Below are 57671 nucleotides of genomic sequence, written 5' to 3' on the forward strand. Positions count from 1 at the left end.
GAATTGATGGCATACTTTGGCTGAAGTTGCGTGCGCAAAAATCCGCTAGGGAAACCCGCGGTGGTACAGTGAGAGACATTGTATCGGTTAGCAATATCTAATTTTGCGGGCTCAGCATCATCACAAACTTCATTTTTTAAACGGTAATCTACGCCAATATCCATAAAGAAATTGCCATTGTCGTAACGAGTTTGGGCTTCAATACCTGCGGTTTTATGTTCTTTTACTTGAATGAAATTGAGTCTTCCATCACGGTCAAAAGCATTTTCAATTACCGTATGGTAGTAGCCAATTTTGATATCAGCAAAGCGTTCAGCACCAAGTAAATCTTGTAGATTACGGGAATAACCAAATTCTATGGTTTTACCGCGTTCTGGCTTAAAGGTCATTTTCTCTTTGCGCGCTTCGCTCTGGCCAGCAAAACCAATGCTATTTTCGAAGATGCTGGGTAAACGAATGGTTTCGATATAGCGAGCATAAATGCGGTCATTGTCGGTTAGATAAATATTGGCACCAAAAGCAGGTGCCCAACCATGGCTTTTTTGTTTTCCGGGAAATTTCCACTTTTCTTCTTCTGTCAGTTCTCGTTTTATTTCATCAGCAGGGTGCTCATAGGCGTTATTATAGACATACACCTCTTTGCCTGTTGCTGGGTCAATTGCCCTCGCTTGTGAGTCAAGTGTACCATTGTGGAATGGATTGGTTTTGGTGGTATAGCGGCCATCTTTATCTGATTTCCATTTTGTTTGGAAGCTAACATCTAAAACACCATTTTCATCAGGCGAGGAACCACTTTTTCTCGGTGCAATGAACACGTTATAGTCAGCGTCTTCGAGTCCAAGCACAGACTTTAAAATATTGTCATTACGATAGCCGCCTGCAAAGGGTTTGTAACCATTAGCGATCGCTTGGTCATACTCGCTCTGGGTTAATATCCGACTATAGTTTATATTTCTGGCTAGACGTTGATCGGGGTTTTGGAAGCCGTTAACACGCTTTCGCATTTGTTCTTTTAAGTAATCATCTTCTGTCCAGCCATCAATGTATTTTGCACCTGCATCGAGTTCTAACCACGTTGTCGGGCGATAGTTAAAGTTAAAAGCGAAGCTGGTTTCTTGGCGATGCCCTTTGCGAGGAAGGGCAATAAACGGGCTGGCGGTTTGTGATGGAACCACATCATTGGAGTCTAATTTTTCTTTTAGCATTGAACCATGCAGGGTTAAATCGAGGTTCGATGTTAATGACATAGTATTGCGTAAGTTAAAGCCAATGCGGTCATTTTCCGAGTTGGTTGCCGCGGTATTGATCAATGAGCCATCAATGTTAGGGTCTCTACCTGGTCCATAGCCATTTTCAAAACCCCAATCCCGTTCTTTCGGCTCTCTAGGGTAGCCACCAGATGTATTGGTGTCGCCAACAGATTGAGTCATCCAGAGGTTGGCATTGAGGTCAATCCAAGGGTTGTTATCAGGCTGCCATGCATATTCTGCATTATAGGCATTCACCGTAAAATGAGCTAAAGGCCACTGAGGAACAACCGATTTACCCTCGAGCTCTTGGAAATTAATACGTGACGGCATAATTTCACCGTAAGTGCTCTCACTACGTCGAAAACCAAGGTGCAATGTTTGGTTCTCTGTGAGGTATAAATTGGTTTTAATTAAGTATGATTCTAACTCGTTTGATGTATTGGTAACCTCTTTACCTGGTCGATAGATATTTGCGGCAAATGGCAGGTAAGGGTCTGGTCCCAGTTGTTGCTGCAAGGTTTGTTGCTCATTTAACTGAACGGGTTCTTTGTAGCGGTGCGCGCCATTTTTACCTGCAAAATAGTTACCTTGGCGTCGGTATGCATAAGCGGCGATAACATCAAATTTTTCTTGTCTTGTACCGACGGTTATCCGCCCACTATTATCTTTGAAATTAAAAAACTGTGCATTACCACGCGACTTTGGGATGATATTGACGGCAGGGTCGGAGTAAACAAAATTCTTATTTTTATACAATTCAGGATGATCGCGGTAGTCGTCTCCATAAGCAAAGTTCGGGATACGCTCCCTTGTTGAGTTGCTACTGGTTTCTAATTTTAAGTTAAAACCAAATTTCTCATCGGGTGCGACCACATCATCGATACCAATCGTGCGGATTGCGATACCGCCACCGATAGAGGTTTTTATATCGCCAGTTAAAGAACCGCTTTTTTCAATTTCAATACTACTGATCAAATTGGGATCAATATAATTACGGTTATTCGCACCGCTATAACCGCGCCAGACAGTTAAAGATTGCTCAGTACCATCGACAGTGACGGGGACGCGCTCCTGCCCTTGAATACCGCGAACATTGGGGTCTAATGCACCGCTATTACGAGCATCTCCGCTGTATACACCTATGGCGCTGTTTAAGACATCAGCCGTACTGGTGCCTTTATAACGCTCAACGAGATCCTTACCTAAATAGACTTTAGCGCCTTTGGCATCATATTGATCATCGTAACCTTGTCTATCTCGTTCTTTGATCGTTTTTGCTGCATCTTCAACAGTGATCGTACCGAGATGTTCTTGTTGTTCTGCAAAGGTGGTTGCTGGAAAGACGAGTGTGGCTATGATTGCTGTTGCCACTGGATTTAATTTGAATTTATACATTTTAGTTTCTCTATGCCATAACACTTAAAATCGGGTTTCAACCCCGATAGAAATTTCGTGCTGATGATAGGAGTAGAGCACATCAGCCGAGCTGCGGTTATCGCGAAAGCGGTAACTGGTATAAGGGGTAAACGTAAAGAATGAATAGTTAGGAAAGTTGAGCCGTGCAAAATACATAGTTTCACGGTCGTGACGTTTCACATTTAACATGGCGTTAAAATCTTGAAACTGGCTTTCCCGATAGGTGGCTAAAGCTAATAAATGGATATCAGGAGTTAACATGCTAAAAAAACCTGTGCGAACACCTAATTGTTCGTAATCATCGCTGCGAACTTCTGTTTTGACGCGAGTCGTATCAGCCCCTAAAAACAGTGAAGTTTCCGTTGTTAGGCCATAAATCCCTGTGAGATGTAAACTGGAACGGCTACCATCTGCGCTGTTATAGGGTTTTTGGTAGTGAAGTTGTTGGTGATCAGCAGATGCGGTCAGAATGAAACGGGAAGTAAATTGGTAGTCACCATCGATTCGCCCTCCTATGCCATGGTATCGACCTTTTCCGTCCACTGTTTTGAATTCAAGTTGTGGACCGACAGAAAAAGTACTATTGGCATTATTAAATCGATATAAGGTGGCTAATGAGGTGGTATTCTCACTGAATTCCCCTTCATGAGGATAACGATCTCCATAGGTTGTTCCTTTGACTTGTAGGGAATGATGCCCTGAAATAGGTACAATTTTACTTAAGCTGGCATCAAAGGATAAGCCGGAAGCAGAAATCGGGTCGGCCATTTTCCATGTGCCGCTTGGAGTTTCCCACAGTGTATTTTTATCTGGTACTTGGTTGATATTACTATTGTATTTATAACCAAGTGATAAACTTCCCGTCCATGATATTCGGTTTTCAATCGCGTCAATAAACTGTTGGATGGTTTGCTGGACACTTGCAGGTAATGCTAAATTTTTATCATCAATCAGGTTATTAAATAGAGCCAATGATTCACTGTTTTGGTTATCTTCATAATAGGTGCGAGCCAGTTCTAATTTAATACGTAAAAATTTAGGGGAACGTTCTAGGATTTTCTGGTAATAATCAATCGCTTGCGAATATTTTTTTTGTGATTTTGCCACTTCAGCTTTAGCAAACAACACTAATAAAGGATCCGCATCAGGTAAGGCTTGATAACGCACTAATAAACGCTGTACGTCCTGAAATTGACGGTGGTTTATGGCCAGATAAATGGCTTGCCCAAGATCTTGAACATTATTTTCAAGGGAGTAAATTTGCCCATTAAAGTTGATGGACAAGCTATCAGAGAGTAGGGGCTGGCTGTCATCGGGTAACTGAGCGCTTTTATCGCGGTAACTCTGCCTATCTTTTTGCCATAACAATTGTTCGCGGTCGATATCGATATTGGCTGAGAATACAGATAAAGAGCTCGTTATAAGGACGAATGGTAATAAAAAAGAATATCGCATAGGTCAGTTTCGATGTTGAAAGTTTGTCATCAACAGCAAAATCCATTTTCACCGTTGATGATAAAGGCGAAATTATGGATTATTGCGCGATATTCCCACGGCTTCCGCCAAACGCCATGTCTTTACTGTGGTCACTAAACTCAGTCACTCCCGCAATATGTTTGGCTTGGTCGCCAAAGAAATGACCGCGAGTTTTACCTACAGCTTCATTTAGTGTTGCATCTCCTACGAAGGTGGCATTATTTTTAATGGTGGCATCAATATTGGTTGCACCAATGTTCCCCGCTAATGATTTGGTGCCAAAGTTTGCGGTTAGGGTGCCTGTCGCCATAGCGCCACCGCTGTATTGGTTGATACCTTTAACGGAATATTCCGCAGTGCCTGCCGTTGGCATATTTGTCGTGATATCTTTTCCTGAATAATACGCGGTATGTGTTGTATCAGTTGCTGCACCTGTTGATGACCACTCCCCAAAATAAACTTCTGCATCAGCTACTTGGGCAAAGTTAAACACCCCCATCTTATTATGTGCTCCGCCACTGTTAGGCATCGCAATCACATGTGCCTCGTTTCCAGATTGTTTTGGTGCCATTTTGGTTAAGCCTGAGAAGGAGATAATTTTTCCATTGTGTACTGATTGGACACCAATCCCTGGGTCACCTATTGCGCCACCATGACCACCCGCGCTGCCTTCAGTTGGTCCAACTTTAATAGAGGGGGCATTGGTATTGAAATCTTGGCTTTGACCTGAGCCCACCGCAGCAAACGTACCAAAAGACATTCCGCAAGTAACGAAAGCTAGAGCGATAATATTTAACTTTTTCATCGAAATACTCCATTTTTATTAAAGGAAATAAAGATGTTACGGCTAATTTAAATCATCATGATGGCTATATAGTTTATCGCACATTAAAACAAATAATAATGTAAAAGCAAATAATAATTATTCGCATTAACATTAAAATATTTAGGGGTATCAATGTAATAGAGTTTTTTTGCTAACTGTTACTTGTTGATGTTACGCTGTTTTTTATTGGGTTTAGTTATCTTTTATCGTTAGTTGCCAATTATTTTTTTAATAGAAATGTTAAATAAATCACATTTTAATGATTTGAATATGAATCATTTTTGCAGCTTAATCATTAGAATTACTGATGGTTATTTGTTTTGATACTGGGTATGGTGATGAGGGATTACACGAACTAATAGAGAGAAAAATAAGGCGAGTTTAAATTTAGCGGATGGTATTAGCCAAATGAAAGGTATTTATATTTAAAATAATTTGCTAGCGTAGAGTTTAATGATTAGTGAATAACGAGGTTAATTTATGGCGCAGTGGCTACTTTTTGGTGCCGGAGGGAAAGGCGTAGGGAGTATGATTGCTCAACTTGCAATTGCAAATAAGCAGCAAACTGTGGCGGTGGTGCGCAACAGGGAAACGGCTGAAAAGTTGTCATTACAAGGTGTTCACGTTGTTGTAGGGGATGCGTGTGATAGCCAAGTGGTAACCGCTGCTTGTCAAGCAGCGGGCACGAGTGCCACGGTGATTTCGACCATGGGAGGTTCGCAAGATTATTTAGCGCATCGTACGGTAATTGATTGTGCAGAACAGGCGGGGATCTCCCGTATGGTATTGGTGACATCATTAGGTTGTGGGGATTCATGGCCTTACCTCTCTTTGCGTGCAAGGGCTGCTTTCGGGCAAGCGGTAAGGGAAAAATCCTTGGCTGAATCTTGGTTGCAAACCAGTTCCCTTGATTTCGCAATTGTCCGACCGGGCGGGTTATTGCATGGTGAAGCTACAGGGAAGGCAATTTTACAGCAACACGTTGAAGCCCATGGATTAGTGATGCGGGCCGATGTCGCCGAACAGGTTTATCAACTGGCGACGCAAACAATATTGAAAAAACAAATTTATAGCCTTATTCAGCCAGATCTTACCGTCAGTCAATAAGGCGAAATTATGGTTATCGACCTGAGATTAAAGCTATTACCACTGATCACCACCGCGAAAGTCGCAATACAAGGCGTCAGTAAACGCTATGGAAGGATCTTTTGACCATCCCATCACTCCACCTTCTTCGTCTTCAGAGCGAACATAGGCACCTTGGCGTAACTCAAATAATCTGCCTTTCCACACTTTCCAACCAAGGGATTGATACAGATTAAATCCTTCGTCAGAGGCTGATAGCAAGCCAAGTTGGTAGCAATTGGCGATGATTGTATTTGTCTTAGACATCAATTCACGTCCAATACCTTGACGGCGGTAATTTTCCAATACCGCCATCGCTTCTACATAACCTACAGAAATCGGCTTATCGTTGATAGCCATATGGCGCTGAATAACCGCGACGTGTCCGACGATACGATGTTGATCATAGGCAAAAACGTGCATGCCCCCCAATGAGTGTTCAAAGTCATCTCGCGTGAAGTCACCGTCGAAGGCAACAAATAACATATCGAACAAGGTTTCTTTTTCATTATCAGCAAGCTGTGATGTGTGACACTGCCTATATTGAATTGTCATAAAAGTATCTAAATGTGTTTTTTAAGTCCCTTGATTGTAAGAAATTTATCGGCAATAAGTGGTGTTTTGCGTGCTAGATGTGCATCATCAAACATAAAAAACATTTATTAAGCGAAGTGCATCAAGAATAAATGGGTTAAACTCTTGGTTGTTATGCCTTTCGCTTTTTTATCGCAGATTGAGGATTTACCGCGCGACTCTTAGCCCACCTTCGACACCTTGTGGACTCCATAATATTTGCCATAGCTGAATATCACGAGCACGAAAAGCGCCAGCACAGGCATTCAAGTAATAAGAAAACATTCGTTTAAAGCGTGGGGTATAATCCTTTTCCAGTTCAGGCCATGCTTCTAGGAAACGTGAATACCAAGCCATAATTGTTTTATCGTAATCGGCACCGAAATTATGCCAGTCTTCCATCACTAATTTATTTTCACTACTATCACCAATATTTTGCAATGACGGTAAGCAGCCGTTTGGGAAGATATATTTGTCGATCCATGCATCGACATTCACTTTATTTTGGTTGGAGCCAATGGTATGTAACAAAAATAAGCCATTTGGTTTTAAATTTCGTTTTATGACATCAAAATAAGTGGCATAGTTTTTCGGACCAACATGTTCAAACATACCAACGGAAACAATACGATCGAATTGATCATATAAATTACGGTAATCTTCGAGAAGAATTTGCACATCAAGTCCTGAGCAGCGTGTTTGTGCATATTTTTGCTGTTCAGCGGAAATCGTTATACCAGTCACTGACACAGAAAAATGTTTTGCAGCAAAAGCCGCCAGTCCACCCCAACCACAGCCAATATCAAGCAAACGCATTCCCGGTTTTAATTGCAGCTTTTCGCAAATCAGCTTTAATTTTTGCTCTTGCGCCAATGATAAATTTTCGGGGCGATTCTCTAAATCTTTCCAATAACCACAAGAATACTGCATATAAGGGTCAAGCATGCGTGAAAATAAATCATTGCCTAGGTCATAATGCTCTTCACCAACAATACGTGCACGTTTTGGTGTCTGTAAGTTACGGATGCGAGCCATAGCAATTTTCAGTGTATCCCTGAAATTATGTGGCAGTTTTTTATCGAGCCCATGGCGTAATACATAATGGAAAAAAATATCTAAGCGCTCACAGTCCCACCAACCATCCATATAACTTTCTCCCAACCCAATGGAGCCTTGTTGTAAGACACGTTTATAAAATTGGTCATTATGGACATGAATATCGAAAGGTTGGGAACCATTAATTTCAATGCCAGTCTCGCTTAGTAGCTCGTTAACAATGCGCTTCCAAGAATCGACAGAGGTTTTTTGATTAACAGCATGTTCAGTACTCATCTGATCTCCAATTTTTAGCAAAGTGGGATTCAGAGAACTTTATTTGTGACGTATTCGCGGTACAGCAAAACAGGAATATTGACCACCACTGCATGGCAGACAGTGTATTAGCGTTATTATTGCTATAAATAAAGCTCAAATCCAGTTTCATATAACTCTCTAAAAAATATAAAACCTTCAGTGTTAATTTCAATCAAAATTACATTTAACTAACATAAAAGGCACTTATCACCAAAAATAAGCTAAAAGAAGGAGTGAATTTCCTTTAGAACATGAGATTTTTAGTTTAGTGCAAACAGATGACAACAAGATGAATACTGTTTTTATATGGTATTTTAAAGGGTTGTAGATGGATAGATGGCTATTTTTATTTGCAGATAATCTGAATGGAAAATAGCGCTCAAATTTTCATTGAGCGCGATTAATTAGTTTAATTATCGATAATTAAACGAGTGGAGAATAGCCATAACGGATAGTTTCTGTTTCTGCCAGATGAATTTGGGTTACCGCAGGTTGGGTATTGGCTATCACGCGACCATCACGAATAGAGTAACGCACAGGCACTTGACGACGGACGGCATCGAAACCATTTTCGGCGGGTAAAATTAATAAACTTGCCCGTTTACCTTCGCTAACGCCATAGTCTTGTAAGTTCAGTGTCCGAGCGCTGTATTCGCTAATCAATTTCAGTCCATCATTGATTTGCTGATACCCCATTAATTGGCAAATATGTAACCCCATATGTAGGACTTGCAGCATATTGGCTGTGCCAAGTGGGTACCACGGGTCGAAAACATCATCGTGACCAAAGCAGACATTAATATCAGCGGCTAGCATTTCTTTAACACGAGTAATACCGCGACGTTTTGGATAGGTGTCGAATCGTCCTTGTAAGTGAATATTCACTAACGGATTGGCTACAAAGTTGATTTTCGACATTTTTAGTAAGCGGAATAAACGGGAGGTATAAGCGCCATTATAAGAATGCATTGCTGTAGTATGGCTTGCAGTGACACGAGAACCCATGCCCTTGGCGTGGGCTAGCGCAGCAACGGTTTCCACAAAGCGTGATTGTTCATCATCAATTTCATCACAATGAACATCAATCAGACGGTCATATTTTTCAGCTAATGCGAAGGTTTTATGTAGCGATTCCACACCGTATTCACGGGTGAATTCAAAGTGAGGAATAGCACCAACGACGTCAGCACCAAGTCGCAAAGCTTCTTCAAGGAGCGCTTCACCATTTGGATAAGACATAATGCCTTCTTGTGGAAAGGCGACAATTTGCAAATCTACCCACGGGGCAACTTCTTGTTTCACTTCAAGCATCGCTTTTAATGCCGTTAACGTGGCATCAGATACATCCACGTGAGTGCGAACATGTTGAATTCCATTAGCAATTTGCCATTTCAATGTTTTCCAAGCTCGCTCTTTCACATCATTGTGTGTGAGCATGGCTTTGCGCTCAGCCCAGCGCTCAATCCCTTCAAACAGCGTGCCAGATTGGTTCCAGCTTGGTTGTCCCGCAGTTTGGGTCGTATCTAAGTGAATATGGGGTTCAACAAAAGGGGCTGAAACAAGTCCACCTTCACCGTCTAGGCTATCAGGCAGTATTTCTCCCGGAACTTGCGGCACTATTGCCGTAATGTTTTGATTGTCGATATCGATGCGCCATAAACCATCACGCTCTGGTAAGCGGACATTTAGGATATGTTTAATTGTTTGATTATGCACGAGTCATCTCCGAATCAGTGGCACGGCGGCGATTAAATAAAGGGTTTAGTACAGCGTAACACAAAGCACCACCAAGTACGGCATTAACAGGTACAATGCCGGGTAACCAATGCCCTGCGATCACACCCGCCGCCACGGCGATTAATGCACTAACATTGACATCACGCATTTTACTGCGATCGAACGTGTCATAACGGTGACGATACATCAAATAGTCAGCAATAATAATCCCACCAATTGGCGGAATAGCGGCAGATAAGAAAGTCAGCCAGCCCACAAAGTTGTTATATAGCCATAATGCGCACAGCGTACCGACGACCCCGTTCACAACGGATAAGGTTTTACTGGACAACCCGGTGATATTGGCAAAGCCTAAGCCTGAGGCGTAAAGGGCATTATCATTGGTTGTCCAAATATTTAGACCTAAAACGATAATTGCAGGTAATAATAAACCTTGGGCGATCATCACATCTGAAATATCTGCCATTCCCAGTGATGCGGCCCCTGCGGCACCAAAAATAAACATTAATGAGTTACCGAGAAAGAAAGCCACTAAGGCGACTAAAACGGCAACTTTGGGTTTACGGCCGAAGCGAACAAAATCCGCAGTTAAGGTTCCAGCACTGACAAACGAACCGACTACCATAGCCAGTGCAAGGTTAAAATCGATAGGTTTTGTCGGTACCACGGCTTGCAAGGCACTTATTCCCCCCATATCGGTGATAGCGAGGTAGACAGAATAACTTCCCAAAATCGCAATAGCTGGTACTGCGACGATAGAAAGTATCGTCAACGCGGAGATACCGAAAAATACGGTGACGGTCATTAAAATACCTGAAATACCAATTAACCAATTTATATCCCAGCCTGTGGCTTTACCAACAGGGATAGCAAACATCGCAACACCAACACCAAACCAGCCGACTTGTGTGCCGCCAAGCAAAAATGAAGGGAGCCATGAGCCTTTAATACCGAAGGAGTAGCGTGCGAGGAGGTGAGTAGTTAAGCCAGTTTTTGAACCAATAAAACCAAGAAATGCGGTGTAGACACCAAGAAGAAGATTACCAATGAGAACTGCGAGGAAGAAATCATGAAAATTAAGACCGGTACCGAGAGCGCCTCCGGTCCACATACTGGCGGAAAAGAACGTTAAACCTAGCATCACAAAGGTTAATGCTAGTCCGCCTTTTCGCGCGGATATGGGCACGGGGCCATGACTATAATTGTTATCTTCAGGCACGATTGTCTCCAGTTATTTTTCTCAGGCCAAAAAATCCGACGCATTTTATAGCCATCAAAATAAAAAGCAAACGTTTTCGTATACTGTTAAATATTTTTAATTTATTTAATTAAAATTGGTTTTTTCATTGATTTATCCTAGCGAAGTAAAACCATGTTCAATAAAAAGTTTTTGTGATTCAACCTGTAATAGGTAATTTGCGAAAATTTCTGCTTTTTTTGTTATGAGTGCCATCGCGTAAATTACTTGAATATTATCGTGATCTGGAATTGAGAGCGTGGCGAGGGTGGGGATTTTTGCTATTTTTTGTTGATAGTGATGATAACCAATAAATAAGTCAGCTTGATGGGTGCTGATTAACCATTGGGAAGCTAATTGACCTGAAGGGATTGTGGGGCTGTTTTTTCCCCCCACTAAATGGCGAGTACGCGCTTGGAGCTCCTTAGCAAGGAGGGGGTGATTCAGGCGGATCTTGTCGTATAGCTGTACAACATAGTCGCCACAAGGGTCATCGAGTGGCGTAGACGTACCAATGATCACCTCTGGGATGCTGAGTAACTGTAGCCAATTCGGGTATTCTTCGGCGAGTCGTGCCGTTGTGGTGATCCCCAAACGGTTGGTAATAAAAGGCTGGCTGGCATAGGCGATGTTTTGTTCTACTAGGGCAAAAGGGTGCGTCTGATCCGCAGAGAGAAAAAGATCACAATGTACACCGGACTCAATTTTTTGCCTCAATAAACCTGCGGGGGCAAACTCACAGGTTATTTCGTGTTTTTTCGCTAATTGAAAATGCGTTAAAATAGCAGTCAATACATCACGCAGACTGCCTGCCGCCATAATATGCATTATTGGTTGCCTTGATATTGAATACGATAGAATTTTTGATACCAATCATTCACTTTTGCATCAATATCGATATCGGAAAATTTTTGTGGATAGAGCTTACTTGCCATCCATAATTCACCTAATGCCATCGCTTCAGGCATCGGATAGCCCCATGCTTTGGCATATTCTGGCATTAAAAAGACGCGTTTATTTTTAACAGCATCGATCACCTGCCAACGAGGATCGTTGCTTATTTCATCCACTACACTTGGGTAACGGTCTTGAATGAAAATCACTTCAGGGTTCCAGCTAATCACTTGTTCTAAGGATACTTGCTTGTATCCTTTGATAGTTGCGGCGGCAACATTCATTGCACCTGCGTGCTGCATCATTAAACCTGTATATTTCCCTGAACCATAAGTGGTGAGCTCAGGATTTGCCATATAGGCGCGAATACGTTGATTTTCAGGGATATTCTTTAAGTGTTGAGCAACAATATCCCGGCTATCAAAAGTTTCTTTAATCAGTGCTTTTGCGTTGTCGGGTTTATTGACGATATCCCCAATCAGCGCAATACCTTCTTTTAAGCCTTCGTTATACGCTTGTTCTTCGTTAACCAGCTCAGGATTGACATTGTTTTTGGCAGTGTTGTTGTTGTCTTTTTGCAATGAAATCGCAACCACTGGAATACCCACTTGAGATATTTTATCAATCATTTCTTGCGGGGCGTAGTTGGTGACAAACACCACTTGGGGTTGCAATTGCACTAAGCTCTCAAGATTGACGCTTTTGAGATCACCGACATTGGGGATATTGACCAGTTCGGGAGCAAGTCTTTCATAATTTTGCCCTAGTTGTTCGCGCCAATTGCCCATTACCCCGACGATTTTATCAGTTGCATCTAATTGAACCAGTAAATTTAACGTTTGGTGTTGCAGGACGGCAACGCGCTCGACTTGGTCATCAATCACTACTTTCCGACCTAATTGGTCGATAAATTGTCGCTCAGCTAGGCTAGTGAATGTGCAAGATAAAACCAAAAAACCAATAAGATATTTTTTCATTGTGATATAACCTAATATTTCGATATAAATTTATTTATATAGCGATTGATTTCAATGGTCAACTATCATTGGGTTAATTAATGAGTTCAAACTTGATGTTAAATAAGAAATAAAAAGAAAAATTTAGCGTCCAAATAAGCTCAGACGCTAAATGAGAAGGGCAAAGGTTATTTTAGTAATCGCGCTTTAACTGATTTACCTTTGATTTTGCCTTGTTGTAGGTGTTTCCATGCTTGTTGAGCAACGGCGCGTTTTACTGCCACGTAAGCGTGAGTAGGATGGATCACAATTTTGCCAATATCCGCGCCATCAAGACCCACATCCCCAGTGAGCGCACCCAGAATGTCCCCTGGGCGTATTTTGGCTTTCTTGCCGCCATCAAGGCATAACGTGACCATAGTGGCTTCAAGTGGAGTAATACGCAGACCAGTAGGTGCGGATTGCCAGTTCACCTTCATATTCAGCATTTCTTCAAGGGCATTTGCGCGCTGGGCTTCTTCAGGGGCGCATAAGCTAATGGCTAAGCCGCTTTCACCTGCACGAGCGGTACGACCGATACGGTGCACGTGAACTTCAGGATCCCACGACAATTCATAGTTAATAACCATTTCAAGGGCTTTGATATCTAACCCGCGGGAAGCCACATCGGTAGCAACTAATACGCGACTGCTACCATTTGCAAAACGGATCAATGTTTGGTCACGATCACGTTGTTCTAAGTCACCATGCAGTACCAAAACACTTTGTTTGCTTTCATTCAATGCGTCATATACTGCTTGGCAATCTTTTTTAGTATTACAGAAAATCACACAAGAAGCGGGTTGTTCTCGGCTTAATAATTGTTGTAATAATTCGATTTTACCGTGGCGAGAGACTTCATAAAATTGTTGCTCAACAGCGGGTAATTCATCAACACTATTGATTTCAATCGTTTGGGGATCGTGCTGAATTTGTTGGCTAATACGGGCAATTTCATCGGGCCAAGTGGCAGAAAACAACACGGTTTGTCGGTTTATTGGTGCATAATCTATTACCGTTTCAATGTCAGGCATAAACCCCATGTCTAACATCCTATCTGCTTCATCTAGCACTAAGGTTTGTAATGCATCGAGTTGAACGGTTTCGCGGTTTAGATGATCAAGCAAACGACCCGGTGTCGCTACAATGATGTGGGCCCCGTGAGCAAGGGAATCTCGTTGTACGCTAAAAGGCACGCCACCACACAAAGTGAGTATTTTTATATTAGGGATTGCACGGGCTAAGCGGCGTAACTCATTGGCGACTTGCTCTGCGAGCTCCCGAGTTGGGCATAAAACTAATGATTGGGTTTTAAATAATTTTGCATCTATACGCTGTAATAAACCTAAACCGAATGCAGCTGTTTTACCGCTACCAGTTTTGGCTTGCGCACGAACGTCTTTCCCAGCAAGGATAGCGGGGAGGGCAGCCGCTTGGATCGGCGTCATGCTGAGGTAACCTAACTCTTGTAGGTTGGATAGTTGTTCTGCGCTTAGCGCGTTAAGGTCAGCAAATGAAGTCACAATAAAATCTCAAATAATAAAAAGGAGCTAATGGCGCCAATGATACTATTCCTACAGGGTACTGTCTGTTTTTTAATTCTTAATGAAGGCGACAAAGGCAAGCTATAGAGGAATTTAGATATAAACAATGCGAAGAGCACTAAATAGGCTATTTTCAAAACCTATCCAACCTGCTGGCAAACCTAATCGGTTTGTCAGCAGTCTGACACCACCCAAAAAGGTGGTGTCGTATTAGTCTATTTGGACGTTATTCTTCAGGGATTAAATCGGCCCTAAGTTGGTCATTACAGCATAAACCAATGCCACAATAGAAATAACAATCCATGCAAATACCAATGGCCAGATAAATTTCACCCACTTGGTATAAGGGATTTTCGCCGTAGCCAGTACCGCCATTAGGATCCCAGATGTTGGGTTAATGCAGTTCACCACGCCTTCCCCTAATAGAACGGTTTGTACCGTAGTTTGGCGGGTGATTTCTAATAGGTCGCCCATAGGGGTAAAGATTGGCACTAATACTGCGGCCTCACCCGAACCGGAAGAAATAAAGAAGTGCATAATGGCAGCAGTTGCAAACATTGATAACGCTGAAAGGGTTTTTGGTAAGCCATCCATCATCGAAATAATTGCATTAACGATGGTGTCTAAGATCATGCCATCAGATAACACAATAGCAATTGCACGCGCCATACCAACGATAAATGCCCCACCGACCATGCCCGCACAGCCTTTTAAAAAGCCCGTTGCAATGGTATTTGGCGACATACGGTTTAACACGCCCACACCAACACCTAAGATGATAAACATCGCCATCATCTCTTTTTCACCCCAGCCCCATTCTACGGCACCGAAGATAAAGCCGATTAAGCAGAATGCACTAAAAGATAACGTAATGATATGCAAGGCAGAAATTTTTGAAGTTTGCTGCTCTGCATCATCAATGGCAATTTCTGGGCGCACCATGCCTTGATTACGGCACTTCTTGGTATAGAAGGTTAAAAATAAGATACCAGCGATAACAAAGGCAATATAAATAACCATCCGAAAACCAAGGCCAGAAAGCAGTGGAACATCGGCTAAACCTTGTGATAAACCAACTGTCATTGGTGCCATAATTGAGGCGTTAAATCCTGAATAGGCAGCAACATAAACCAGCGCAGCACCAAATTTATCATCCATTCCAACGGACTTTGCGACTAATAACCCAATAGGAACAAATGCAATAATTGAGTTAACGACAATACCAGTGGTACCTAAAATAGAAAACACCACAAAAAATATTGTAATTAATAAGAAATCATTGAGCTTCTTACTGCGTGAAATATTATTCAGTACTTTTTTAATGGCTCCTGTTTCTTCGAGAAGATGCAGTGCACCACCAGTAAAAATAATTAAAAAGATAATTGGTGCAGCTTTAATTAAGCCATCTGCAATAGAGGTGAAAATTTGCCCCGGCAAAATACCGTGTTGTTCTGGCAAACGCTCATAACTACCCGGAATGGTATAAGAGCTAGAAACTTTAGTTTCAATACCATCTTTGACCATGGTTATAACTTTAGTTTCTGATGCATATTGCCCAGCGGGAACGATCCACGTGGCAATACCTGCGATAACTAAAATGAAAAACAATAAAACGTAAGGATTTAAGCCTTCTGAGCGTTTTTTGGGTGGTGTTGTGTTTGTTGACGTTGTTGCCATATTATTATCCTGTTGGATTATTATTTATTGTGTAATTCGTTGTAATACATTGAAAAATAACTGAGCTCGTTCAGTTAGTGATGGAATTTCTAAATATTCTTTATCACTGTGTTGGTAGCCACCGATGGGCCCTAAACCATCAACAGTGGCTGTGCCGACACCCGCAGTGAAAGAGGCATCTGAGCCACCCCCGGTTGAAACATCAATTAGCTCGATATTTAATTGCGTAGCTTCTTGCTTGATAATATCGATAAGTACGCTGCTTTCGTCAGTTTTTGCCATCGGTGGACGGTTAATGCCCCCGGTTAACGTTAGCTTTATACCGTCCAATACAGGTTGGCTGCATACTTCTCTAACTTTTTTATCGATTTCAACACCTTGTTCATCTGAGGAGATCCGCACATCGATTTCTGCGCGCGCATTTGGTGCAACGGTATTGACTGAGGTTCCACCGGAGATTAAACCAACATTGACGGATAAACCCTGGTCGTGAGCTGATAGGGCATGTAAGCTTTGGATTTTATAAGATAATTCCTGAATGGCACTGATACCTGCTTCAGGCGCTATTCCTGAATGTGAGGCTTTTCCTTCGATATTCAGTACGTAGGTACCTACGCCACGGCGTGCGCTAACAATAGCACCATTGGCACGTGCAGGTTCCATTACAAGTGCATAGCGTTTGCCCAGAGCACATTTTTCAATGACACTACGGGATGAAATAGAACCGATTTCCTCATCACAATTCAGTAAGATCTCTATATTTTTATAACGAGTGTCTTGGTTGTCATACAGCTGTTTCATGACTTGATACACCATGACATGGCTGCCTTTCATATCAATGACACCAGGACCATAGGCTCTATCACCTTCGATTCTAAATGGGCGCTCTGCAACAGTACCTTTAGGAAAAACGGTATCTAAATGCAGTAAAATTAAGATCTCAGCCTTCACGGAAGGATAATAAATGCGGTAGTTATTGCCTAAAGATTCGTTTTCAATGACTTCAACTTCAAACCCCATTTCACGGTATTTCTCACACCAAACGGCAGCGTGATTATCGACACCAGCCTTATCATAAGAGCCTGATTCAATATTTACGACGTGTTCCAGTAACTTTAACATGGCAGGTTCATGTACTAAAAATTGATTAGTCATAATGGATCCCTAATATTGTGTTTGACGGTAATTTAGCTATTTTTATTGTATTCTATGCAAGTCATTCCATTAGAAAATAATGGACAGAATAAGTGCAATATAAACAATATTCTTTTTCTTTAAATGAAATGAATATGTACTGCACTATAAGAAAATCTTAACTGCAATTATTCAATTAAAATAATTTAATAATTTTTATAAGCATTTTATCGTCCCTGTGATTTTCTTAATGTCAAAGCTAACTTAACCTAATTTAATGATTCAATATATCCTTTCACTATCTTGTGTAAGGCTAATACGCAGGATACTTACTGTTGTAAGTACTTTTCGACTCTACCATATTAAATAAATTAGATACAAGATGATTATTTGATATTCATGTTATGTATTGACATCAAAGGGCTAACTTAAAATAATCAAATAAATCTAATCATTCCCCATAAATTATTAAGTATTTTTTTATTTTGGTTTTTTGTTTTACGTCACCAGTTTTTTGATTCGATTTTATTTGATTTGTTTATATAATATATACATATTTCGTGACAAAAAAATTCTATTTAACTCTTGTTATTTTTCTCTCATGTAATAAACATAATAAACTTTATGGTTTTTAATGTTTAAATTGAATATATATTGATCAATGAGTGAGGTTTGTATTAGGCAACTTATTAAAGCAAAATGGGTACGCCGTTTCTAATCATAATAAAATATCATCTATTTTCATAAATAACGTTGGAGAATAGGTTAGATCTCCAATAACTGAGCAGGAATAATCATTAGAAAAACACCAATGGGCAGGGGCATTTTTGACGGTTGATTTTAGCTGTTTTATCGGTATCTCATTGGTTAATTTTTGTTCTTAAAGTTCAATGTTGCTGTAGTCTATTTATATATCAGCTTATGTAAGCATAGAGCAGAGCTTAAACGACTAAAGAGAATAACTTTCTACTATTGAGTGGTTAAGTAGCAAACAGCTAGAAAGTATATGGGTAATTACAGATAAAACTATTATATCAATCATGATTGTTATAACCACTGTTCACAATGATCAGCAATACAATTAACGTTTAAGATACAATTATTGTTTAATTTTAATATGTTAAAGGCTGTTTACTGTCTAATAAGTGTATCTTGATAAACTAAATAATAATATTGTGACGGCTCACTCATTTCACTGTAATTATATAACTAATTGTATTTTATTGGTTTTTTCTTTGATTTAGAAAATTTTTCTCTAAATTTGTATAAAGTCATCGATTTTTAGAAAAAGTTTTCTATTTCTCTATGGCATATTTCTTTTAGCAACAAATATAAATACACGCTTTTTTATTATTCTATGATTGGGTTTTTATAATGACTAAGAATATTGCTACAGTTTTAATTCATGGTGGGAAACAGCAAGATACTGTCAATCATGCTATTTTCCCAGCAATCACAACCGCTAGTACCTTTGTTCAACAAAGTTTAACGGAGCATGGAGAATATTGTTATTCCCGTTGCAGTAATCCAACACGTTATGCTTATGAAACTCTATTAGCCGAAATTGAAGGTGGGATCTATGCAACAGCAACGGCTTCTGGGGTTGCAGCTTCAAGTTTAGTATTAAACTTACTACCAAAAGACTCCCATATTATTGCAATGAAAGGCGTTTATGGGGGAACTTTCCGTTTATTTGAACGCATTGCAACTGAAAATTGTGGGCACGAAATAGATTATGTCGACTTAAATAATCTTAAAGAGATCGCATCTAAAATAAAGAGTAACACTCGTTTAATTTGGATCGAAAGCCCAACTAATCCTTTATTAGAGTTAGTAGACATTAAAGCAGTTTGCGCATTAGCTAAAACAAATAACATTTTAACCTGTGTGGATAATACTTTTGCAACAGCTTGGAACCAAAAACCGTTGGAATTAGGGGCTGATATAGTGATGTTATCAGCAAGTAAATATATAGGTGGTCATTCTGATTTAATTGGCGGGGCGGTGATCACTCAGCGTGAAGATATTGCCAGCCGTCTTGATTTTCTGAAAACCACACTCGGTGCAATTGCTTCTCCTTTTGATGCATACCTCGCATTACGAGGCTTAAAAACATTGGCATTACGTATGTCAGCACAATGCAGTAACGCACAGAAAGTTGCCGAATATTTAGTAACGCATCCAAAAATTGAACACGTCTATTATCCAGGCTTACCATCCCATCCTCAATATCAATTATGTCAAACACAAATGCGAACAGGTGGTGCAGTTGTGACAATCAAATTAAAAGGTGATATTGAAGCGACCAAAACATTTTTATCTAAGGTGACTTATTTTGTGTTAGCAGAATCTCTTGGTGGTGTGGAAAGCATGATTAACCATTCAGCCACTATGTCCCACGGTTCTATGACCAAAGAAGAAAGAGAAAGTATTCATGTTTACGATACCACATTACGTTTATCTGTAGGTATTGAAGATATTAATGACTTATTAAATGATTTAGAAAAAGCATTATCTTAATTAAAATCACAATAAACTATAATAAGAGAGCATCCCATGAATGATTATGGAATATGGACCATTGTCACTCCACTGGTTACGATACTTTTAGCCATCTTTACACGCCAAGTTATATTATCTTTATTATTGGGAATATTAGTTGGGTTTACCGTTATTAACGATCATAATATATTATTAGGAATTAACGGAACGCTTGATGGAATTATTAATACTTTTGCTTCACCGGGAAATACAAAAACAATTTTATTTATGGTCATGATAGGCGGTATTATGCGCCTTGTTGTTGTCACGGGAGGGGTTAGATCTCTCGTTAGGTTATTGACCAATAAAACGAAACTAATAAAAAATAGAAAAGCTGTTCAATTAATGGCGATGATTATTACTTCATTAATTTTTATTGAAAGTTCAATTAATCAATTAATCGCCGGTGCTTCGACAAAAACCCTAGCGAAAAATTATGGTGTATCGCCAGAAAAAATGTCATATATCGTGCAAACATCCTGTGTGTCTGTATGTTCATCGGCCATGATAAACGGCTGGGGAGCAGCGATGATGGGGGTGATTGGTGTTCAGATATCAAAAGGTTTTATTACTGGTGAGCCCTTTGAAATTTTAGCGAGCTCGATGGTATTTAATATCATGGCATGGTTTTCTTTAGCTTCAGTTCTATTTTACATTTTTTCCAACTTCGCTTGGGGCCCAATGAAAAAAGCAGAATTGCGAGCACATGAAGAATCGTTAACTATTTTAGCTGCGGAAAATACAGAACAGGATGATGAAGAAATTATTAAACACCCAAATTGCCATACCTCTTTGAATTTCTTTATTCCTATTTTATCCACAGTATTAATGGTGCCTATTGCTTTATATATCACTGGTAATGGGGATTTCAGTAAAGGTAGCGGTTCAACATCCGTATATTGGGGAGTCATGTTTGGAACTCTAGTATCATTTGTGTGGTTTTTAGCTCGTCGTGTTTTAAATATTGAAAGTTTCTTTAAAGAATTATATATCGGTTACGCGAGTATGGTGAAAATCAGCTCAGTTATGATCTTAGCATTCTTAATGGGGACTGTTTCTTCCGATTTGAATACAGGAGCTTATATTGCGGAAGTCACGTCTGGTGTCATTTCCCCTGCATTCTCAATTGGATTTATCTTTTTAATTAGTGCGGTGATGTCATTAGCAACAGGGACATCGTGGGGAACGTTTGCGATTATGATCCCAATTGGTGTGCAGCTAGGTATTTCTGTCGGAATGCCTGTGGAATATATGATTGGTGCCGCCATTGCAGGATCAATATACGGGGATATGACATCACCAATATCGAGTGACGCGATCGTGGCCTCTATGGCAACAGATTGTGACCATATTGAACATATTCGAACTCAAATGCCTTATGCCACAGTAACAGCCGCATTTGCTCTCATGGTTTACCTCTATTTAGGTTTTACATATTAATAGAGGAGGAATTCAAATGAATATAAAAGAAAGACTTTCATCAATAGCAAAAATTGATTTATTACACACTGCAACGCCATTGATGAAATTGAATAATATTTCTGAATATCTTAGTCGTGATATTTATATTAAACGTGATGACATAACCCCCCTAGCCATGGGGGGCAATAAACTACGTAAGTTAGAGTTTATTATTGCAGATGCGCTACAGAAAAAAGCCAGAGTATTAGTGACTGCTGGCGCGATACAATCAAATCATGTTCGTCAAACGGCGGCGATTGCAGCAATGTATGGTTTAGAATGTGTCGCTTTATTGGAGAACCCACTACAAAGCGGGAATTCCCTTTATTTAAACAATGGCAATAAGCTACTGACGGATTTATTTAATACCCGCTGCTATTTTTGTGCAGAATTAACTGATCCGAATGCACAGATGCAAGAACTCATTGAGTCGTTGAACCTAGAAAATGCATATGTCGTCCCTGTAGGAGGGTCGAACGCGCTTGGCTCACTTGGTTATGTTAATTGTGCCGTGGAAATTGTACAGCAAAAAACAAATAATGTTGAATTTGCTGCTGTGATTGTTGCTTCAGGTAGTGCTGGTACACAAGCAGGCTTGGCGATGGGGTTACACACAATACTACCCCAAACGCCCGTTATTGGTGTGACGGTTTCACGTACTATTGAACAGCAACAGCCTAAAATTGAAAAATTACAAAATGAAATTGGCGAATTATTAAACCTTACTGATTTTCCGAAAGTGCAATTATGGGATCAATATTTTTTGCCAGCTTATGGTGCACCGAATAACAAAGGGCAACAGGCGATTGAGTTATTAGCACAAAAAGAGGGCATTTTGCTTGACCCTGTTTATACCAGTAAGGCGATGGCCGGGTTAATTGATAATATTTTAAATGAATCAATAGAAGGCAATCAGCCAATTCTTTTTATTCATACTGGTGGTTCACCCGCTTTATTTGCGTATCCTGAAATCCATGTCGCAAGTATTTAAACCTATTTAAAATGTGATGTACCTATGAAGATTAATACCAAAGTTATACACGGTTATCCAATGACGGATAAATATACGGGAAGCTCATCTATTCCGTTATATCAATCATCAACTTATTCACAAAGTAATATCGAAGAAAATTACGCATATATTTATTCACGTTTTTCAAATCCAACACGTGACGCACTAAGTGAAGCTCTTTGCTCAATTGAAAATGCCAAATATTCTGAGGTTTTTTCATCAGGTATGGCTGCAATTAGTGCAGTTTTATTAGGATTCAGTCAGGGTGATCATATTGTTGCCTGCAAAAATATTTATGGTGGCACTTATCAATTAATGACGGAATTTTTACCACGTTATGGTATTTCAGTGACGTTTGTTGATGCAACAAAGCCACAAAACTATGCGAACGCAATACAAGAAAATACAAAAGCATTCTATATTGAAACCCCGTCTAACCCAACATTACAGGTAACGGATTTACATGGGGTTATTCATTTAGCGAAAAAGAGTAATCTCATTACGATATGTGATAATACATTTATGACGCCGCTATTATCGGATGTTATTTCACTGGGAATTGATTTTTCAATTAATAGTGCCACTAAATTTATCAATGGTCACAGTGACGTTATTTTAGGGACGGTAGCGACAAATAATGCTGAATATGCAAAGTGGCTACACAAATCAGCGGTTGCTATAGGTAGCATTGCAGCACCATTCGATAGTTGGCTGACAATGCGTGGATTAAAATCGATGGCTATGCGTGTTGAACGCTCTAGTGAAAATGCGCAAATGCTTGCAGAATATCTTAACCAGCATACTAAAGTAAAAACAGTATTTTATCCGGGCTTACCTTCACACCCAAATCACCATGTTCATATGCAACAATCTAGAAATGGCGGAATGGTCGTTTCGTTTGACTTAGGTAATGAAAAAAATGTGAAGTTATTTTTAGAGGCGATCCGTATTCCATTAGTTGCCGTCAGTTTAGGGGGAATTGAATCAATTATTTCTTACCCTAAGATGATGTCACATGCCTGTATTCCTGAAGATGAGCGCATTGCGCAAGGTGTGACGGATGGATTACTACGATTTTCTGTTGGCTGTGAAGATATTAGCGATTTATTAGCGGATTTAGATAATGCATTATCGAGATTATAATCTGAAGGTTAGGTTTTATAGGGCTTGTTATATAGTCTTTGAAAAACCACGAAAAGAGTTAGTGTATATTTGTGGCAAGGAAGAACAGTCCTGACCTGTTTTAATGCTACCAGAAGATGTTACACCGCATACCTAACAGGGAGTCTATAATACTTCGTTTATCCCTGATTTAAATCAGCTTATTGCTTTTTAGCGGATACTGCCGTATTCCTACAAAACATCTTTAACGAAACCGAACTCCCTAATATTTAATTAGGGAGTTTAAGGTTGTTGACAAAGTGGGATAAAAGCGTGGTTTTTCCTACTTTGTGTTATTAGGCGAAAATCAATATATTGATTTTCCTTGTTTTCTTTCAAAACCTATCCACCCTGCCGCCAAACATGTTATGTTTGTCAGCAGTCTGAAACTCCCTAATATTTAATTAGGGAGTTTGTGATTAAGCCAATAATATTTTTTAAACGCTATAGATATAGCACTTTATTTACTGGCGTTAATTGAGCTTCTTTTTGCAAATGTTTTAAAGTTTTGGTTGCCAATAGCGCTACCGCTTCATAAAAAGCACAATTGCCTTGTAATTGTATTTTTTCCAAGTAACGATATACCCAAGGTAAAAAATGAATTTCCAATAAATCAGCCAATAGCTCTGGTTTATTTTGGATAATCCACGCCGTTAATAAAAATAACAGTCCAACATGGTCTTCAGGCTCATTTGAATTTAGCTCAATATTAATTTGATTGTTCCTTAGCCAAGCCCTTAATTCTAATGTGGAAATGCCAAATAATACGTTTTCTTTATCCAAGTATACTGATCCCCAAGGTGGCGCTGGGAGCGCATTTGGGCCGATAAATAACCGCTCATAGGCCGCTTTTAGCGATTCAGGTTGCGTTGCTTGGCTTTGGAATAGTTGATCGATGTGCTGGCAATCATAATGCGTCGTAAAAGGCCATTCGATGAGCCATTCACTGGTATTAAATAACGCAATGAGCTTGTTAACCCGAGGATCTGAAGGGTCATAGGAAAATAGTGCGCCTAAAGTTTGGATGCACAGTGAAAAATCATCTAATTGTTTTTGTTCCATACTAATTCGCTTTGTTTTTTGATTTTACTAAAGTGGGTTAACTATTTGAATTTTAGATAAAATAGAGGGGTTAAGTTTTACTTGTTTTTTAGCAATATCAACATATTGGTTTTATCGTCACTTGACCATCGTAACGAATCATAAGATTTTTGTCGATGAGATGAGGGGAAAAGTTTCCCCTCATGAAGAGCACTTAACCTACGACAGCCATACCTACAGTCATATGTAATCCGTAGAAAATACCACGCCCAATGAGTTCACCAAACATGATCAATAAAACAGCAATTAATAAGCTGATAGTTGAAGGGGCTCTCATTTTAGTAAAAGGGTAAAGCCAAAAAGCTAAACCAAGGAATAAACAGAGGGTCCTCCATCCCATTAATGATGCATAATCAGGAACTAATAGACTGGCTTTTTGCACAGAGCTTTGAATCAAACCGAGTTCATATCCTTGCGATGTGACTAAAATACAGCTAGCAATAACACCGATAATACTGATGAGCGCAAAGGAACGAACCCGAGTAATATCATAACTGGCAATCCGCAATAAAAATGAGGCTAATACAGGGCCTGCAATTAAACTGGTTAGAATAAATTGCAAACTACCGTGTTGATTAAACCATGTTGGTACGGTGTCAATTTGATAAACGCGGGAAATGGCATAAATAAAGAATGCAGCAACAAATAGGGTGATAACTAACCAAGTTTGACCAAGTGCTTGAGGCATTTTTTTAAAAAATGAAATAAGCCAATATAATCCCCCTAAGGCAAAAAAGAGGGATCCGCTGACAATTTCATTACTTAATGCAGAATGTCCTACACGTATCATTGAATTAAAAGCGCGTAATGGTGAACCCATATGTAACATAGATAATAAAAAACCTATCCCCATTAATAGCCATAATCCAAACATACTCATCACGATTTGATGGTGTTGTTGTGCAGAAGATTTAAGTTGTAAAACAAGTGCCATTAAAATAAATGCACCTGCGACGGTTTGTCCGATAACAGTAAAGAGAATTAACGGATATTCATGTAAGCCAGCACCCATTTTATACCTCCTCCGGATTTGCGAGATAGCCCGTAGTATCACCAACAGGACGGCAATTGGCGTTAAGATTTAAAACAATATTCGGTTGGGTGTAATGTGCGGGTGGGAGGGGAGCAATTTCATTTAGGTTGCCATATTTTGCACGTAACTCATCAATAGGAGCAAAATCCAACGCGCGTAGTGGGCAAGATTCGACGCAAATCGGTTTTTTACCCTCGGCGACACGTTCAAAACAGCCATCACATTTAGTCATATGACCTTTTTCTGCATCAAATTGAGGCGCACTGTAAGGGCAGGCCATATGGCAATAACGGCAACCAATACAAACACTTTCATCAACGACAACAAAACCATCTTCACGTTTATGCATTGCACCACTTGGGCATACTTTGACACAGGCCGGGTCATCACAGTGATTACAAGAAATTGACAGGTAATAGGAAAAAACATTTTGTTGCCAAGCACCATTTTGCTCAGTCCAATCACCACCTGCATATTCATAAATACGGCGAAAATGCACGTCTGTTGATAAATTTTTAAAGTCTTTACAAGCCAGTTCACAGGTTTTACATCCTGTACACCGCTGTGTATCAATATAAAAACCATATTGTTGTGACATATCGGGTTCCTTACAATTTCGCAATTTCGACTAAATTAGTGTGTTGCGGATTTCCTTTGGCAAGCGGTGATGGTCGCTGTGTCGTAAGGACATTGATGCATCCACCTTGGTCGATTTTTGAACTAAACATATCTGCATCTAACCAAGCACCTTGTCCCATTGCGGTTACTCCCGGCATAATTCGCGGCGTAACTTTGGCAGGAATATGTACTTCCCCTCTGTCGTTAAACACTTTTACAATATCACCTTGTTTGATCCCGCGGGCTTTAGCATCGATGGGATTAATCCAAATTTCTTGGCGACAAGCTTGTTTTAATATATCAATATTACCGTAGCTAGAATGGGTTCTGGCTTTATAGTGAAAACCTATCATTTGAAGCGGGTATTTCTCGCGTAATTTATCTTGATGCCCCTCAAATCCTTCGGCATAGATTGGTAATGGGTCGATAATATCGTCTGGAGATAGTTCCCAATTTTGTGAAATTTCCGCGAGTGCCTCCGAATAAACTTCGATTTTTCCTGATGGAGTATTAAGCGGATTGGCCTGTGGATCATCACGAAATGCTTTAAAACCAATTACATGCTCATCAGGGCATTTATGTTTGAAAATACCGACCTTTTTCATCTCTTCATAAGTTGGCATGTCCGGAAAGCGTTCGCGGCTTTTTTCACAGAGGTATTTAACCCATTCATGTTGAGTACGGCCTTCGGTAAATGTTTTTTCAACATCTGGACCTAAGCGTTTTGCAATTTCAGATAAAATTTCATAAATAGGCTTGCGTTCAAATTTTGCACTGGTGGCTGGCTGCCCTAAGATCATGTAGGACATATTTCCTGCTGATTCACTGGGAATTAAGTCTTCTTGCTCAGTCGGCATTAAATCAGGGAGTAAAATATCGCAATATTTTGCCGATGCAGTCATGAAATGGTCAATACCGACAATCATTTCACATTTACTATCATCTTGCAGAATATCATGAGTGCGCGCGATTTCGCTGTGCTGATTGATTAGCGTATTACTTGCATAGCACCATAAAAATTTAATTGGCACATCCAGTTTATCTTTCCCTTTTACACCATCGCGAGTCGCGGTCATTTCCGTTCCGCGTTCAATTGCATCAGTCCATGTAAATACGGATATTTGTGTTTTTACAGGATTATCAAGCATAGGGAACCATTCAACACCTGAATCATAAGTCCCTTCACGGCAGCCTGAATTTCCCCCGCTAATCCCTACATTACCTGTAATAATGGCGAGCATTGCAATAGCTCGAACGGTTTGTTCTCCATTTGAATGGCGTTGTGGCCCCCAGCCTTGAACAATATAAGCGGGCTTAGTTTGCCCAATTTCGCGTGCTAGTTTAATAATTTTATCGGCTGGGATCCCCGTAATGGTTGAGGCCCACTGAGGTGTTTTCGCTACACCATCAGCCCCATCACCTAAAATATAGGCTTTATAGTGACCATTGCGTGGTGCGGAAGCTGGAAGTGTTTTTTCATCATAACCCACGCAATATTTATCAACAAAAGCCTGATCAACCATACCTTCAGTAATAATGACATAGGCTAAGGCGGCGGCTAAGGCTCCGTCAGTACCCGGGCGTATAGGCAACCATTCATCTTCACGACCTGCCGCAGTATCGTTATAGCGAGGGTCAATGACTATCATTCGCGCATTTGAGCGTTCACGTGCTTGCTCAATATAATAGGTGACTCCGCCTCCACTCATACGAGTTTCGGCTGGATTATTACCAAACATGACAACAAGTTTAGTATTTGCAATATCATCAGGGCTATTGGCTTCCTGTGAACCATACAGATAGCTCATACCTGCACGAATTTGAGCGGTACTATAGCTGCCATAGCGGCTTAAAAATCCACCACATGAATTCATTAAGCGATAAGGGACGTTAGAGTTAGTGATATTACCACCATCAACACCCGTTCCATATAAGACGTGAACAGCTTCGTTACCATAATTTTTCAATGTATTACGTAAGCTGTCGCTGACGATATCGAGCGCTTCTTCCCATGAAATTCGGGTAAATTTACCTTCACCTCTTTTGCCGACACGCTTCATTGGGTATTTCAGCCTATCAGGATGATTCATTCGGCGACGAATTGAGCGGCCACGTAAACAAGCACGAACTTGATGGTTGCCATATTCATCGTTACCTGTATTATCGGATTCGACCCAAAATACCTCATCATCTTTGACATGCAACCGCAATAAGCAGCGGCTTCCACAGTTTACGGTACATGAACTCCAAACAACTTTGTCCTCGGGGGGATTTGAGGAAGAAGGGGTATTCATTGCTTTTGCATTAAAAGGAAGAGATAGGCTACCTACTGCTGCAAATAATCCACTTGCAGCCCCAGATTTCACGACACTACGCCTTGAAATAGGGCTATTTAATAATTTATTTTTTATATTCATTGAGATGACCCTTAATGACCATATTAAATATATGGCTTTCAAGAAATCATATTACTAGTTGATTAAGATTGTTTTTTGCGTCATATCAATGAATTAATATTTTTTGGACTAGTAGCTTATTGATAACTAACTGGTTTCATTAATAAAATTTAATATTTTAACCGTTTGATAAATAACGGGTTATCTGATGTTTATTCGAGGTGTTATGATTTTTTTTGTTAACGATTAGCCGTAATTGGAATATATTTCTCTATTTTAAATGATTAAAGGCAAAATAGAGAAAAATTTTATGTATTGACTAAAAAATTAATAACTCTTATTAATGCGGCGTAATTAATCTAATAAAAAATGTTTTTTCATTGTTTTTTTTAACTTATTTGTTATTTCAATATTAATTTTTAATTAAATTGTTTGCAGTTAGTGCAGTTTTTTATTAATACCATTAATCGTAATGAGTTTAATTCTTAATGTTAATTAAATTCAATATTTAATGTTATTGATTGTGCAAAACCTACGGGTGGTTGACCAACTGAGTTGCTTTTTTGCACTGCCAGTAGTGCTGCATTGTCTAATAATTCGCTCCCTGAGCTACTGGCTAGACGAATTAAGCTAATTTCTCCTTTCTGATTAAGCTGAAATTGGACTTTGGCGATTCCGCGATCTTTCATTTTCTTGGCTCGACGTGGGTATTGTTTATGACGCTCTATTTCTTGGCGTAATTTTTCACGATAAGCATTAATTAATTGGTTATCTACTGTGCCTGAAGCTTGCTGCGTTATTGGGTTTCTACTCCCTAAAGATTGAGAGGGGACATGATCACCATTTTGCTGTTGTGCTATTTCAGTTTTCTCAGCTGTTTTTTTCGCGGCAGTTTTTTTAGGACTTTCGGTGTTTTTTACCACCGTGGTTGACTTAGGCGTTATAGGTTCTTCTGTTTTTTTCGCAATTTTTTTCTGCTTTTTAGGGACTGTGATCACTGCTTTTTCAACCAAGATCTCAGTGTTTATTTCTGCCGGCGCTGTATGGGAGGAGGGGATTTCTGCGGGATAGCTTTGTTTCACAGCTTGAGTTAGCGCTATTGAGATGAGCGGTGCTTCCCACTGCGCTTGATTTTTTTTGTTCCAAGATTCGCTCGTAATATAAACAAAAGAGCTAATAACCAAAACATGTAGTGTTATTGATAGGATAAACATCAAGATGTTCCGATTCATCATATACTCTCAGTATCCTTTTCAGTTTAGTTAAGAAGGGATGATGATAACGACATGCTTTTATTGGTTTTTTACTATTGTTTAACTGGAGATAATTTTATTATTCATAAAAATAAATATGGCTTGCATTATATGCAAATAATTATCAATTGCAAATGCTAGTGGATATCAACTAACTCTTGAGATAGTCTATTTCAAAGTGATTTTCTATATTTTTATAAAAATCAATCAAATACATATTTTAAAAGTATGGAGTAGCTAAAAAGCTCAGGATGATGTCTAAGTTTTGGCATAGTTATTAAGGTGAAGTTTAATGCGGTTATGTCTTTCTTCGTGTTCAAATAAGTGTACTCGCAAAATATCCTGTACCTGATTAAATACATAAGTATAAAACAAGAAAAAGGCAATAAAGCCAACTTCCAAAAGAAAGGCTTTCCACAGTGTTATGCACAATAATAATGCCAACATCAGAATACCTAAGATAATAAAACTGAATTCAAAGCTAACAGTATAGGTAATATTTAAATTGAATTTATGTAGATTAAAAATCTAAATATTTCGTGTAACAAAATGTTATCTTGTAAATAAACGTAATACTATTTTGATAATAAGACTCATGTCGCTAACCTAACCTAAATCCATTCTGTTGTTAGCGTTAATTGAGAGGAAGAAAATGAAAAAGTTATTAGTACCTACATTATTTGCTGTTGTATCTACTATGTCATTTGGTATTCAAGCCGCTACAACTCAAGCTGCTACTCAAGCTCAAAGTGCGGAACATAAATTAAATGCTTACGAAGAAATTATGGTCGGTAAAGTCTGGACAACCACGGAAGCGTTAGACCAAGACAAAAAAGTCGTGAGTGCAGATGATAAACAAGTCGCTAATTTCTTTGGTTTAGCAGAATACTATCCTGATGGTACTTTTAATATGACCACTTTCGATGGAAAACCAAAAATGAAAGGGGATTGGTCATTTGATGAGAATGGGAAAACTCGCTCATTAACGGCTAAAAATGATAAAGGCGAAGTGCTATTTACCCGTGTTGTTGAAAACGTTACGGTGACACCGGAAGAATATACTTACCGTATTTATCCAGAACAAGACAGTAAAGATAAGTACTTTGATATTGTGCATAAAGTAAAAAAATAGTTTAGTGTTAATGCCGCCGAGTGCGGCATTTTTTTGGGAAAATATCGCGATCTTTTTTATTTAAAACAAGTTTCTGCCCAGCGTGCTAACCCAGCAGTTACAGAGCCAAAATCATCACCTTTTACAATCGGTATATTAGGCAGTTCTTGGGCAATGGCTTGATGTAATATAGGCGAGCGTGCGCTGCCTCCTGTGATAAAAACTGCATCAGGTTGTACACCACCTTGGATGACGGCTTCTTTGACTAATTCAATCATTTTACTTTTTGGTGATTCAATAGCTTCAACCATCTGCTCTTGTTGAATGTTAATTTCCAATACATTATTGATGAGTGCAATTTGCGCCAAATACGCGCTGTTATCCGATAAGGCTATTTTGGCTTCCTCGGCTTTACGAACTAGGCTATAGCCTAATGTTTGATGATAAACCTCCAGTAAACGCGCAATTTTTTCAGGTTCTTTGGCATCTTGTTGTAATCGGGTGAGAGCGGATAAATTTGCTCGTGAATAAAATGCTTTTTGCGCTTCCACATTATTAATGGCAATCGGGTTCCAAAATTGTAAAAATGGCATTTTAAGTCCAGATAGTGATTGGCTCTCCATACCAAAAAGTGGCATCAATTGTTTTAAAGCAAGGTAGATATCGAGATCATTGCCCCCCACACGTTGGCCTGTGTGTGCTAATAAGGATTGTGTTCGGTCTTCAGAGCCGCGGTAACTTGGCCCCATTTGAATTAATGAACAATCTGTTGTCCCACCACCAATATCAACAACGAGGATTATCTGGTCGTTATTTAATGTTGATTCGTATTCTAATCCAGCCGCAACGGGCTCGAATTGAAATGCAATATGATTAAATCCTGCACGTTTTGCTGCGCGGTATAAAATTGCTTCCGCTTGTTGGTTGGCTGTTTCACCACCACGACCATGAAAGTTTATCGGGCGTCCAATCACTGTATCCGTAATCGGATTTTGTGTACTTATTTCAGCTGTGTCTTTTATATTGCGCATCATCGCACAAACAAGATCTTCGAAAAAACTTATTTGTGTTTCATGTAAACCTGAAGCACCTAAAAATGACTTAGGTGATTTTACATAATATACGTCACGAGGATCACGTAGGTATAAATCTAACGCGGCCTGACCAAACACAATATCTTCAGGCACTAACTCAATGCCTTCTTCTTGATTGAATGCTATCGACCTTCTTAGAATTTGTTGTCCAATATCATCGGAAGGTGAAATTTTACAGTGGCGAAATAAATGCTCAGAGACGGATTCTCTCGTTGGTGCGCAAAGGGTCGATGGAATGTAAGCTTGCTGACCTTCTAAAGGTAATAATCGAGGTGCGCCATTTTCCATTATTGCGACAGCACAGTTAGATGTTCCATAATCAAAGCCAATAAACATCTCGCCTCCAAAAATTAAGTGACCAAGGAAAAAAGGGGAAAGACTTTATATCAAGCCGGCTCGAATTACTATCAGAATAGTAATTTTTAGTTCAATCTGTTTTTAGCTCAAGGAAATCGTCGTAGATACTTGTTATTCTAGTAAGACAGTCATAATAGGTTCAGAATGTTTGGAGCCAGCATGAGCAATAAGCAGATAATGTTAATGTCAGTTATTACGTGCCCTGAATGTGGAAAATCGGAAACTGAACAAATGCCAACGGATGCATGCCAATGGTTTTATGAATGTAAACACTGTGGTGTTTTATTAAAACCATTAAAAGGCGATTGTTGTGTTTTTTGCTCTTACGGCTCAGTTAAGTGCCCACCGATCCAAGAAGCTGAGATTACCGGAGCAGACTGTTGTTGTCGTCAAAATTCGAGTAGTTGCTAATGCCCACATATATAACACAAAGTGGGAAAAGCCACGCTGTTATCCCACTTTGTCAACAACCTTAACCCCCCATATAAAAATATATGGGGTTATTATTTTGTTGGTATGTATAAGCCTAAATGTAGTTATTTTTATTAAATATTAAATTGATATTTGATCTATATTATCTTTATTAAATTTAGTTAGAAATATATGGAGTAAAATGTTTACCTATTGTTAACTGTGGCAATATTTATTCCAAATGATATTAAAGTCATCACTTGGATATTCTTTATCCTCGCGATCTATTAATGGAATAGAAACTACATTTCGTCCATCTTTATGTAGGTATGTTTTAACAATAAACCGCTTAAAACTATAAGAGTTTTGGGGAGTGAAAATGAGGACTTCACCACAAACATAACCGAGCATACCATGATCGAGAGTTTCTCTTATTTCATGATATTTAACATTTTTATACTCAGCAGTTTTGGGGAAAGCTAAAAAGTCTTCCACCGCTTTTTGTGATTTAGCAACAATATCTAAATCAGGTGTATAGTTACTTGCAACGCCACCAATAAAAGAAGCGCCAGCAATAAGGCCAATAACTAAAAATGAAAATATCTTATTTTTCATAGCGTTTATTTCTATATGTAATTATTTTAATTTCCTTAATGAATACGTAAGTATAAATATTATAGTTAAAAGATATATAGAAGTTATATGGCTAAATTACTTACGAAATTCCACTTATGTTCATTAAGGGGTGTTGATTGCGTTTAATATAGCATAAGTTTTTTTTAAGTAATATAGAGGGGAAATAATAACAATCAATAAGAAACTAAAAATTACACATTTAAACACAATGACATTATTTAGCTGGATAGGAATATTACTTAATAACAGATTAGCACATGTTAATAACTAACGTAATTAATAATGAAATAAAAATATCATTATTTATTATTCATAAGGTTTGCCATTTTAATCGCTTCAATAAGTTGAGCTCGATTAATTCTTGGATTATTGCTGTCCAGCAACTTTTGCCATATTTGAATAGCTTTATCATAGTTTGCATTCATAAATGCATCGGAAGCGATTAACATTAGGGCTGTCACTTCTTGGCTGTCAAGGCTGAGCGCTTTGTTGATAACAGCTAAGGCGTCATCTGTAAGATGTTGCCCTGCTTGGTAATATAGTACGGTGGCGATTGCTGAATAGAGTTGTGCATTTTCCCCTGTGTATTTGATTGCCCGTTGGTAGGCCACTAAGGCATTATCGTAGCTATTTTGGTATAAATAATACTCTCCAAGTATTGCCCAAAGTTCACCATTCTCGGGGAATTGGCGAATATTATTTTGTAAGCGTAAAAGGTCACTTTGTTCTTTTTCTAATGGTGTAAATACATTTATTGGATCTGAAATCCGTTGGTATTCATTATAAGTTAATTGGAAGCGGGGGAGTAAAAAATAGCTTGCAAGCACACTAACAAATAAGATGATAAGCAATATATTCAGCTTACGGTTCCATGCATTTAGTAACGGATTAATTTTCGGTATAGTCAGTAATTGCTCTTGTTCACTCACGGGGCGTGCTGTCACTCCCTTTTTTTGCATGCGCATAGCGAGTAAGAAGTAGTAGGTGATCAGGCAAAGTGCAAAAAAAGGTAATAACCAAAGGATGGCGGTAGTAAACGTGAAAGGGGGGTTATACAAAACAAAATCGCCGTAGCGGTCAGTCATATATTGCACAATTTGGGTTTTGTCTTTTCCTTCGGCTACCATTTTATACACTTGGTGCCGCATACTGACCGCGGTGGGAGCGTTGGACTCTAATAAGTTTTGGTTTTGGCATTGCGGACATCGCAATTGTGAGGCAATCTGCAATGAGTATTCTTGTTCTTCAAGGGAATTAAATTGCCACGTATCCACAATTTGCGCGTTTGCTACTGAGGTAACAATAAATAAGAATAGGGCGCGTAAAAGATTAATCATGTTTTTTTCGCCCTCGTATCCAGCCAATTAATAGCCCTAAGCACATTAATGCGCCACCGCCCCATATCCATTGTATACCGTCTTGTACATAGAAACGCATAGCATAATGTTGATCGCTACTCTTCTCGCCTAAAACGACATACCAGTTACGTAGCCACCCCCAATGAATAGCCGGTTCAATCATTAATTGCTGGCGAGCGAGGTAAAAACGACGTTCAGTTATTAATTTATGTTGAAATTGATTCTCTTGAGTGACGTAAATAATGGCTTTTTCGGTAGTGTAATTGGGTTGTGCCGCCAATTGTAAATCGGTGAATTTGAATTGATAGCCCGCTAATGAGACGCTTTGCCCAACAGCCAGATTCACGCTAGTTTCTTGGCGGCTGCCTACGGAAAACGCGATACCTGCGGCAAAAATAACTACGCCCGTATGAGCGACTAAAGCAGGGAACTGTTGGCGAATAGTTTTAACTGGTTTTAGCCATAAAACCAGTAAAATAGCCGCGAATAAACTACAGGCTGTAGCGATAATGATACCGCGAGATGCTAAAAGCAAGCCAATCAATGGGCATAAGAGTGCAATATAAATAAGAGGTCGTTTTCTGTTATGGGGATTAAATGCACTTAATGTTATGACTAGTAACATTAATATACTAAATGGCAATAAGGTGTGGTTAAAGTAAGGTGCACCTACAGAAATTTTCCCCCAGCCAAATAGTGTATAAATCATGGGGTACAACGTACCTGTGAGTACAATAAATAAGACAGCGACAAATAGAATCAGTGTGAGTAATAAATAAATCTCACGCGGTGTTCTACTCTGTAAAGTGTTGTCGGTAATTTTGGCTTTCCAACCGTAAACAAGTAAGCTGCTCAGACTTAAAAAACAGAATAAAATAAAGAGAGGGACGGCTCTAACGTTATCCAATGCGAAAGCATGCACAGACATTAAAATGCCAGAACGGACAATCAGGGTACCTAATAAAGAGAGAATAAACGTGGCAATCGCCAGTAACATTGACCAGTGGCGATAAAGCGCATTTTTTCGAGAAGCCGTTAAGCTATGAAGTAGTGCGGTTGCACTAAGCCACGGCAATAAAGAGGCATTTTCGACAGGATCCCAAAACCACCATCCACCCCAGCCCAATTCGCTATAGGCCCACCATGAACCAAGTATAATGCCGAGAGTGAGTATACACCAACTTGGGACAAGAAAACGCCAGCACAGCCAAGCCGCTATTTTGTTAAACGCATTCGATAATAGTGAGGCGAGCACTAAGGCACAAACAACCATTAACCCGCTATAACCTAAATAAAGAAGTGGGGGATGTAAAATTAAGCCCCAATGTTGCAGCATCGGATTCAGATCGCGCCCTTCAATCGCGGGAGGAAAAATACGAGCAAAGGGATCAGAGTACAGCACGATAAACAGCAATAGAGCTGTATTAATGGTGGCAAGTACGGTGAGTGTTAAGGAAAATAATGGATGCTTTTGCTGGCGATAACGCCACGCAAATAAGGTACTCCAAGCGCAAATAAACAGTAACCAAAGGAATAAAGACCCTTCGTGTCCACCCCACACGGCTGCAATTTTAATCGACAACGGAGAGAGCCGGTGGCTATGCTGGGCAACATAAACCACCGAAAAATCACTGTTAATAAAGCTGATGGTTAAACAGAGATAAGCACTAAGTAATAGGATAAATTGCAAAGATGTCCAAAACACGTTCTGAGACATTTGCCTCGGAACGTGTCTGAAGTGACCAATAAACCCAAAAAATGCATGGAAACTGGTTAAAACCAGTGCCAGCACAAGGCAGATAAAGCCCACTTCTGGGAGTATTAGTTCCAATTATCACCTTTATTTCTTTAAACGTTATGCAACCGTTAATTGCCCTGCGTATAACACAAAGAATCGCAGGCAAAATACGCCGAATAAACTTGCACCACTGACCATTAAAATTCTTGCTGCTCCGTGGCTTTTATCAACCCATTTTTTTAAGGCTAATGGGATAATAAAGCCAAAGCCAACCACGCCAATCCAGAACCACCAAGTCCAGAAACCGCCACCTAGTGCGGCAATTAATGAACGCACTTTACCATCATCACCTAAGGCTAAGCCGACAAAAAACGCGGCTAATAGGAATATCTCTAACCAAATCACAAACCCTTCTACACGATGCAAAAAGGCTGATTCGTCGTTATGGATATTTTTGCGATAACGTAACGCTAACGCAATTAATGACACGGCAATTCCTGACGATATTCCAGAAAATAGAAATAAAGCGGGTAATAGTGGATTGTTTAAGAACGGGTAGGATTTTAAAGCAGACAACAAGAATCCCGTGTAGGCACCGAGTAGTACCGCTAAAACGAGCATAATGATATCGAGGAAACGCATAGCTCGAGTTAACATGGCTAATATGCGCGGAATAATACTCAGTTTCGGCAGCCATTTTTGTTGTAAGCCAATCAGTTCGGTTTCATAGATCTTAGCCAGCCAAACGACTAATACCGCCATATACACTTGGAATAGCATGACCCCCATTGACATAACGGAGGTGAAACTGTAATGAAACATCAATTTCCAAAATGTCCATGGACGTGTTAGGTGGAAAATTAGAATCAATAGACCCACTACAATGGTAATTGGCGCTAAAATCAGTGTGGTACGCATTAACGTGCTGTCACTGCCAGCGGCGTTAGGGGAGTACTGACGCAGTAACACGGCTAATACAACAAGACCCGCAGAAATGCCGATTAAAAACAGGTAAACCGCGATAGGCCAGTCCCAAACCAGTGATTCAAAATGGAAAGCTGAAGCTGTTCTCATTGGCTAACCTCCCCATATTTGAATGGAACTCGATACATTTTGGGGTGAGTTCCAAGTGCGATTTTGAATCGATAAGTGGGTTTTTCTTTTAACATCAAAGAAATATCACTCTTAGGATCATCTAAATTACCAAATGTCAGTGCTTTGGTTGGGCAAGATGCAACACAAGCAGGTTGTTTGCCGTTTTTCAGATTGGTCTTTCGACAAAAATCGCATTTATCCGCTGTTTTATTAATAGGGTGAATAAACCGTACACGGTAAGGACATGCCGCAATGCAGTATTGGCAGCCCACACACAAGTCCGGATTTACATCTACAATCCCCGTAGTTTTATCGATAAAAGAAGCGCCTGTTGGGCAGACATCAACACAGGGTGCGCTTTCGCAATGTTGGCAGGAATGGCGAAAGAACCGATATTTGACGTCTGGAAACTGACCGATGGGTTCGCTACGAATAATGGTTAACCGTGAAACGCCCTCAGGGACTTGGTTAACTTCGCGACACGCATCCATACATGCTGTACAGCCGATACACAAGTTTTCATCGTGGATCATACCGTAGCGAACGCCGTCTATTTTCATGGTATTCGCGAGAGTTTGGCCAGCTATCCCGCCTACCGCTGCCAGTGCTCCTGAATAAATAATGAATTGACGACGAGAACAACTCATGGCTGCTCCTTACGCAATTTCACCGCTGCTGGATTGAAAGCAGGGTTATCACGCTGCTCAGAGTGACAATCGACACAAATCTTCACTTTGCCTTTATCGGTCAGTGTCTTCATCATATCTTGTTTTGGATGAAGGTCATGGCAACTGGCACAGGCCACTTTGGTCACGTGGACATCATGGGGCCAGAACGCTTTTTGCAGCTGCTCAGGTAAGTGGCATGATAAACAGACGCTATTTTGCTGTTCTACCCCGTACATCGGGTTATTGAAGCGCATAACATCTTTGACCCCTTCTCGGTGATCAGGCCCTGGGTTACCGTGGCAGTTGGTGCAAGTCACAGGCAACTTATTGTTTGGGTTAATTACTTCTGAGTGTGTGCCGTGCATGCCTTCTTTGTCAGGTTTGTGGCAATCTAAACATGCGCCATCAGCGCTTCGTTGCTGTGTGACAACCCAACGGCCATCGGCATTTTCCTCAGCAATTTGAGGTGTAGCGGAGGCGGCTGCTGCCCATAATAAGCCTGTTGCCAGCACCCCAGCAGTGAATAACGAACGTAGTACGCTCATAATTACTCCATTGGTTGTATTGCCCCTTATCATCGGGGCAAATCGCGGTTATTTGGCTAATAGGTCATTTTTACGAGCTTGTTCATCCCATTGCGGCACAACAGTTTTTAAGAACTCTTGTTTCTCAGCATTGATTTTTTGCATATCTAAACCAATCGCTTGTTGTGCTTTTTCTTTACTGGAAATATCTGGGATAGCAATTTCATGAGTGATGCCTTTAGAACCTAACAGACGAGCAAGCTTGGTACGTGCATCAGCGGCTTTGTCCATCGCGCCACCTAGCATGCGCAAGCCTTCATCTGGGGCGTGCATGTGGATACCGTGGGAGGCAATCGCTAAATCCCAGCGCCATTGTGCATGACGAATATCGGTTAAGATTGGTTTCATCTCATCTTCGGTTGCACCTGCATCCCAAGCCGCTTTTGCCTCAAAGTGAGCACGAACTAGCTGATCTTCCACTTTGATTTTCATTTCTTGGATAGCGTGTTTACGTTCTGCCACCACATCTTGCAACTGTTGTTTGCTTTGAGTGTGGCAGTTGCTACAAGTTTGCTCGAAATTGTCGAATGGATTACCAATTTTATGACTGGTATACAGCTCGCCTTTCTCGTTTTGCAGTTTTGGCATATGGCAATCAATACAAGTCACGTTATTTTTACCATGGATCCCCACACTCCAAGTTTCATATTCTGGGTGTTGGGCTTTTAGCATTGGGGCTTTCGACAATGAGTTGGTCCAGTCAGAAAAACCAATGTTGTCGTAGTAGACTTCCATATCTTCCACTTTGGTACCGTTATCCCATGGAAATTTGACGGCTTTTTTGTCACCAGAGAAGTAGTATTCAACATGGCATTGACCACATACCATGGATTGCTGGTCGAAACGGCTGGCTTTATCGAATGGTTTGCCAATGGCTTCCATGGCGCGTTCAGCATAAGGGCGTGTCAGGGTTAATTCAGGTTTCCCTTTAGCAAAATCCGCTGAGTTAGTTTTGTGGCAGTCACCACAACCGAGTACGTTAACAACTTCTGGCCCCCCTTTTGCCCATTTTCCTTCAAAATAGCCATCTTCACCCTGTTCTTGGATGAGTCTTGCGACATCGGGGCTTTTACAGCTCCAGCAAGCCATTGGTAAAGGACCATCTTGTGCATCTTTTGGTGCCCCAGTACGCAATGTTTCGCGCACATCAATAAGGGCATATGCATGACCCCGAGGCTTGTTATAATCACGGGAGAATGGGTATCCAGCCCAAAGAATAACTAAGCGAGGATCTTCAGCAAGCGCATCTTCGCGGTTTGCTTGTTCGGATGTTGCTCGCCATGAGTGATATTGATCTGGGTGAGCGGCTTCGAAAGTTTCATTACGCGTATTTATCGTGGATGAGCCATCCTTAGCCGGAATAGGAGTTTGTGCATGAACAGAGGTAAAGAGAAATATTCCTGCAATTAAACTCAGTAAGCACAGTACATTATTTCTTATGTTTGCCATAAAACGGGCCTCGAGTAATGTGAGCCAACTATCCCTTCATTTTTCGAGCGGTTTATTTAGAGGGTATATCTTGCTCGAACGATTTTGGGTATTTTTTGTTATAGAGGTTTGATAGCAAGTGCACAGATGCTATCAAGACATTGCCAACTTATATGTGTAACAAAAAACCACACAAAAAATATTGTTTTTGATCAAAAGATAATTTGGATTAAAGAAACAAGATGCAATTAAATAATAAAAGTAAAGCAACAAAGAAACTGCTATAGTTATTATTGACTAGTTTTAAAGTTGACTGTTCGAAATACTATCTCAGTAAACGATTTTATTTGAAAAGAATCAGTTTGTATTTATACTGCATTGATTTTTAATTGAAATTTAATTTGTTTTAACCTTTTTTATATTTTGAAAATTAAAATAAGAAATAAATAGTGAGTTATATCAAAAAACATGCAATTATTTTCTTTAAAAATGACATTGCATCTACCACTTTAGTGGTATTTTTTGGTGTTGAATTAAACTTGGAACATTAAAAATCGCGGTTAAATTAAAAATCTATATTGAATAGTTGTTAATGAATAATTAAAAAACTGTCAACACTCTCTATTTTTAGTCATTTTGATGTTTAAAAATCACTAAGATGTCTGATGTCGTTAATTTCCGTTATCAGTGCGGTCATTACTCCTTTTACCCACTAGGTAGTATGTATTTTTATAACCTCTATCGTTAATATTTCTCATAAATAATACACATATAAAAACTGCGGTTTATCAGTACTTTTTTACGATTTTTGTTGGCAATGTAAAGGAAATAACATGGTTGATCTCACCCGTCGGGGAGTATTAACTGGTGCGTGGCGTAATGCAGCGCCAGTGGTTCGACCGCCATGGAGTGGTAGTGAAGCGCACTTTATTGAAATGTGTACCCGTTGCAATGCCTGTTTGGAAAGTTGTGAGACGACAATTTTGCGAGCGGGTGCGGGAGGGTACCCCGTTGTTGATTTTAAACGTGGCGAATGTACCTTTTGCTATGCGTGCGCAGCCGCCTGTCCTGAACCTATTTTCCTGCCACAACAAACCCAACCTTGGGATATCACCGTTTCTATCGGTGACAACTGCCTTGCATTTAAATCTATTGAATGCCGTCGTTGCCAAGACAGCTGTGAACCTGAAGTTATCTCTTTTCGTCCGTCACTGGCAGGTATTTACCAGCCAAAAATAGAAACACAAAGCTGTACAGGCTGTGGTGCCTGTGTTGCCAGTTGCCCTGTATCAGCCATTACCGTGGAGCATGAACATGCACAGTAAATACCAAGTGTGCAGTTTAATTGTACAAGTAAAAAGCGAACGAATATCTGCTGTGACTGAAAAAATAAATCAGTTTCCGAACTGTGAAGTGGCGATTAGCGCCCCTGAAAATGGAAAACTGATTGTCGTTGTTGAAGGGCAAGGCAGTAAAACGTTGTTAGATACTATTGATTTAGTACGCGATCTTGACGGCGTGCTAGATGTTTCGTTGGTGTATCACCAGCAGGATGAGCAATGTGAGGAAGATTATGAAACTCAGTCGTCGTAGCTTTATGAAAGCCAATGCGATAGCGGCCGCTGCTGCGGCGGCCGGTATTGGCACACCGAGTATTGCGAAAGCAGTCGTCGGTCAACAAGAAAGCATTAAGTGGGATAAAGCCCCTTGCCGTTTCTGCGGTACAGGTTGTGGTGTTCTTGTGGGCACACAAAATGGCCGTATTGTTGCGAGCCAAGGTGACCCTGAAGCCCCTGTAAACCGTGGGTTAAACTGCATCAAAGGTTACTTTTTACCGAAAATTATGTACGGAAAAGACCGTTTAACGCAGCCCATGCTGCGCATGAAAGACGGAGAATATGACAAAAATGGCGAATTCACACCAATTACGTGGGAACAAGCGTTTGATGTCATGGAAGAAAAAGTTAAAACCACCCTAAAAGAAAAAGGTCCTGAAGGGATCGGTATGTTTGGCTCTGGTCAATGGACCGTTTGGGAAGGTTATGCCGCCTCTAAACTGTTTAAAGGCGGTTTTCGTTCTAACAACTTAGACCCGAATGCACGTCACTGTATGGCGTCAGCGGTCGTCGGTTTTATGCGTACATTTGGTATGGATGAACCGATGGGGTGTTATGATGATATTGAGCACGCCGACGCCTTTGTTCTATGGGGCTCAAACATGGCTGAAATGCACCCAATCTTGTGGTCACGCATAACCAACCGCCGTTTGTCGAACCCAGATGTACGTGTTGCAGTCTTATCTACGTTTAAACACCGTAGCTTTGAACTTGCGGATAACGGCATTGTATTTACTCCACAGTCTGACTTGGTGATCTTGAACTACATTGCGAACTATATTATTCAAAACAATGCCGTTAATCAGGACTTCCTTGATAAGCACGTTAACTTACGCCGTGGTGCAACAGATATTGGTTATGGTTTACGCCCAACTCACCCATTAGAAAAAAGTGCCAAAAATGCAGGTTCTGATGCATCTGAACCGATGACATGGGACGAGTACAAAGCCTTTGTTGCAGAATATACCTTAGACAAAACCGCGCAAATGACTGGCGTACCAAAAGACCAGTTAGAAGAATTAGCGAAGCTGTATGCAGATCCGAAAACTAAGGTTGTTTCTTACTGGACGATGGGCTTTAACCAACACACGCGTGGTGTTTGGGCAAATAACCTTGCGTACAACCTACATTTATTAACTGGCAAAATCTCTCAGCCGGGCTGCGGTCCTTTCTCTTTAACTGGTCAGCCATCAGCATGTGGTACTGCTCGTGAAGTGGGCACATTTGCACACCGATTACCTGCGGACATGGTGGTGACTAATGAAAAACACCGTGAAAAAGTGGAAAGTGTTTGGGGATTACCTGCGGGTACCATTCCTGACAAAGTCGGATTACATGCGGTAGCGCAAGATCGTGCCTTAAAAGACGGTAAGCTGAACTTCTACTGGGTGATGTGTAACAACAATATGCAAGCGGGCCCAAATATCAACCAAGAGCGTATGCCAGGTTGGCGCGACCCTCGTAACTTTATTGTGGTATCAGATCCTTACCCAACGGTCAGTGCATTAGCTGCCGACTTAATCTTACCAACTGCTATGTGGGTAGAAAAAGAAGGGGCTTACGGCAACGCAGAGCGCCGTACGCAATTTTGGCGTCAACAAGTTCAAGCACCGGGTGAAGCAAAATCTGACTTAATGCAGATGGTGTTATTCTCTCGCCGTTTTAAAACAGACGAAGTGTGGCCCGAAGAGTTACTGGCGAAAAAACCAGAACTGCGCGGTAAAACCCTATACGACGTCCTTTTTGCCAACGATGCAGTGACAAAATTCCCCATCAGCGAATTAGCCGATGACCAATTAAATGATGAATCTCGTGAGCTGGGCTTCTACTTACAAAAAGGCTTATTTGAAGAATATGCCGGTTTTGGTCGTGGACATGGTCATGACTTAGCAGACTTCGATGCTTACCATAAAGCACGCGGTATCCGTTGGCCTGTGGTTGATGGCAAAGAAACCCAGTGGCGCTATAGCGAAGGGAATGACCCTTATGTCAAAGCCGGTGCTGGTTATCAGTTCTACGGAAAACCGGATGGTAAAGCAGTTATTTTCGCACTGCCATTTGAACCCCCCGCAGAATCGCCAGATAAAGAATACGACTTGTGGTTGTCCACAGGGCGTGTACTTGAACATTGGCATACCGGTAGCATGACGCGCCGTGTTCCCGAGTTACACCGAGCCTTCCCTGAGTCGTTAGTGTTTATGCACCCTCTTGATGCGAAAGATCGAGGATTGCGTCGTGGTGATAAAGTCAAAGTCGTTTCTCGCCGTGGTGATGTGACAACCATCGTTGAAACACGAGGCCGCAATAGACCACCAAAAGGCTTGGTGTACATGGCGTTCTTCGATGCAGCGCAATTAGTCAATACGTTAACACTGGATGCGACAGACCCACTTTCTAAAGAAACGGATTACAAAAAATGTGCCGTTAAACTGGAAAAGGTGTAATTGCTCATGCCCCAGAAAACAGATCCTAACAAGGTTAAGTCCCAGAACAGTCGTCGTCGCTTTTTGCGTGATGTTGCTCGCGCAGCGGGGGGATTAGCGGCTGTTGGTGTGGTACTGGGGCTTCAGCAACAAACATCTCGAGCGAGCGGAGTGAGGCTTCGCCCGCCAGGTGCGCTAAATGAAGCGGCATTTGCCAGTGCCTGTGTACGCTGTGGTCAATGCGTTCAGGCTTGCCCTTATGACATGTTGAAATTAGCAACATTGGCATCGGGTCTGGCTGCGGGAACACCCTATTTTATTGCTCGTGAAAATCCGTGTGAAATGTGTGAAGACATTCCCTGTGCAAAAGTGTGCCCAAGTGGTGCGCTGGATAAAGACATTGAGTCTATCAATGATGCACGTATGGGCTTGGCTGTGCTACTTGACCAAGAAAACTGTCTGAATTTCCAAGGGTTACGTTGTGACGTGTGTTACCGGGTTTGTCCGCTGATTGACGAAGCCATCACGTTGGAACTTGAGCAAAACCATCGAACAGGTAAACACGCACGTTTCCTACCTACGGTAAACAGTCATTACTGTACTGGGTGCGGTAAATGCGAGCAAGCTTGCGTTTTGGAGGAAGCGGCAATCAAAGTGTTGCCAAGAGAGTTGGCGAAAGGTGAATTAGGCCGCCATTACCGTTTTGGTTGGCTGGAGGGAAGCAATGGCAAATCGTAAACGTGATGCCGGACGTGAAGCTCAGGCAAAAAAAGGGTGGTGGCAGAGTCACAAATGGTTGGTGCTAAGGCGTGTTAGTCAATTACTGGTGCTCGCTATGTTTTTAAGTGGTCCATGGTTTGGTGTGTGGATCTTACATGGAAACTATAGCAGCAGCTTATTGTTAGATACTGTGCCATTAACCGACCCACTGATTACATTAGAGAGCTTAGCAAGTGGTTACTTACCGGGGATCTCTGCGTTGATCGGGGCTGCCATCGTGTTTGTTGTGTATGCATTTTTAGGAAAACGTGTTTTTTGCAGTTGGGTTTGCCCTGTCAACCCTGTTACTGATGCCGCGGCATGGCTGCGTCGTAAGTTCGAGCTAAATCAATCCGCCACGATCCCACGTTACATTCGTTATGTATTGTTGGTGGTGATTTTAGTCGGTTCAGCAGTGACAGGCACTTTACTGTGGGAATGGCTAAATCCCGTTTCATTAATGGGGCGCAGTTTAATTTTCGGTTTTGCAAGTGGCGCATTGGTTTTAGTCGCGCTGTTTTTATTCGATTTATTAGTCGTGGAACATGGATGGTGCGGTCACCTTTGTCCACTAGGCGCATTGTATGGCGTTGTGGGCTGTAAGGGGGCACTGGTCGTTACGGCGGTGAATAAACAAAACTGTAACCGTTGTATGGATTGTTTCCACGTTTGTCCGGAGTCGCAAGTATTGCGTACCCCGGTCCTTGATAAACAAGCCCCAGCACTGATTTCTGACAAAGACTGCATCACTTGCGGTCGCTGTATCGATGTCTGTTCTGAGGATGTATTTAAAATAACACTACGATGGAGCTCGGGAGCTAAATCATGAAAAATTCAGTCCTGAAAAAGACGCTAAGCCGCGCAATCGCAGGCATGGTCTTTGTTGTCAGTGGTCTAGTTTGGGCTGCTAATGGTGTCGATTTGACTCAATCACCCGAAGTATCTGGTGCGACTGAGGGAAGTATTCATATCCCTAAAGAGCAAGAAAGAATGGCACTAAACTATGTGAATCAGCCACCGATGATCCCACATAGCGTTGATGGCTACCAAATTACCACCAACACAAATCGTTGTTTACAGTGCCACGGTGTCGAAAATTACCGCACGACAGGGGCTCCTCGTGTAAGCCCGACGCACTTTGTGGATGCAACAGGGAAAGTGTTGGGAGAAGTCGCACCAAACCGTTATTTCTGTTTACAGTGCCATGTACCGCAATCCGATACGCCGGCTATCATTGATAACACATTTACCCCATCCAAAGGCTTTGGGAAATAAGGGGGAATTATGGTAAACAATAATGAAAAACCAACAGCGGGCGATAAGCTGAAGAAAAAAGGCTTATTTGGGCTTATTGGGCGTATATGGCAGTGGTGGCGTAGACCAAGCCGCTTAGCATTAGGTACTTTATTGCTGATTGGTTTTGTTAGTGGTGTGATCTTCTGGGGCGGTTTTAACACAGGTATGGAGATGGCAAATACCGAAGAGTTTTGTATTAGTTGCCACGAAATGCGTGAAAATGTTTATGAAGAATATATGGATACGATTCACTATACTAACCGCAGTGGTGTTCGCGCAACATGCCCTGATTGTCACGTGCCTCATGAATTTGGTCCCAAAATGGTGCGTAAAATTCAAGCCAGTAAAGAGTTATACGGGAAAATTTTTGGCGTTATCGATACACCGCAAAAATTTGAAGATCACCGTTTAGCGATGGCGCAAAATGAGTGGCGGCGAATGAAAAATAATGACTCGCAGGAGTGCCGTAACTGCCACAACTTTGAGTATATGGATTTTACCGCTCAAAAAGGGGTCGCCGCCAAAATGCATGATCAAGCAGTCACGGATGGCAAAACCTGTATTGATTGCCACAAAGGGATTGCCCATAAGCTGCCGGATATGCGTGACGTTGAACCAGGCTTTTAATTAGGCATCGTCATTTTATGATGGGTCATCCCAATGAATTTTAAGTGATGTTCCGAAATAGGCTGATTATCAATTAAGAGTATAATCAGCCTAAGTTATATTTGTGTTAAATCAATATATTTGATTTTTTAATGTGTATTGTATGATGTTGTCACTCAGTGTTTACTAACAATATAATAAATCAGGGTAATTAAACTATGTGGAAAAAGCTTCATCAACTTGCCATCCCCGTTAATCTTTATCGGTTATGTGGGCGTCTAGTACCGTGGTTTATTATATTAAGTGTCATATGTTTAACGGTAGGTTGGGTCTGGGGCTTTGGTTTTGCACCCACGGATAAAGTGCAAAGTGAGAGTTACCGAATTATGTACATCCATGTTCCTGCTGCAATGTGGTCAATGGGAATTTATGCCACGATGGCGATCACCGCCTTTATTGGATTGGTGTGGCAGATGAAAGTGTCTGAACTGGCCGTTGCCGCAATGGCACCTATTGGTGCGGTATTTACCTTCATTGCATTAGTCACTGGCGCGACATGGGGCAAGCCAATGTGGGGGGCTTGGTGGGTGTGGGATGCTCGTTTAACCTCTGAATTAATTCTATTTTTTCTGTATGTAGGCATTATTGCGTTATGGCATGCATTCGATGACCGCCGTACAGCGGGTAAAGCCGCAGCCATCTTAGTATTAATTGGCGTGATCAACTTACCTATCATCCATTACTCCGTTGAATGGTGGCAAACATTGCATCAGCCATCGACGCGTATGCAAGAAAGTATCAATCCAGCGATGCGTACACCATTACGCCTTGCTATCCTTGGGTATCTGTTTTTATTTATCTCTTTAACGCTCATTCGTTTACGTAACCAGTTGTTGATCCTCGAACGTAATCGCCCTTGGGTACTTGATATTGTGAAGAAAGGAGGGCGGTGATCATGACTAGCGCATTTGCATCTTGGAGCGATTTTTTTGCGATGGGAGGTTATGGGTTTTATGTTTGGTTAGCGGTGGCGCTGACGTTAATCCCCATTTTTTTACTCTGTGTACATACCGTGATCCAACGAAAAATGATTATTAATGGGATCATTCAACAGCAAGCTCGCGAGCAAAGACAAAAAGCCGCCAAAGCGCGTAGGGAGGGGATGTGAATATTCGTCGTCGTAACCGACTTTGGTTAATTTGTTCCATACTTATTGGTGTTGGTTTAACGATAGCACTGATCCTCTACGCACTGCGTTCGAGCATTGACCTATTCTATACACCCGGTGAAATTATCTATGGTAAACGAGAAACTCAGCAAATGCCTGAAGTTGGGCAGCGTTTACGTGTAGGTGGCATGGTCATGCCAGGCAGTGTGGTTCGCGATGCAGACCCAAAATCATTAAAAATTACTTTTACTGTTTATGATGCAGAAGCAGAAATTCAGGTCAGTTATGAAGGCATTTTGCCGGACTTATTTAAAGAAGGGCAAGGCGTAGTCGTTCAAGGTGAATTACAAGAAAATAATCATGTTTTAGCGAAAGAAGTCTTAGCAAAACATGATGAAAACTATACGCCTCCAGAAGTTGAAAAAGCGATGCAAGAAAACCATCGGAGGCCTGCCGCAGCCTATAAGGAAAATGCGTCATGATCCCTGAAATTGGTAGCATTTTACTGTGTTTAGCGTTAGGTCTAGCCGTCTTGCTGTCTATCTATCCATTGTGGGGAGTTGCACGCAATGATGCTCGCTTAATGGCCTCATCGCGCCCTTTGGCGTGGTTACTTTTTCTCTGTGTAACCGGGGCATTTCTGGTTCTCGTTAATGCCTTTGTGGTGAATGATTTTTCTGTCACTTATGTAGCAAATAACTCTAATACCCAGTTGCCGATTTGGTATCGTGTCGCCGCTACATGGGGAGCTCACGAAGGCTCGTTACTGCTGTGGGTGCTCTTAATGAGTGGCTGGACATTCGCAGTGGCATTGTTTAGCTATCGCATGCCCCTAGATATCGTAGCTCGTGTACTTGCGATAATGGGCATGGTCAGTGTTGGCTTCTTGCTGTTTATTATTTTTACGTCAAATCCATTTTCACGCACATTACCGGCGTTCCCGATTGAAGGTCGTGATTTAAACCCATTGTTACAAGACCCTGGGCTTATCTTTCATCCCCCTCTCCTGTATATGGGGTACGTGGGCTTCTCGGTGGCGTTTGCCTTTGCTATTGCGGCTTTGCTCAGTGGGCGATTAGATAGCTCCTTTACTCGTTTTGCTCGCCCTTGGACGATGGCGGCGTGGTTCTTCTTAACCCTTGGGATCATGTTAGGCTCGGCATGGGCATATTATGAACTCGGTTGGGGAGGCTGGTGGTTCTGGGATCCGGTAGAGAACGCATCCTTTATGCCATGGCTAGTGGGAACGGCATTAATCCACTCTTTATCGGTCACAGAACAGCGTGCAACATTTAAAGCATGGTCATTGTTGTTGTCGATATTTGCCTTCTCGTTGTGCCTACTCGGGACATTTTTGGTGCGCTCGGGCGTGTTGGTTTCGGTGCACGCTTTCGCCTCTGATCCATCCCGTGGACTTTTTATCTTAGCGTTTATGGTACTGGTGATCGGCGGCTCGTTGTTGGTGTTTGCCCTAAGAGGTCATAAAGTACGTTCACGGGTGAATAATGCTCTGTGGTCACGTGAGTCCATGTTATTGGGCAATAACGTTATTTTAACCGCGGCGATGCTAGTGGTGTTGCTTGGTACATTGTTACCCTTAGTTCATAAACAAATGGGGTTAGGCACCATATCTATCGGTGAACCCTTCTTTAATACCATGTTTATTGCACTGATGGTGCCGTTTGCCCTGTTATTAGGGATTGGTCCATTGGTTCGTTGGGGACGTGACCGTCCTGCGGCAATTAAAAAAATGCTGATCTTTGCGACACTCATGACCCTGATTTTGTCATTCGCATTACCTATGCTGATGGAAGATCGTATCGAAGCACTCACTGTTGTGGGGCTGATGATGGCGTGCTGGATCGCCATTTTAGCGTTCGCTGAAATGAAAGTGCGCATCAGTAAAAAAATCAAACTCACCCCAAGCTATTGGGGCATGGTATTGGCGCACTTAGGCTTAGCGGTAACGATTGTTGGGATCGCCTTTAGTCAAAACTACAGTATTGAGCGTGATGTAAAAATGAAACCGGGAGACAACATTGCGATCCACGGTTATACCTTCACATTTAATGGGGTACGCGAAGCGGACGGCCCGAACTATCAAGGTGTGATTGGTAGTATTTCTGTTACCAATAAAGACAAAGTGGTTAGCATTCTAATGCCGGAAAAACGTTTTTATAGCGTAAGCCGTGCTGTAATGACAGAAGCGGCGATTGATGGAGGTTTTACCCGTGATTTATACGCTGCCCTCGGTGAAGAAATTGATAAAAACACGTGGACTATGCGCTTGTATTATAAACCATTTGTTCGTTGGATCTGGTCTGGCGGTGTGCTGATGGCGATCGGTGCGTTATTTTGCCTGTTTGACCCACGTTATCGTCGCCGCAAATTGCAAGGGGAAACAGCATGAACCGCAAAGTCTTTTTAATCCCTTTTCTTATTTTTGCTGGGATAGCAGCGGTATTGCTGTGGCAACTGATGCGGAATGCACAGGGGGATGATCCACGTCTATTAGAATCGGCATTAATTGGTAAGCCAGTGCCAGTTTTCCGTTTGGAATCGTTAGAAAACCCCGGAAAACATTATGAGGCTGACGTATTAACGCAAAGCAAACCTATCTTATTGAATGTTTGGGCTACATGGTGCCCAACTTGCCGAGCAGAGCACCAGTATCTCAACAGATTATCAGCACAAGGTGTACGTGTAGTTGGCTTAAATTATAAAGATAAGCGTGATAAAGCAATAGTATGGCTGCGTGAATTGGGTAACCCTTACGCATTAAGTCTATTTGATGGGGAAGGGATGTTAGGGCTTGATCTCGGTGTTTATGGTGCGCCAGAAACATTTCTCATTGATGGTAATGGCATTATTCGTTACCGACACGCAGGCGCCATGGATGAGCAAGTTTGGGAAAAAGAATTTAAGCCCCTTTGGGAGCGCTATAACCAGGAGGCGAACCAATGAGGTATTTACTGGGCTTACTTATGTTAGCACTGAGTGCAACGGTGACCTACGCGGCGACGGAAGTGTTTACCTTTGATAACGAGCAACAAGAGCAGCAATTTCGTAAGTTAACCGAAGAGTTACGTTGTCCAAAATGCCAAAATAACAGTATTGCGGATTCTAATTCAATGATTGCGCTGGATTTACGCCAAAAAGTGTATGAGTTGATGAAAGAAGGTAAAAGCCGAGATGAAATCGTTGATTATATGGTGGCGCGTTATGGCTACTTTGTCACTTATAACCCGCCATTAACGCCGCTAACGATAATGTTATGGGCTTTACCGTTCGTCGCTATTTTTATTGGCGGCTGGATTATTTTTGCGCGCTCGAAAAAACGTGTACGTATCAAGCAAGTTGAAAGTGGTGAAGAAGATGCGATCCCCGAAGCTTCACGAGTCAGTTATTGGGTCTATGTGCCGGGTGTATTAATTGCACTGGGCGTCGCGGCTGGGGCTTATTATCAAGTGGGTAGCTATGAAAAGGTGGTGGATTGGAATACGGCTTATCAACAAGCGCCTGCTTTGCTAGATAGAGCCCTAAACCCATCAGAACCACCATTGAATAATGCGGAAATGGAACACCTTGCGCTAGGGTTACGAACGCGTTTACAAGAAGATCCGCAAAATGTTGAAGCATGGGTAATGTTAGGGCGTATTGGTATGGTGCTTGGCAATGCTACTATGGCAACAGATGCATATGGTCGGGCATATCGTCTTTCACCGAAAGATGAAAATGTGGTGATTGGTTACGCAGAAGTGCTGACGCGCTCATCTGATCCGGAAGATAACCGTCAAGGTGGCGAGTTACTGAAAAAGCTGATTGCCGAAGATCGTACCAATGTGAAAGCGTTAAGTATTTTTGCTTTCAATGCTTTTGAGCAAGAACGTTATGCAGAAGCAATTTCAGCATGGCAAATGATGTTAAAACTGCTACCTGAGAATGACCAACGCCGCGTGATTATCGAGCGTAGCGTCGAGCAAGCGCTGATGATGCTCCATGAAAAGAAAGGCTTGCCTGCTGATAATTAAGTTTCTTCATTGATCGTGTTATACAGGTGTTCGCCTGTATAACACTGATGTTTAATATTCCCCCGACATTTTGATTGCTTCGGTTTTTTAAAGAAGGCTGATACCAGCTCTTTTAATATTGCTTCAGTTTATAACTAGATAAAAGGAAGCAATATGACCACTCATCTAACGAATATCCCTCACCCAATCATAGGGAATTTAAATCAACTCCCATTCGATAAAAAAGTTAAAACGGATCTCGTAAATCAGAGACTAAAACTAACTCAACCTAGTGATAGCCTAAAACAGATAAAACAGATTAACCGAACAGGGTCAAAAGTGCCGATTCGACTTCCTACCTTAAAGCATGCCTATTCAGAGCCTTCAAATATTGATCAAAAAAATATTTTAAGAGCGCCGATATTAACTCGAGCATGTTCGGAGCCAAGTAATCTAAGTCGCTTTTGTCAGGTACCAGTTAAGAAAGGGGGGTTAGCGAGAAGGCAACCTAATTATCAAACAAGTCAAGTCCCAAGAAGCCTACAATATATTCAAAAAGCGAAAGATGACAAAATTGCTGCATACCACTCATTACCCGATATCGTCAAAAATTTTCTTAAAGAAAAGCTCAGCCATAAAATATTGGTAACCGTCGAAAAAGGCCCTGATGGCAAGGAAGCAAAAAAATTTATGGTTGTTTATGAAGAGTTTAAACAAAATATTAATAAGATAGAAAAAGAAAAATATCGACAAGCTAAATTGAACGGTTTGACGCAAGAGAACCGATTTCAATTGACTAAAACGGTTTGGAATGAGCTGGATAAACTGAAACGAATTCAGACTCAGGAAGAGATAGATAGAATAGTGGCTAGCGCAAAATGGTGTCACCTCAATCGATAGTACTAATTCATTTGTAATTCAATAATATTAAAGCGAATAATTGTATGTTATTCGTTTTATTCTCAACTTATCATGTTAAGCGTACAAATTTAATCGATAGATTGATTATCATTGGAAACGGCTTTTTAGCTTATCTTATGTGCTATTGAGCGCCACTTAACATTAATTTAGAAAATCAATAACAACATCCTTCCAAATAAGCTACAATTCGGCGCTATAAATTCGTACCCAGATAACGGAAAAACGTTGCACCTGCGCTCTTCAATCAGACAACTTGCTGCCTATCTGGCGTTATTAGCCGTCGCGATGTTGTTTATTGCTCCATTAATTTCCAAGTCTATGGAGCAGATAAAACACTGCATTGAGACCAATAACGTTACAGAGAACAGGTTAATGGCAGAACATTCGATGCATTCGCATCAAGGAATGCTGATGCCTGAAGATTGTGAACACAGCGGTGCAATAAACCATATGTTAATGACGGGGATTGGGCAATCGCCGATGGAGGATATTGCCTGTGGTTACTGTCAACTGTTGGTTCATTTCCCGTTTATTATCCTGTTTATTGCGGCCGTTATTAGGCAGCTTGCAACGTTAACCCTTTTCCTGCCTTTTAAACCTTGTGTCACGCTTTGGTTATTTAGGCCTTGGTCATTACATCTTGCTCGAGCCCCACCAATCACCTGATTTTTGTATCACTCATATTTCAACAACTTAATTCTATTTTTGCCTTATAGCGCAAAACGGATTGTACACGTCTTGAGTTTTGTTTTTTCAAGAGGTTACCCCATTGGGGATATCGTTTTGTCAGTAGGGGAGAGTAGTTGTATTTCTATTGATATAAAAACAGGTTAAAAATGAACACACTGCAATTTAAATTTGCACCTGCGGCAACATTGGTCATCAGCGCGTTTTGTTCGGTATCGGTAGTGGCGAAAAATGACATTAACCAAAGCGCTATCTCAGAGAGTTCAGTGATGATTGTCACCGCCCCTATTGATTCACCGTTAACAATTAGCACGTCACCGAAAACACCAAGACAGCCTGTTCCTGCCAGTGATGGTGCTGATTACCTCAAAACCATTCCAGGTTTTTCTCAAATTCGTAATGGCGGAACGAACGGCGACCCTGTGTTTCGAGGTATGTTTGGTTCACGTTTACGTATTTTAACCAACGATAGTGAAATGTTGGGGGCTTGCCCGTCACGGATGGATGCGCCAACATCGTATATATCCCCTGAAAACTTTGATGTCCTCAACATGATTAAAGGGCCTCAAACGGTACTTTGGGGGCCAGGCAACTCAGCGGGAACCGTTCGTTTTGAACGCGAGAAACCCCTTTTTACCGAGGCGGGATTTAAAGGTAATGCAAGCGCATTAACCGCGTCGAATCAACGTTGGGACGCCAACGGGGATGTCAGCTTAGGCAATGAGACGGGCTATATGCGTGTGATAGGTAATAAATCGCGCGCTGATGATTATAAAGATGGTAATGGTAAAAAAGTGCCTTCGAAATGGGACAAATGGAACGCCGATATTGCATTGGGTTGGACGCCTGATGAATACACATTACTCGAACTGACCGCTGGAAAAGGGGATGGGGAAGCGCGTTATGCAGGACGCGGAATGGATGGCTCTCAATTTAAACGCGAAAGTTATGGTGTACGCTTTGAGAAAAGTAATATAGGTGATGTTCTCGATAAAGTAGAAGCTAATGCGTATTACAACTATGCCGATCATATTATGGATAACTATTCTCTGCGTTCCCCCTCTGGCGGTGGAATGGGGGGGCATATGGGGATGGGGCACGGTAGCCACGGTATGATGAATATGCCAATGAAAATGCGGGTTGACCGTGAAACTATCGGGGGACGTGTAATGGGAACATGGTTATGGACAGACTATGAACTGCGTGCCGGCGGCGATCTGCAAACCAATAAGCATCGCAGTAAAAATACCCATGGTTGGGTGAAAGATGCGCAATTCCAAGATTACGGCCTATTTAGTGAATTAACGTGGCAAGCCACCACATATGGCAAAGTTGTCAGCGGAGTACGTTTAGATCGTGTGATTGTCGAAAATAATAAAGAAGTTGGCTCTTCAGGGCGTAACACTGTCATGCCAGCAGGCTTTGCGCGTTATGAACATTCTCTGGAAAATACCCCTGTCATGTTGTATGCCGGTGTCGGCTATACCGAACGTTTTCCTGATTATTGGGAGCTATTTTCACCGAAAATCGGGCCAGACGGCACAAGTAATGTTTTTGACCGCTTAAAAACAGAAAAAACCACACAGTTGGATATGGGAGCAAAATATAGCGATGAAAAGACCAATGCGTGGGTTTCTGCCTATGTAGGACGTGTTGATGATTTTATCCTTTTCCGCTATAGCGCCAGCAATCCACGGATGAGCCAAGTGAAAAATGTCAATGCCTTGATTATGGGGGGAGAGTTAGGTATCGCACAAAAACTCAGTGATGAGTGGAAAGCCGATGCCAGCCTTGCCTATGCATGGGGGGAAAATCGAACGGACGGTAAAGCGCTACCACAGATGCCTCCACTTGAAACTCGCTTCGGGTTGTCATGGGAAAAAGGGGATTGGACAACAACAGGGTTAATGCGTGTTGTCAGCCGTCAAAGCCGTGTTGCCATTAATGACGGTAATGTAGTTGGGAAAGACTTTAGCAAAAGTGCGGGCTTTACCCTTTTTTCTTTAAATACCGCGTATAAAGTGAATGAAAGTGTGAAATTAAGTGCTGGGGTTGATAACTTATTTGATAAAACCTACAGCGAACACTTAAATTTAGCTGGTAATAGCGGGTTTGGCTATTCATCCAATGTACCAGTGAATGAGCCAGGTAGAACATTTTGGGCTAAAGTGAATGTAACTTTTTAATCGGTGATAAAAAAATAACCCGCTATTTATTAGCGGGTTGAGGTTGTTGACAAAGTGGGATAAAAGCGTGGTTTTTCCCACTTTGTGTTATCAGGCGAAAATCAATATATTGATTTTCCTTGTTTATTTTCAAAACCTATCCAACCTGCCGCCAAACATGTTATGTTTGTCAGCAGTCTGAACCCGCTATTTATTAGCGGGTTATTAATAATACTTTAAATTATAACAGGGATATAATAATTGAGTTCCTGAATGTAGCTATGTGGGTCATTAATAAAGTCATGGTAGGTTGGTTTAGATTTCAGCACGTAGAGCTCAACATCCGAACCATTGCCACGTACAATATCCATCTCCGCTAAGACCTTTCCATAGGCAGTGTAAATGATATCGTTATAATCAATTCCTTGAAGGCTACTGTCGAATTTAATTTCTAAATAATTTCCCGTAGGCACTTGTAAGCTTTTTGCCTGCGCAGGGACGATATCGACATCTTTTTCGTCTAAAGCGGTTGTATATAAGAAACGACCTTCTTCATTTACATTTGGATCAACACCATGGATAGCGTATAAGTTTCGTGTAACATATTGATTTTTATCAAGGAACGATTTCCAATAATGGCGTCTAAGTTCTTCTGTTTTGAGGTTCCACTCGTTGATATCTTGAGTGTAACGGTGTTGTACGCCGAGTAAATTTATCGCAGGAAGTTGCGTTAATTTAACTTGCACTTGTAATGCTTTACTGTCTCGTAAAGGAAGGCGGAACCCATCGACTTTCCAGCCTTCACGTTTACGGTCCTCTGAGGGGGTTAGGTTAAATTGTTTTTTGAAGGCTCGGCAAAATGTTTGCTGAGAATCAAAGCGATAGCGAAGAGAAATATCCATGATACTATCGTTAGTTAACCGTAAGGCGACGGCGGAACAAGATAAGCGCCTTGCACGAATATAAGAGCCTAAAGCTAATCCTGTCTGGTTTTTAAACAGGCGCTGAAAGTGCCATTTTGTATATCCTGACCTATCGGCGACGGTATCAAGAGATAGGCGAGATTCCAAGTTTTCTTCAATCCAAAGAATGATTTCTCTGATAACGCTTTCTTGTAGCATGATTATCCTTTCATTTCTCTTTTACTTAAGACCAACAGAATGCAGAACTATTAATAGTGGTGGTTGATATTAAGTGGGTATTCATGGGTGCTCTGAATAGGATAACATGTTTACTGGCAATTTAATTAAAAAGATGTGAAGTTAAGTAAGTTTTGTTACCGTTTTTCTTAGCACAAAATCAATGTGATACGCTTTTTTTGTGTGTGCGTGACTTTCATTCAATATAATAATATTAAAATTTAATTCATTATTTCCAACCTAAATTAGATATTAAAGAAAAATAAAACAACTTCACTTTAAGAATGTCATTAATTGATGGTTTTTTAATGATTATTTGCAAAAGCATTATTAAAAATAAAATCACATCATCTATTTGTTGAAAAAAGGCTTATTTTAAAAGTTATTTGGATGGTTTTTTATATATTTTACTTTTTTTTATTGAAAAAATAACTTTTGCTGGATGAACTTGTCTTTTTGATTAATTTTGCTAGTGGAAACTTATTGATACGATTGACAACAAATTGTCACGTTAATCTTAATGAAATAACAATAAATAGCATATAATGATTTTATAATATGAAAAAAATAAGCTAAAATTTTACTTTG

General features: G+C 40.9%; 50 protein-coding genes (1 of these 50 running past the window's edge). 23 read left to right on the top strand and 27 right to left on the bottom strand.

Features of this window, described 5'->3' with window-relative positions:
* The 3 genes from AB6N04_RS02330 to AB6N04_RS02340 all read right to left on the bottom strand — a co-directional run.
* Window positions 1-2645, bottom strand: the 5' portion of a protein-coding gene (locus tag AB6N04_RS02330) for a TonB-dependent receptor (protein WP_369310318.1). The gene continues 319 nt to the left of window position 1, outside the view; the window shows 2645 of its 2964 coding nt (coding positions 1-2645); the start codon lies at window positions 2643-2645; the stop codon falls past the left edge of the window.
* A gap of 24 nt (window positions 2646-2669) precedes the next feature.
* Window positions 2670-4121 (bottom strand): surface lipoprotein assembly modifier, encoded by a 1452-nt coding sequence (locus AB6N04_RS02335; RefSeq protein WP_369310319.1) that lies wholly within the window; start codon window positions 4119-4121, stop codon window positions 2670-2672.
* A 79-nt stretch (window positions 4122-4200) separates the two neighbouring features.
* Window positions 4201-4947, bottom strand: coding sequence for a Slam-dependent surface lipoprotein (locus AB6N04_RS02340; protein ID WP_369310320.1), 747 nt, complete (start codon window positions 4945-4947; stop codon window positions 4201-4203).
* 501 nt (window positions 4948-5448) lie between these two features.
* Here AB6N04_RS02340 and AB6N04_RS02345 point away from each other — a divergent pair.
* Window positions 5449-6075, top strand: a complete 627-nt coding sequence (locus AB6N04_RS02345) for an SDR family oxidoreductase (RefSeq protein ID WP_369310321.1) — start codon at window positions 5449-5451, stop codon at window positions 6073-6075.
* A gap of 36 nt (window positions 6076-6111) precedes the next feature.
* Here the strand turns inward: AB6N04_RS02345 and AB6N04_RS02350 are convergent, their stop codons facing one another.
* From AB6N04_RS02350 to AB6N04_RS02390, 9 genes are all read right to left on the bottom strand, one after another.
* Complete coding sequence (locus AB6N04_RS02350) at window positions 6112-6648, bottom strand: GNAT family N-acetyltransferase (protein WP_369310322.1); 537 nt, start codon at window positions 6646-6648, stop codon at window positions 6112-6114.
* Window positions 6649-6834: 186 nt separating this feature from the next.
* A complete protein-coding gene (cfa, locus tag AB6N04_RS02355; protein WP_369310323.1) occupies window positions 6835-7998 on the bottom strand; it encodes a cyclopropane fatty acyl phospholipid synthase in 1164 nt (387 codons plus the stop codon).
* A 444-nt stretch (window positions 7999-8442) separates the two neighbouring features.
* Entirely contained in the window at window positions 8443-9735 is a 1293-nt protein-coding gene (locus tag AB6N04_RS02360; RefSeq protein ID WP_369310324.1) for a cytosine deaminase, read from the bottom strand.
* Entirely contained in the window at window positions 9728-10975 is a 1248-nt protein-coding gene (codB, locus tag AB6N04_RS02365) for a cytosine permease (protein WP_369310325.1), read from the bottom strand. Before codB ends, AB6N04_RS02360 begins: the two co-directional genes overlap by 8 nt.
* Window positions 10976-11107: 132 nt before the next feature.
* Entirely contained in the window at window positions 11108-11821 is a 714-nt protein-coding gene (locus tag AB6N04_RS02370) for a substrate-binding domain-containing protein (RefSeq protein ID WP_369310326.1), read from the bottom strand.
* On the bottom strand, window positions 11821-12864 hold the full coding sequence (locus AB6N04_RS02375; protein WP_369310327.1) for an ABC transporter substrate-binding protein: 1044 nt from the start codon (window positions 12862-12864) through the stop codon (window positions 11821-11823). The genes AB6N04_RS02370 and AB6N04_RS02375 overlap by 1 nt, the downstream gene beginning before the upstream one ends.
* A 167-nt stretch (window positions 12865-13031) precedes the next feature.
* Window positions 13032-14405, bottom strand: coding sequence for an ATP-dependent RNA helicase DbpA (gene dbpA, locus AB6N04_RS02380; protein ID WP_369310328.1), 1374 nt, complete (start codon window positions 14403-14405; stop codon window positions 13032-13034).
* 261 nt (window positions 14406-14666) lie between these two features.
* Window positions 14667-16103, bottom strand: a complete 1437-nt coding sequence (locus AB6N04_RS02385; protein WP_369310329.1) for a YfcC family protein — start codon at window positions 16101-16103, stop codon at window positions 14667-14669.
* Between the two features lie 24 nt (window positions 16104-16127).
* The gene (locus tag AB6N04_RS02390) at window positions 16128-17258 is read right to left on the bottom strand and encodes a M20 family metallopeptidase (protein ID WP_369310330.1); all 1131 of its coding nucleotides are present in this window, start codon (window positions 17256-17258) and stop codon (window positions 16128-16130) included.
* A 1353-nt stretch (window positions 17259-18611) separates the two neighbouring features.
* On the opposite strand from AB6N04_RS02390, the gene AB6N04_RS02395 reads away from it, so the two are divergent.
* Genes AB6N04_RS02395 through AB6N04_RS02410 form a run of 4 tightly spaced genes read left to right on the top strand, consistent with a single transcriptional unit; the run spans window position 18612 to window position 23394 of the window.
* A complete protein-coding gene (locus tag AB6N04_RS02395; protein ID WP_369310331.1) occupies window positions 18612-19757 on the top strand; it encodes a PLP-dependent aspartate aminotransferase family protein in 1146 nt (381 codons plus the stop codon).
* Window positions 19758-19793: 36 nt separating this feature from the next.
* Window positions 19794-21218, top strand: coding sequence for a Na+/H+ antiporter NhaC family protein (locus AB6N04_RS02400; protein WP_369310332.1), 1425 nt, complete (start codon window positions 19794-19796; stop codon window positions 21216-21218).
* 16 nt (window positions 21219-21234) lie between these two features.
* Complete coding sequence (locus AB6N04_RS02405) at window positions 21235-22230, top strand: D-cysteine desulfhydrase (RefSeq protein WP_369310333.1); 996 nt, start codon at window positions 21235-21237, stop codon at window positions 22228-22230.
* Between the two features lie 24 nt (window positions 22231-22254).
* Window positions 22255-23394, top strand: a complete 1140-nt coding sequence (locus AB6N04_RS02410) for a PLP-dependent aspartate aminotransferase family protein (protein WP_369310334.1) — start codon at window positions 22255-22257, stop codon at window positions 23392-23394.
* Window positions 23395-23856: 462 nt separating this feature from the next.
* Here AB6N04_RS02410 and dmsD read toward each other — a convergent pair whose 3' ends face one another.
* From dmsD to AB6N04_RS02440, 6 genes are all read right to left on the bottom strand, one after another.
* Window positions 23857-24474 carry a Tat proofreading chaperone DmsD gene (dmsD, locus tag AB6N04_RS02415; protein ID WP_369310335.1) on the bottom strand — a complete coding sequence of 206 codons (618 nt, stop codon included), beginning with the start codon at window positions 24472-24474 and terminating at the stop codon, window positions 23857-23859.
* Window positions 24475-24667: 193 nt separating this feature from the next.
* Window positions 24668-25525, bottom strand: coding sequence for a DmsC/YnfH family molybdoenzyme membrane anchor subunit (locus tag AB6N04_RS02420; protein ID WP_369310336.1), 858 nt, complete (start codon window positions 25523-25525; stop codon window positions 24668-24670).
* Between the two features lies 1 nt (window position 25526).
* Window positions 25527-26144, bottom strand: a complete 618-nt coding sequence (locus AB6N04_RS02425) for a DMSO/selenate family reductase complex B subunit (protein ID WP_369310337.1) — start codon at window positions 26142-26144, stop codon at window positions 25527-25529.
* Between the two features lie 10 nt (window positions 26145-26154).
* Window positions 26155-28581 (bottom strand): selenate/tellurate reductase subunit YnfF, encoded by a 2427-nt coding sequence (ynfF, locus tag AB6N04_RS02430; RefSeq protein WP_369310338.1) that lies wholly within the window; start codon window positions 28579-28581, stop codon window positions 26155-26157.
* Between the two features lie 470 nt (window positions 28582-29051).
* A complete protein-coding gene (locus AB6N04_RS02435) occupies window positions 29052-29795 on the bottom strand; it encodes a TonB family protein (RefSeq protein ID WP_369310339.1) in 744 nt (247 codons plus the stop codon).
* A 276-nt stretch (window positions 29796-30071) separates the two neighbouring features.
* Window positions 30072-30260 (bottom strand): chlorhexidine efflux transporter, encoded by a 189-nt coding sequence (locus AB6N04_RS02440; RefSeq protein WP_369310340.1) that lies wholly within the window; start codon window positions 30258-30260, stop codon window positions 30072-30074.
* A 205-nt stretch (window positions 30261-30465) separates the two neighbouring features.
* Between AB6N04_RS02440 and AB6N04_RS02445 the strand changes: the two genes are divergently transcribed.
* A complete protein-coding gene (locus AB6N04_RS02445; RefSeq protein ID WP_369310341.1) occupies window positions 30466-30945 on the top strand; it encodes a DUF4822 domain-containing protein in 480 nt (159 codons plus the stop codon).
* Between the two features lie 56 nt (window positions 30946-31001).
* Here the strand turns inward: AB6N04_RS02445 and yegD are convergent, their stop codons facing one another.
* Complete coding sequence (gene yegD, locus AB6N04_RS02450; protein WP_369310342.1) at window positions 31002-32354, bottom strand: molecular chaperone; 1353 nt, start codon at window positions 32352-32354, stop codon at window positions 31002-31004.
* 180 nt (window positions 32355-32534) lie between these two features.
* Here yegD and AB6N04_RS02455 point away from each other — a divergent pair, with 180 nt between their 5' ends.
* Window positions 32535-32786, top strand: coding sequence for a GDCCVxC domain-containing (seleno)protein (locus tag AB6N04_RS02455; RefSeq protein WP_369310343.1), 252 nt, complete (start codon window positions 32535-32537; stop codon window positions 32784-32786).
* A 216-nt stretch (window positions 32787-33002) separates the two neighbouring features.
* Here AB6N04_RS02455 and AB6N04_RS02460 read toward each other — a convergent pair whose 3' ends face one another.
* The 7 genes from AB6N04_RS02460 to nrfA all read right to left on the bottom strand — a co-directional run bounded on the left by AB6N04_RS02460 (window position 33003) and on the right by nrfA (window position 40314).
* Window positions 33003-33401 (bottom strand): hypothetical protein, encoded by a 399-nt coding sequence (locus tag AB6N04_RS02460; protein ID WP_369310344.1) that lies wholly within the window; start codon window positions 33399-33401, stop codon window positions 33003-33005.
* Between the two features lie 320 nt (window positions 33402-33721).
* Window positions 33722-34759 (bottom strand): heme lyase NrfEFG subunit NrfF, encoded by a 1038-nt coding sequence (gene nrfF / locus AB6N04_RS02465; protein WP_369310345.1) that lies wholly within the window; start codon window positions 34757-34759, stop codon window positions 33722-33724.
* Window positions 34752-36611: a heme lyase CcmF/NrfE family subunit gene (locus tag AB6N04_RS02470; protein ID WP_369310346.1), complete on the bottom strand. Its 1860-nt coding sequence runs from the start codon at window positions 36609-36611 to the stop codon at window positions 34752-34754. The genes nrfF and AB6N04_RS02470 overlap by 8 nt, the downstream gene beginning before the upstream one ends.
* A 24-nt stretch (window positions 36612-36635) precedes the next feature.
* A complete protein-coding gene (gene nrfD / locus AB6N04_RS02475; protein ID WP_369310347.1) occupies window positions 36636-37592 on the bottom strand; it encodes a cytochrome c nitrite reductase subunit NrfD in 957 nt (318 codons plus the stop codon).
* A complete protein-coding gene (gene nrfC, locus AB6N04_RS02480; RefSeq protein WP_369310348.1) occupies window positions 37589-38260 on the bottom strand; it encodes a cytochrome c nitrite reductase Fe-S protein in 672 nt (223 codons plus the stop codon). Before nrfC ends, nrfD begins: the two co-directional genes overlap by 4 nt.
* Window positions 38257-38826, bottom strand: coding sequence for a cytochrome c nitrite reductase pentaheme subunit (gene nrfB / locus AB6N04_RS02485; protein ID WP_369310349.1), 570 nt, complete (start codon window positions 38824-38826; stop codon window positions 38257-38259). The genes nrfC and nrfB overlap by 4 nt, the downstream gene beginning before the upstream one ends.
* Before the next feature lie 48 nt (window positions 38827-38874).
* Entirely contained in the window at window positions 38875-40314 is a 1440-nt protein-coding gene (gene nrfA, locus AB6N04_RS02490; protein WP_369310350.1) for an ammonia-forming nitrite reductase cytochrome c552 subunit, read from the bottom strand.
* A gap of 812 nt (window positions 40315-41126) precedes the next feature.
* On the opposite strand from nrfA, the gene napF reads away from it, so the two are divergent.
* The 16 genes from napF (at window position 41127) to AB6N04_RS02570 (ending at window position 55965) form a co-directional block, all read left to right on the top strand.
* Window positions 41127-41618: a ferredoxin-type protein NapF gene (napF, locus tag AB6N04_RS02495; protein ID WP_369310351.1), complete on the top strand. Its 492-nt coding sequence runs from the start codon at window positions 41127-41129 to the stop codon at window positions 41616-41618.
* On the top strand, window positions 41608-41886 hold the full coding sequence (napD, locus tag AB6N04_RS02500; protein WP_369310352.1) for a chaperone NapD: 279 nt from the start codon (window positions 41608-41610) through the stop codon (window positions 41884-41886). Before napF ends, napD begins: the two co-directional genes overlap by 11 nt.
* On the top strand, window positions 41867-44353 hold the full coding sequence (gene napA / locus AB6N04_RS02505; RefSeq protein ID WP_369310353.1) for a nitrate reductase catalytic subunit NapA: 2487 nt from the start codon (window positions 41867-41869) through the stop codon (window positions 44351-44353). Before napD ends, napA begins: the two co-directional genes overlap by 20 nt.
* Before the next feature lie 6 nt (window positions 44354-44359).
* A complete protein-coding gene (gene napG / locus AB6N04_RS02510; RefSeq protein ID WP_369310354.1) occupies window positions 44360-45070 on the top strand; it encodes a ferredoxin-type protein NapG in 711 nt (236 codons plus the stop codon).
* On the top strand, window positions 45057-45920 hold the full coding sequence (gene napH, locus AB6N04_RS02515) for a quinol dehydrogenase ferredoxin subunit NapH (RefSeq protein ID WP_369310355.1): 864 nt from the start codon (window positions 45057-45059) through the stop codon (window positions 45918-45920). The genes napG and napH overlap by 14 nt, the downstream gene beginning before the upstream one ends.
* A complete protein-coding gene (gene napB / locus AB6N04_RS02520) occupies window positions 45917-46366 on the top strand; it encodes a nitrate reductase cytochrome c-type subunit (protein ID WP_369310356.1) in 450 nt (149 codons plus the stop codon). The genes napH and napB overlap by 4 nt, the downstream gene beginning before the upstream one ends.
* 9 nt (window positions 46367-46375) lie before the next feature.
* Entirely contained in the window at window positions 46376-47014 is a 639-nt protein-coding gene (gene napC / locus AB6N04_RS02525) for a cytochrome c-type protein NapC (protein ID WP_369310357.1), read from the top strand.
* A gap of 197 nt (window positions 47015-47211) precedes the next feature.
* On the top strand, window positions 47212-47946 hold the full coding sequence (locus AB6N04_RS02530) for a heme ABC transporter permease (protein ID WP_369310358.1): 735 nt from the start codon (window positions 47212-47214) through the stop codon (window positions 47944-47946).
* A gap of 2 nt (window positions 47947-47948) precedes the next feature.
* Complete coding sequence (gene ccmD / locus AB6N04_RS02535) at window positions 47949-48161, top strand: heme exporter protein CcmD (RefSeq protein WP_369310359.1); 213 nt, start codon at window positions 47949-47951, stop codon at window positions 48159-48161.
* Window positions 48158-48643 carry a cytochrome c maturation protein CcmE gene (ccmE, locus tag AB6N04_RS02540; protein ID WP_369310360.1) on the top strand — a complete coding sequence of 162 codons (486 nt, stop codon included), beginning with the start codon at window positions 48158-48160 and terminating at the stop codon, window positions 48641-48643. The genes ccmD and ccmE overlap by 4 nt, the downstream gene beginning before the upstream one ends.
* Entirely contained in the window at window positions 48640-50571 is a 1932-nt protein-coding gene (locus AB6N04_RS02545) for a heme lyase CcmF/NrfE family subunit (protein ID WP_369310361.1), read from the top strand. Before ccmE ends, AB6N04_RS02545 begins: the two co-directional genes overlap by 4 nt.
* The gene (dsbE, locus tag AB6N04_RS02550; RefSeq protein WP_369310362.1) at window positions 50568-51125 is read left to right on the top strand and encodes a thiol:disulfide interchange protein DsbE; all 558 of its coding nucleotides are present in this window, start codon (window positions 50568-50570) and stop codon (window positions 51123-51125) included. Before AB6N04_RS02545 ends, dsbE begins: the two co-directional genes overlap by 4 nt.
* Window positions 51122-52192, top strand: a complete 1071-nt coding sequence (locus AB6N04_RS02555; protein WP_369310363.1) for a cytochrome c-type biogenesis protein CcmH — start codon at window positions 51122-51124, stop codon at window positions 52190-52192. The genes dsbE and AB6N04_RS02555 overlap by 4 nt, the downstream gene beginning before the upstream one ends.
* Window positions 52193-52345: 153 nt before the next feature.
* On the top strand, window positions 52346-53071 hold the full coding sequence (locus AB6N04_RS02560; protein ID WP_369310364.1) for a hypothetical protein: 726 nt from the start codon (window positions 52346-52348) through the stop codon (window positions 53069-53071).
* Between the two features lie 246 nt (window positions 53072-53317).
* Window positions 53318-53758, top strand: coding sequence for a DUF2946 domain-containing protein (locus tag AB6N04_RS02565; RefSeq protein WP_369310365.1), 441 nt, complete (start codon window positions 53318-53320; stop codon window positions 53756-53758).
* A 170-nt stretch (window positions 53759-53928) separates the two neighbouring features.
* Window positions 53929-55965, top strand: coding sequence for a TonB-dependent copper receptor (locus AB6N04_RS02570; protein WP_369310366.1), 2037 nt, complete (start codon window positions 53929-53931; stop codon window positions 55963-55965).
* A 215-nt stretch (window positions 55966-56180) separates the two neighbouring features.
* Here the strand turns inward: AB6N04_RS02570 and AB6N04_RS02575 are convergent, their stop codons facing one another.
* Window positions 56181-57065, bottom strand: coding sequence for a helix-turn-helix domain-containing protein (locus tag AB6N04_RS02575; protein WP_369310367.1), 885 nt, complete (start codon window positions 57063-57065; stop codon window positions 56181-56183).
* Between the last annotated feature and the right edge of the window lie 606 nt (window positions 57066-57671).

The sequence above is a fragment of the Providencia rettgeri genome, assembly GCF_041075285.1.
Classification (GTDB): Bacteria; Pseudomonadota; Gammaproteobacteria; order Enterobacterales; family Enterobacteriaceae; genus Providencia; species Providencia rettgeri_G.

Excerpts from the sequence above, each read along its gene's own strand:
- AB6N04_RS02335 (WP_369310319.1), bottom strand. The coding sequence starts at position 4,121 with ATGCGATATTCTTTTTTATTACCATTCGTCCTTATAACGAGCTCTTTA.
- AB6N04_RS02340 (WP_369310320.1), bottom strand. The coding sequence starts at position 4,947 with ATGAAAAAGTTAAATATTATCGCTCTAGCTTTCGTTACTTGCGGAATG.
- AB6N04_RS02345 (WP_369310321.1), top strand. The coding sequence starts at position 5,449 with ATGGCGCAGTGGCTACTTTTTGGTGCCGGAGGGAAAGGCGTAGGGAGT.
- AB6N04_RS02350 (WP_369310322.1), bottom strand. The coding sequence starts at position 6,648 with ATGACAATTCAATATAGGCAGTGTCACACATCACAGCTTGCTGATAAT.
- cfa (WP_369310323.1), bottom strand. The coding sequence starts at position 7,998 with ATGAGTACTGAACATGCTGTTAATCAAAAAACCTCTGTCGATTCTTGG.
- AB6N04_RS02370 (WP_369310326.1), bottom strand. The coding sequence starts at position 11,821 with ATGCATATTATGGCGGCAGGCAGTCTGCGTGATGTATTGACTGCTATT.
- AB6N04_RS02375 (WP_369310327.1), bottom strand. The coding sequence starts at position 12,864 with ATGAAAAAATATCTTATTGGTTTTTTGGTTTTATCTTGCACATTCACT.
- AB6N04_RS02385 (WP_369310329.1), bottom strand. The coding sequence starts at position 16,103 with ATGGCAACAACGTCAACAAACACAACACCACCCAAAAAACGCTCAGAA.
- AB6N04_RS02390 (WP_369310330.1), bottom strand. The coding sequence starts at position 17,258 with ATGACTAATCAATTTTTAGTACATGAACCTGCCATGTTAAAGTTACTG.
- AB6N04_RS02395 (WP_369310331.1), top strand. The coding sequence starts at position 18,612 with ATGACTAAGAATATTGCTACAGTTTTAATTCATGGTGGGAAACAGCAA.
- AB6N04_RS02400 (WP_369310332.1), top strand. The coding sequence starts at position 19,794 with ATGAATGATTATGGAATATGGACCATTGTCACTCCACTGGTTACGATA.
- AB6N04_RS02405 (WP_369310333.1), top strand. The coding sequence starts at position 21,235 with ATGAATATAAAAGAAAGACTTTCATCAATAGCAAAAATTGATTTATTA.
- AB6N04_RS02410 (WP_369310334.1), top strand. The coding sequence starts at position 22,255 with ATGAAGATTAATACCAAAGTTATACACGGTTATCCAATGACGGATAAA.
- dmsD (WP_369310335.1), bottom strand. The coding sequence starts at position 24,474 with ATGGAACAAAAACAATTAGATGATTTTTCACTGTGCATCCAAACTTTA.
- AB6N04_RS02420 (WP_369310336.1), bottom strand. The coding sequence starts at position 25,525 with ATGGGTGCTGGCTTACATGAATATCCGTTAATTCTCTTTACTGTTATC.
- AB6N04_RS02425 (WP_369310337.1), bottom strand. The coding sequence starts at position 26,144 with ATGTCACAACAATATGGTTTTTATATTGATACACAGCGGTGTACAGGA.
- ynfF (WP_369310338.1), bottom strand. The coding sequence starts at position 28,581 with ATGAATATAAAAAATAAATTATTAAATAGCCCTATTTCAAGGCGTAGT.
- AB6N04_RS02435 (WP_369310339.1), bottom strand. The coding sequence starts at position 29,795 with ATGATGAATCGGAACATCTTGATGTTTATCCTATCAATAACACTACAT.
- AB6N04_RS02440 (WP_369310340.1), bottom strand. The coding sequence starts at position 30,260 with ATGTTGGCATTATTATTGTGCATAACACTGTGGAAAGCCTTTCTTTTG.
- AB6N04_RS02445 (WP_369310341.1), top strand. The coding sequence starts at position 30,466 with ATGAAAAAGTTATTAGTACCTACATTATTTGCTGTTGTATCTACTATG.
- yegD (WP_369310342.1), bottom strand. The coding sequence starts at position 32,354 with ATGTTTATTGGCTTTGATTATGGAACATCTAACTGTGCTGTCGCAATA.
- AB6N04_RS02455 (WP_369310343.1), top strand. The coding sequence starts at position 32,535 with ATGAGCAATAAGCAGATAATGTTAATGTCAGTTATTACGTGCCCTGAA.
- AB6N04_RS02460 (WP_369310344.1), bottom strand. The coding sequence starts at position 33,401 with ATGAAAAATAAGATATTTTCATTTTTAGTTATTGGCCTTATTGCTGGC.
- nrfF (WP_369310345.1), bottom strand. The coding sequence starts at position 34,759 with ATGATTAATCTTTTACGCGCCCTATTCTTATTTATTGTTACCTCAGTA.
- nrfD (WP_369310347.1), bottom strand. The coding sequence starts at position 37,592 with ATGAGAACAGCTTCAGCTTTCCATTTTGAATCACTGGTTTGGGACTGG.
- nrfC (WP_369310348.1), bottom strand. The coding sequence starts at position 38,260 with ATGAGTTGTTCTCGTCGTCAATTCATTATTTATTCAGGAGCACTGGCA.
- nrfB (WP_369310349.1), bottom strand. The coding sequence starts at position 38,826 with ATGAGCGTACTACGTTCGTTATTCACTGCTGGGGTGCTGGCAACAGGC.
- nrfA (WP_369310350.1), bottom strand. The coding sequence starts at position 40,314 with ATGGCAAACATAAGAAATAATGTACTGTGCTTACTGAGTTTAATTGCA.
- napF (WP_369310351.1), top strand. The coding sequence starts at position 41,127 with ATGGTTGATCTCACCCGTCGGGGAGTATTAACTGGTGCGTGGCGTAAT.
- napD (WP_369310352.1), top strand. The coding sequence starts at position 41,608 with ATGCACAGTAAATACCAAGTGTGCAGTTTAATTGTACAAGTAAAAAGC.
- napA (WP_369310353.1), top strand. The coding sequence starts at position 41,867 with ATGAAACTCAGTCGTCGTAGCTTTATGAAAGCCAATGCGATAGCGGCC.
- napG (WP_369310354.1), top strand. The coding sequence starts at position 44,360 with ATGCCCCAGAAAACAGATCCTAACAAGGTTAAGTCCCAGAACAGTCGT.
- napH (WP_369310355.1), top strand. The coding sequence starts at position 45,057 with ATGGCAAATCGTAAACGTGATGCCGGACGTGAAGCTCAGGCAAAAAAA.
- napB (WP_369310356.1), top strand. The coding sequence starts at position 45,917 with ATGAAAAATTCAGTCCTGAAAAAGACGCTAAGCCGCGCAATCGCAGGC.
- napC (WP_369310357.1), top strand. The coding sequence starts at position 46,376 with ATGGTAAACAATAATGAAAAACCAACAGCGGGCGATAAGCTGAAGAAA.
- AB6N04_RS02530 (WP_369310358.1), top strand. The coding sequence starts at position 47,212 with ATGTGGAAAAAGCTTCATCAACTTGCCATCCCCGTTAATCTTTATCGG.
- ccmD (WP_369310359.1), top strand. The coding sequence starts at position 47,949 with ATGACTAGCGCATTTGCATCTTGGAGCGATTTTTTTGCGATGGGAGGT.
- AB6N04_RS02545 (WP_369310361.1), top strand. The coding sequence starts at position 48,640 with ATGATCCCTGAAATTGGTAGCATTTTACTGTGTTTAGCGTTAGGTCTA.
- dsbE (WP_369310362.1), top strand. The coding sequence starts at position 50,568 with ATGAACCGCAAAGTCTTTTTAATCCCTTTTCTTATTTTTGCTGGGATA.
- AB6N04_RS02555 (WP_369310363.1), top strand. The coding sequence starts at position 51,122 with ATGAGGTATTTACTGGGCTTACTTATGTTAGCACTGAGTGCAACGGTG.
- AB6N04_RS02560 (WP_369310364.1), top strand. The coding sequence starts at position 52,346 with ATGACCACTCATCTAACGAATATCCCTCACCCAATCATAGGGAATTTA.
- AB6N04_RS02570 (WP_369310366.1), top strand. The coding sequence starts at position 53,929 with ATGAACACACTGCAATTTAAATTTGCACCTGCGGCAACATTGGTCATC.
- AB6N04_RS02575 (WP_369310367.1), bottom strand. The coding sequence starts at position 57,065 with ATGCTACAAGAAAGCGTTATCAGAGAAATCATTCTTTGGATTGAAGAA.